The organism is Marinobacter sp. S6332 (assembly GCF_023016045.1).
GTDB lineage: Bacteria > Pseudomonadota > Gammaproteobacteria > Pseudomonadales > Oleiphilaceae > Marinobacter.
Window position 1 is genome coordinate 115,344 of record NZ_JALKAP010000005.1, and the last position, 57,671, is coordinate 173,014.

Genomic DNA, 57,671 nt, shown 5'->3' on the forward strand with positions numbered 1-57,671 from the left:
CAAAAGCGCTGGGGGTCGTCGTCGTGCTCATCCAGAGATAGCCATGCAATTGGCCCACTGGTGCGCGAGCACCATTGGCTTACCAGCGTTGTTTTACCGAATCCTGCTGGCGCTACTACGAGGTTCAAGCGCTTTGGGTGGCCTGGCGCCAACAGCGAGCTTAGCCGTTCACGCTGCACGGCTCTTGAATCAGAGGCGGGCCTGAGGAATTTGGTTGTTAACAGCATTGGTGTCCTGCGAACCGAGTAAAAGAATAATGTCGAATTGTGTGCTTTGTCTCCTGCAAGTCAATGGCTGCAGAAACAAACGGGGTGTTTTAGGCTGCGGATATGCAATTTTGGTCTAAACTGAATCAAAGAGTTCATCTATATTAAAAAAGAATGAAAAGTGGGCCTTTTATGCGTATTCTTGATCCTTGTTTGCCCGCTTACATCCACATGCAGCCCGCCCAAGGTCGGACATTCAGGGAGCCACAGAGTCAATGAAACTACAACAGTTGCGCTATATTTGGGAAGTTGCGCACCATGATCTCAATGTGTCGGCAACCGCTCAGAGCCTTTTCACATCTCAGCCGGGTATTTCCAAACAAATTCGGCTTCTGGAAGACGAGTTAGGGCTTGAGATTTTCGCCCGTAGCGGAAAACACCTTACTCGCATCACCCCGGGTGGCGAAATCATCGTTCGCGAGGCCGGAGAAATTCTACGCCGTGCTGAGGGGATTAAAAAGATTGCTCAGGAGTTTAGTAATCAACGTAAGGGCGACTTGAGCATTGCCACCACCCATACCCAAGCGCGCTACGCTCTCCCGCCTGTGATCAGTGGCTTTATTGAATCCTACCCCGATGTGTCTTTGCATATGCATCAGGGCACGCCCATGCAAATATCTGAAATGGCTGCAAACGGTGCCGTTGATTTCGCCATTGCAACAGAAGCTATGGAGTTGTTTAACGACCTTATTATGATGCCCTGTTACCGGTGGAATCGCACGGTGATAGTGCCCAAAGACCACCCGCTTACGCAGTTGCCAGAGCTGACTCTGGAGGCTTTGTCTGAGTACCCGCTGGTAACTTATGTGTTTGGCTTCACCGGGCGGTCGAAGCTGGATGAGGCGTTTAAAACGAAAGGGTTAACGCCAAAAGTGGTGTTTACAGCGGCGGATGCCGACGTTATCAAAACCTATGTGCGCTTGGGTCTAGGCGTTGGAATAATCGCCAGCATGGCGTTTGATCCCAAAGCCGATCCGGATTTGGTCGCTCTGGACGCGAAGAAGCTGTTCAGCCCAAGTGTTACGCGGATTGGTTTCCGCAAGGGCACTTTCTTACGCGGTTACATGTACGAGTTTATCCAGCGCTTTGCTCCCCACCTAACCAAAGAAACGGTTGATGAGGCCGTGGCGCTCCAGAGCAATCGCAGTGAAATCGAAGCTTTGTTTAAAGACGTTGAACTGCCGACCTTTTAAACGGTCGGCATTCCACGTAGCCTCAATTGCCAAACGTATTTACTGGCGGGCGATCAGGTTGCCCGCATGCAGGCCACATTCTTTCTGGGTAGCTTCTTCCCACCACCAGCGGCCTTCCCGTTCGTGCTGCCCGGGCAACACCGGGCGAGTGCAGGGTTGGCATCCAATACTGACAAAGCCCTTTTCATGTAGCTTGTTGTAGGGAGCTTCTGACATGCGGATGTAGTCCCAAACTTCTTTTGATGTCCAATTGGCCAGTGGGTTGAACTTTACTAATGCTCTATCCGGGCCGGAGAAGGTTGCATCCTCCTGGACAACCGGAACCTCGTTGCGGGTACCCGGGCTCTGGTCTTTACGCTGGCCGGTAATCCAGGCATCGACACCTGCAAGCTTGCGCTTGAGAGGGTTTACCTTGCGAATACCGCAACACTCGCTGTGGCCGTCCTCGTAAAAGCTGAACAGTCCCTTTTTGTTCACCAGATCTTGAACTTCGCCGGTATCCGGGAAAAGTACCTCGATGTCGATGCCATAATGCTTGCGAACGCTCTCAACAAACTCATAGGTTTCCGGATGCAGGCGGCCGGTATCGAGAGTGAACACCTTTAGGTTATCTGTCAGCTTGTGTGCCATTTCGATGAGCACCACGTCTTCGGCGCCACTGAAAGAAATAGCGATGTTGTTATAGCGTTTTAAGGCAGCCTTCAGAATGCCCCGTGGGCTTTCGCCAGCCAGTTCGCTCTGTAGATCGTGGATATTGCTCATAAAAATCACTACCTGATGCGTATTTGGTGGCAGGTTAGCATTAAATGCCTAATTCCATGAAGTAATGACAATCTATATGGTTATGCCGGATCGGGAGGTTTTGGGCTGTAAATCCCTTGTTTTGTTGCAATGTACGATGCATTCTTTGCGTGTTTTTCTTATGATACCGCGTCTATAAAAGGGGAGCGGGCCTTGCTCCTTTTGAGAATTCTTACTCGCAACATTGAATCAGGAGATTACTGTGGAACTGGCATGTCTTGACCTTGAAGGTGTATTGATCCCGGAAATCTGGATCGCATTTGCAGAAAAAACCGGTATTGAAGAGCTCAAGGCGACCACCCGCGACATTCCTGATTACGATGTTCTGATGAAGCAGCGGCTACGTATTCTGGATGAGCATGGCTACGGTCTGCCAGCCATTCAGGAGGTCATCAGTACACTAGACCCACTACCGTGTGCACGGGAGTTTCTGGATTGGTTGCGCGAGCGGTTTCAGGTGGTGATTCTGTCTGACACCTTCTACGAATTCGCCATGCCTTTGATGAAAAAGCTGGGGTACCCGGCGTTGCTGTGCCACAAGCTGGAAGTAGCAGACAACGGCCAGATTACCAACTACCTGCTGCGTCAGAGAGACCCTAAGCGACAGTCGGTGCGTGCCTTCCAGTTGCTAAACTATCGCGTAATCGCAACAGGGGATTCCTACAACGACACCACGATGCTGGGGCAGGCTGAAGCAGGCATTCTATTCCACGCACCCCAGAATGTGATTGACGAGTTCCCTCAGTACCCGGCTGTGCAGGAGTTTGAGGAGCTGAAGAAGGAATTCCTGAAGGCGAGTGCCGTTCATAGCGTTTGATAGCACACTACGCTAACTAAGGCCTTCATGTGTAGGAGCTATTGAACCGGAGTGGCAGTCAGTCGCTCTGGTTCAGATTCTCAAGGAAATCCATCAGCGGTTTCACTTTGGTGAGGGTTTCCTGGTATTCGCTTTCGGGGTCGGAATCCGCAACGATCCCGCCTCCGCCCCAGCATCGAATGGTGCCGTGCTCCACGCCGGCTTCATCCGTTCCTTCTTTCTCGCAAAGCATGGTGCGGATGGCAATGTTGCTGTCCAGGGTGCCATCCAGTCCGTAATAAAAAATGGATCCGCAATAGGGGCCGCGCCAGTGGGGCTCAAGCTCTCGGATGATCTCCATGGCACGGATTTTGGGCGCACCAGTAATGGATCCGCCCGGGAAGGCATCGAAAAAGGCTTTGAGTGGCGAAATGCCCTCGGCCAGTTCAGCGCGAATGTGGCTGACAAGGTGGTGGACGTTTTTATAGGATTCCAGGGCAAAAAGCTTGTCGACCTTCACGCTTCCGGGTTTTGCATTCACGCCCAAGTCATTGCGTAACAAATCCACAATCATCAGGTTTTCGGCTCGATCTTTCTCGGATTCCGTTAATTCCTGGGCTAAGGCAGAGTCCTGTTCTGGTGTACCTCCCCGCGGCCGAGTGCCTTTGATCGGACTGGTCTTGATTTCACCGTTTTGGATGTGCAAGAACCTTTCGGGTGACACCGAGACAACTGAGTGGTCCTGATGCCTGAGGTAAGCGGCGTAGGGCGTGGGGTTTGCTTGACTTAAGGCATGAAACCCCGCCCACGGGCTGCCTTTGAACCCGCCTTCGAACGACTGCGAAAGGTTGACCTGATAACAGTCCCCCGCGTCAATGTAATGTCGCACCTCTTCAATTTTGGTTCGAAATGAATCTGAGCTCTGGGTAGCCTTGAATGGTCGAGTGATGGTGAAGGTATGCTGATTGCGAGCGTCGGCAACCTTTAGCCAGCCTGACAGCCTGTCTTTCTGTTTATCGCAAATCCGCGGGTGCACCCAAAGAAAACAATTGCCTGAGTTTAGGTCTTCACTGGCGAACCATAGATACAGTCCGGCAAAGAGCACTGGAAAGGGTTGCTCGGTCAATAGGCGTCTGAGACTTGCCTCGCGCACATAGCCGAACTCATAAGATATATGGCCAATCCAACCGCCCGTAAACGGGCTAGTGTGTTGAGACTGATTTATGTGATGCAGAGCGTAAGGAACCTTGAGGCCATCCATTTCCTCAGCGAGCCCATGAGTATCGATTCCTTCGCCTTCTGCAGCGTTTAACACAATTTGTTCAGTTGCATGGCTAGAGAACCCTTGAGCAGCACCTCGCTCCCCGGCTTGGGATCGACTACCGAGAAACACGAAGTCATCCTGGCGCGAGGCGTGACTGCAAAGTGTTTCGTACTGCTGTCGGGATAGGGGCTGACAAAGTGGAAGGGCCAAACTGCCTCCGTTAAAAATTGGAAGAATGATACATGCTGCACAAAACGAGCGTTGTCCAATCAATACGCGCACTGATCTAATGTATCGCGGCGAGAGATCGGGCAGATCGTATTTTACCCGACTTTCAGTTCGTATTTTGGTAACCAGCAAAACAAAGTGGATAAGCTATGCATCATACTAAGCGCTGTATTCGAATGTTAACGGTTGGATTTATATTGGCCGTTGGCCTTTGCGGGGTAAACTCCGCAACAATGGCTGCAGACTCCACCAGTGACAATGAGGACATGAAAAAGCAAGTGGCTACTGTTATTGCCATTGCTCAAGCACAGCTTGTTCGTTTGATTTCGCAATCAACAGATGAGTATCAGGCCGAGTTACTTGAATCTGGGGATGCCCAGCCTGCGGCCTGGATGTTGATGAAAGATGGAAAAACCGTAAAGCGGATTAACATGGATGAGCAAGCGGTTGGAGCACCGCCTTCCGTAAAGCTGATGATGTATCGTGCTGCGATAAAATCTGTGGCTCAACGCAAGAAGATTGTTGCCGCAGCAATTCTCTATTCGGGACAACTAAGTGAGACTGACACAACGACCGTCTTGGTCATCGAACACGAACATATGGTTGGTGTTTCCGGCCATAAGGTAGTGGGGTATGAGCTTTCGGGCGGAGAAATCATGTGGGGTGAGCCAGTCGGCCATAAAAAACCTTTTGAGTGGTTTTACGAAAGTAAGAAGAGCGACTCTTAAGGTCAGTTCCTGGTGACACTGTCACTGCTTGGGCAGTGTCAGATTGAAGGCCCCCAGTAAATCGTTAATGTCTGACAATCTAATTATCGGTTACTGTGAAAGGGATCACGGAACATACCGTAACCTCTGACGTACACTTTAACCGTGCAGATACAAAAGTAAACCAAACCGTCTGTACGAGAAACAAAAATAATTTGTTCAGTAAAGGAGAACGTTATGAAAGGCCTGAAAAAAATTGCTCTGGCAACCGCGATTGCCGCTGCTCCATTCGTTGCTCATGCCGACATGCAAGCCCTGGACGATAGTGCCATGGGTAATGTCACTGGCCAGGCTGGTGTAACGATTGAGCTTGAGACCAAAGTTAATATTGGTGAGTTCAGCTACACTGATACCGATGGTTATGGTAACGAGACTGAAGGTGGCTCCTTTGTAGTGAGTGATATCACCATTGGTGGTGCCGCAGTTGGTGGTGGCACCGATCTGATCAACAGAGATGCCAGCCTGTTAGACGATCTGGCGATTGAAATCGATGTTGCTGCAAATGGCGATGCCATTATCCACGTGGCCGGTCTTACTGATAGCGGTAGCAAAGACCCACAGGGTAACCCTGTCATGCTTCCAATTGACTGGGGCGTCGATATCGGTGAAATGAAGCTGAGATCTTCAACCGGCACAGAAACCACTCTGATTTCAGGAATGACTGGTTACGGTTACTTGGCTAAGTTGGATATCGCGGTTCGCAACAATGATAAGTTTGCGGCTGGCCAAAAAGCAGGTACCGGTGCACTTGAATTAACAGCCGCTTTCAACGTCGCGAAGATGGATTTGGATGTTGACTTTTTAAGTGTCGGTATCCGTGATCTGGCGATCTCGGGCTCTTTGCCTGGTAACGGAACGACTGGTAATCCGATGGCCGATGCCTATCTCGCTGCCGGTTATGCATTCTTGGATGTAGATGTCTACAGCGGCGGAGCAAAAGCTGCCGGTGTCGAAGAAGCGCTTAATATTGATGTAAATAACGTATACCTTGATATCACTGTTGGTGACATCTTGGTTGGTAGTAGCACTGCTGGTACATCGCCGGATCTGTCGATTGGTTCTGTAGCATTGAAAAATGTTGCAATCACAGACACCAAGCTAGTGGTATACGGTCACTAATCTGACCTGAACACAAGTAGTGTTAAAACGCCCCGCTCTGCGGGGCGTTTTTCGTTTCTGGAAAACAAATAAAAGAACAGGGTAGTATGAAAAGCAATAAAAAACGGCAGCTTGCGAGTACAAGCTGCCGTTTTGTTTAAGTCTGCATAAGGTAAAGTACTATTTACTGATCAGGCACCCTGATAGAAAGATCAAACCCACCACCTGGCCTTGGCGTTAGTTGAATCGGCCCTTCATTAATCCCTTGTGGAAGATGAATCTGATCAATCCCCGGCGGGTTACCAATGGAGAAGTTCAGGTTCTGCCCGTCAAAGCCAATACCCAGCTGATCGTTAAGAAACGATTGGGTGAATGGTTCATCCGGAATCTGCATCTGCTGACCAAAGATCAGCGGTGGAAGGTTCGGCGTGAAGTCTGCAGGCGGCTGAGCTCTTGCCAGTTCTTCCTGAGGGAGCAGCAGTGCCCGGCGCAGGAATTCTTCTTCAGCGCTAACCAGTGCGTCCGATTGGCCTTCTTCGGTAAGCCGTTGCAGGCCTTCGCGGTAGGCTTCTTCTTCTGCTTCTGTAACAACCGGCTCACCAGGGGAAATGGTAAGAGCGCGGATGATACGCTGGCGGTCGGCTTCCGATTTACGGCCTTCTCTGGGTACGACAATAACCGCAGAATCTTTAACGTAGGTGTCGACCATTTCATCGGAAGTCATGGTCTGGACGCCCCCAAGCGCCGGCATCGCAGCTGCTGCAAGTGTCGCGGCAATGGCCGCTGCGATAGGGGTGGTGCTTTTATTAGTACTTCTAATAAGACTGGCCACGCGGGGATAGTGCCCGCCTGGCAGGTTCAGGTGTTTCATAATCTGGCCTCTTGCTGCGATAAACTCAGGTACGAGGCGTGTCTGAGGTTACAGCAATCAGTACGCATCTCTCTATCAAGCAGTATTCGGGTTGTTCCGCATCATTTCAAGGGTGTGAGTGTCAGTTTGTGATCAGAATCCTTGATTGGTCGTAGAGTTATAAAACCGCTGCGATGCGGGTTAACATGGCAGTGAATGTTCGATGTGTTGAACTTTTATTCAATCTTCCGGCCTCAGGGACATAATGAGCAGACTAATCCGCAGCCGCTGGCAGCGCTGGATCAACCGTCGAATTCCGCGCTCCGATGTGCAGCTACTTACCCAGAAAAATCTTTTCATCTTGCCTACGGCCGCGGGCGTGGTGTTCGGCGTGCTGTTGCTGATCATGCTGCTTACTGCCATTAACTATCAGAACAGTCTTATTTATCTGGTCACTTTTCTCCTTGGTGCCGTGTTTGTGGGTGCCATGCACCAAACCCATCGAAACCTTTCTGGCCTGGAGCTCACATTGGTCCAGGCGGGGGAGGGATTTGCGGGTGATGACATTCTTTTTCGCCTGCGAGCTGCCGCTGGCAAAGACGACGCCATAGCCATCATGCTTTCAGATGACGACACTCAGGTTCGCTTGGGTCATGTGCCATCGGGGCAATCAGCTGATGTGGCATTACCGGTGGTTTCTGCTTTTCGGGGCTATTTGCGACCGGACAGCATCCGAATTGAAACCCGTTTCCCCTTTGGTTTACTCAAGGCCTGGTCCTGGATGAGGCCGGTTTCAGCAGGCGTGGTGTTTCCTCGGCCAATAGCCGCGCCCGACGTGGTCAGTGCGGTGGACGATGGTGATCAATCGGCAAGTGCACGTTCTCCCGAGGGCAATGATCATGCTGAATTAAGGCCCTGGCGTGATGGGGATATGAGCCAGCGCGTGATGTGGAAGCGTTTTGCTCGCAGTGGGCAGATGGTGGTGGCGGATTGGGAGGCCGATAGAGGCAGCCCTCATTGGTTGGATTTTAATGCGTTTTCCGGCACTGACCACGAATTACGGCTCAGTTACTTGTCCTGGCTTGTGATTGAGCGTGGCAAGAGTGGGGCGCGTTTTGGTTTGAATCTGCCCGGCCAGGTAATAGAGCCAGACTCTGGCCAAGCCCATGCAACCCGTTGCCTTCGGGCGCTGGCGGTTTGGGGCCAGGAAAAGCCAAGGGATATGCAAGGCGCGCCCCACGGCACGCGCAGCAATACGGATTCAGGTAAGAAAGCGACGGCAGGGGCGAAGATATGAGTTTTTGGAGCCGGTCAACGCCGGAACCTGAAAAGCAAAGCGACAGCCTGCCATCCCGGGCGCTGCTCTGGTTGATGGCAAGCTTTGCGCTCTTGCTGTCGCCGCAAATTGACCGGCTGCCCGTGTGGCTGATCCTTGTGTGTGTCGCCTTGGCAAGCTGGCGTTGGCTGGCTCAGCAAGGCCGAGTGCGTTTGCCGGGGCGCTGGTTGCGAACCGGGATTATGTTGGCGCTGATTGCAGTTTACCTGGTACGTGTGCAGGGGAGCTTTACCGTGGATACCGCGGCTTCGTTCTTTGTACTCACAGTTGGTTTGAAGTGGCTGGAAACCCGCACTGCCCGTGATTTCTATGTGCTGTTTTATATTCTGGTGTATCTGGCCACTGTGAACTTTCTGTTTCATCAGGAAATCCATTGGGCGCTGGTTAACATCGGCGCCATCGCCTTATTACTGATTGGCTTGCAGGTGCTCAATGCACCGGAGCTTCCCGGTGGTATAAAGGCGGGGTGGCGCAGGTTAGGTGTCATGTTGTTTAAAGTACTGCCGATTGTTGTGCTTTTGTTTGTGTTTTTCCCTCGCATGGAACCTTTATGGAGCGTGCCTTTAGTGTCTGGCAAGGCACGCACGGGCATAAGCGACACCATGCGGCCCGGGGATATATCCAGCCTTGCACAAAGCAGTGCCCGGGCCTTTCGAGTAACCTTTGGTGGCTCCATGCCTGAATACCGGGATAGGTACTGGCGTGGGCTTATTCTGGACACCCTTGACGATGGAACCTGGCGTCAGAGCGGCTATGAGCCTTACCGTCGGCCGGGGCGGGTGGATGTGGATGGCGGCGTTGGCGAGCTGCAACCGCAAGAATACGATGTATTGATGGAGCCAACCGACCAGCGCTGGGCGTTTGCACTCGAACGCTCTGTGGCGGTTTCAGACAACGTTGTGAAAGAAGCAGATGACCTGTTCCGCTTCCGCCGCCCAGCGGATAGCCCGGTTCGGTATAGGCTAGCGCGTGACAACTCGCCAGAACAAACGGTGCTCACCTTGGAGCCCGGGCAAGCCCGCCGCTACCTGCAACTCCCGGCTTCCGGAAACCCGAGGGCGCGCGCATTGGCAGCAGACTTGCGGCAGTCTAATAGTGATGTGGGCGTCATTCGATCGCTTCTTAGCCGGTTCCGGGAGCAACCCTATTTTTACACCCTTCGTCCGCCCAGAATGCCCGATAACGGCATCGACAGCCTGTTATTCGATGACATGCGCGGGTTCTGCGCGCACTATGCTGGCGCGACAACGTTTGTGCTGCGCTCGGCAGGGATTCCTGCAAGAGTTGTTGTCGGTTATCAGGGCGGAGAAAGTGGTGCGGGTGACGAATACCTTGTGGTGCGCCAGTACGACGCCCACGCTTGGGTTGAAGCCTGGGTAGAGGGGCAAGGCTGGGTGCGCATTGACCCTACCGCTGCGATCGCGCCAAACAGAATTGAATCCGGTTTACGGGATGCCGTGGCGGAGGAAGGCTCGTTCCTCGAGAACGAGTGGGCCTCTGCACAGCGGTATGGAGATGTAGCGCTTATTCGTTGGGCCAGTCAGCAGCTTGATCGCATCAACTATCAATGGCAACGCTGGGTAGTTGGCTATCAGGGTCAGAGCCAGATGGATCTCATGTCGCGTTTGCCCGGCGGCTTCGGTATTAAGGAGTTGGGGTATCTTACCGCCGGTATTGTCGGTGTGGGGCTATTGATAGCTGGTTTGATATCGGCGCTGCAAATGCGCCGGGGTGCAAATCGGGATCGTTACGGGCGTGTGCTGGGCGTCTGGTATCAGCTATGTGAGCGTGCAGGGGTGCCAGTCAGAAGTGGCGAAACACCGTCTGCTCTGGCCTCCCGGCTGGCGGCTGCAGAACCGGCGGTGGCGGACTCCGCACGGCTTTTTGCCCGGATGGTAAACAGCCACTATTATAGACCGCAATCCAAATCAGCCCCGGCTCGGGATGGCAGCGATGAGGTACAGCGCATGCGCAGACTACTCGCCACCATGAAGCGACAGCTTCGCAAAGCGAGCAAAAACCAGCGCTCAAACTCCCGGCACCTTGCCCACTCAGGAAAGCATAGTGACTGATATAGCCCTTAAAATGCCTTGGCTTAAAAAGCCTTGGCAAGTGATTCAAAGCCGCCTTTCTGAAGGCAGGTTGCCCCATGCGCTCTTGGTGACCGGTGAGTGTGGTGTAGGAAAACGAGCTTGGGCGGATGCAGTATCAAGTTTGTTGCTGTGTGCTAAGCCCTTGCGAAAAGAAGCCGGAACGCCGGTTGCCTGTGGCCAGTGCCGCCAATGCCAGCTGATTTCAGCATCCAGTCACCCGGATGTTCGGGTGTATGCACCGGAAAAGTCCCGCATGATAAAGATTGAGCAGGTGCGGCAGCTTTCGGCCTTTGCCGTATCCTCTCCGCAAGTTGCCAGTCGCAAGATTGCTGTGATTGACCGCGCAGACCAACTCAATATCAACTCTGCCAATGCCTTACTTAAAACCCTCGAAGAGCCGGTACCCGATTTTGTGCTTATACTTTTACAAGAGAGTGGTCGGCCTGTTTTGCCAACCATCCGCTCCCGGTGTCAGGTATTGTCCATTCCTGTTCCCTCCGCTGAGCAGGCGGAACAATGGCTTGTTGGCGAGGTTGCGGAGCTAGAAGAAGGCAAGCAGCCATCTCCGGAGCTTATGGCTAAGTCGCTAATGCTGGCGGGTAATGCACCGCGTTTGGCGCTGGAGTACGCCACTGGCGAGTTTCCGGCGCTGCGGGATGAGGCGTTCGACAAGTTTCGTCAGTTTATGAAAGGTCAGGTCGCGGTCGCTGAGGCGGCTAAGGCTTTTAAAGCATTGGGATTGGAAGACATGCTTTGGCTGTTTGAAGGCTGGGCCTCGGACTTGGCCCGGTTATGTGCCGGAGGTACAGCAAACGATCATGAAGCCGGGGAAATGTTGGGTTTTTTGGCGAGTAGAAACCCGGCTTGGCGTGCCCATGAGTTGCTGGATCAGGTGCGCGAGACCCGGGCGGCTGGTGTATATAACGTCAACCCCGAGCTCGAGGCCAGTCGGTTGCTGATTGCTTGGCGTGAGCTGATGCCCACAAAGCGTCGGGCGTCGTGATTGCGCGTTTAGCAAGAACACCTGCTATCATCAGGGATTATCAGGGGTTTTTCTCCCGCACGTTTGGTTTAACGTTTTAACATTCATTTTAGAAGGTGTCAGATATGGGGCCCGGATTTGGTGCGCGCAGCGGCATTCTTACCCTAACGATTAAGGACAAAGCGGTTTTATACGCCGCTTACATGCCATACATTCGCCAGGGCGGTCTTTTTATACCTACCCAAAAGCAATACCAGCTCGGCGATGAAGTGTTTCTGCTACTAAACCTGATGGATGAGCCGGAGAAGCTGCCGGTTGCAGGCAAGGTTATCTGGATTACGCCTAAAGGCGCGCAGGGGAACCGTGCGGCCGGCATTGGTGTTCAGTTCAATGGCGATGATGAAAGCGCCAAGACCAAGATTGAATCCTATCTTGCAGGCTCGCTCAGCTCTGATCGCCCGACACACACAATGTGAGGCCCGCTTCCCAGATGAACGATCTTGCCCTTTCGGCCGCTGATGCGGGTAGTTCGGCAGGGGCCTACGAGATGGTGTGGCCCCTGAGGCACATCACGCTTGCAGGTCTCAGTTGGCCAGCATCGGATGCTCAGAAATCTGCCGAGCCGCCCGTGATCATGCTTCATGGTTGGTTGGATAACAGTCTGACTTTCTCCAAAATAGCGACGGAACTGGCGCAGTGGTCGTCGCTGTATGCTGTGGATATGGCAGGTCACGGGCATTCCGGCCATCGCCCGGCTGGGCAAAGTTACCAGTTAATGGATTACGTTGCGGACCTTGCCGAACTGATTGAAACGCACTTCTGCGAATCCGGGCAGTTCGAACAGGTGGATGTGGTTGGCCATTCATTAGGCGGCATTGTGGGCGCGCTCTACGCTGCGGCGTTTCCGGAGCGGGTGCGCAAGCTGGTTATGATCGACAGCCTAGGCGCACTTAGCCGACCAGTCAGTGAGACGGTTCCGCAACTTCGTAAGTCCATCAAAAAACGCATAGCAGGTTCCGGTCGGCCAGCGGTTTATCCAGACGTTGTGACGGCGGCCAAGGTTCGTGAGGGTGGGCTTAGCCCGCTCAGCCACGAAGCGGCACTGGCACTGATTCGCCGAAACCTGAAGCCAGAAAATGGCGGTTACGGCTGGCGCACAGATGCCAGACTAAGGCACCCGTCTCCATTGATGATGACGGAGGAGCAAGTTTTGGCTTCGCTAAAGGCTGTTAAGGCACCAACCCTGTTTGTGCGCGCTCAGGAAGGGTTGCTGGCTAACCGAAAAGGGTTGGATAGCCGTGCGGACGCCGTACCAGATTTGCACACGGTGGATGTACCCGGAGGGCATCATTGTCACCTTGATGGGGATACCCGCCCGGTAGTCGATGCCGTCAGACACTTTCTTGAGAATGAGTGATACCTTGCCAAAGACTTTTGTAGCGAGCTTTATAATTTCTGTGCTGCTTTCGACAGCTTCTGCTATTGCCAGTGCTGCGATGCCTGAAACTACGCCACAGCCATTCGCACAGTCGACGCTCGAGATAACGGCGCCCATTGAGTCGTCTGGCCACCTCGTATTGTTTAGCCCGGTACGGGAAGTTAACAACGAGATTCGCTCAGAAACCATGGCCCGGTTGCCGGTGTCTGGGGAAGGTCGTCTCTATCAGATTTCACGGGATGCCAACCGCCGGGAAGCACTGGAACACTACCTTGGGCTGCTGCGTGATCGTGGCGCGCAAATCCTGTTCGAGTGCTCGGGCATTCGGTGTGGCCGTAGCAACGTTTGGGCAAACCAGATATTTAATCAACCCGTTCTCTACGGTAGGGATGGCACTCAAGATTATTTAGTGGCAGGTGTAGTAGCCGACGATGGCAGCCGCTGGTTGACGTCTGTATACACGGTTACCCGGGGCAATCTTAGAGAATACGTGTGGGTAGAGCACTTGAAGGTTGCGCCTGGCGCTTCAATTCCCGGCCTTGGCTCGGTTAATAACCGTATTGTGGGGCCGGTGATTGTGCCTTGGCAGGGCGGCGTTACCTACCGGTTTAACTGGCAGGCCACGGATCGCCGAAAGGTTAGTGATCTTGCCCGGATTGAGGGTGCCAAGGTGATTCTTGTTGGTTACTCTGCGCTCGGGGGGAATGAATCTTTCAGCGGCGCCATGGAGCGAGCCCGCAAGGCGGCAGAGTCGCTTTCGGAGGTTTTGGCGAAAACCGGTGTTTCCAGACAACAGCAGGAATTGGTCATTGTGGGGCCGTCTGTGGTTGTTTCGGATGCTGCTCGCCAAGGCGATCGGGTTGAAGTAATGGTTGTGACGCAGTAGATCTAAAGAAGAAGCCTTTAACGGGGTAGTCAAGTGCCTGATAATGATGCATCCAAGGTTCTGAAGAGTTCAGACCTATCGGCCGTCGAGTCGAACGCCAGCACTAAGCCTAAGCCTCCTGAACGCAAACGCCAGACCGTTGCCTTAACCTTGGGTAGTGGCGGTGCAAGAGGCTATGCCCACATAGGTGCTATCGAAGTTCTTGCTGAGCGCGATTACAACATTGTGGCTATTTCCGGCTGCTCTATGGGCGCTCTGGTGGGCGGTATGTATGCAGCAGGCAAGATGCAAGACTACAAGGACTGGGTAACCGGATTGGGCCAGTTTGATGTGCTCAAATTGCTGGATCTAACCTTCAACTCGGTTGGTGCAATTCGAGGTGAAAAGATCTTTTCAATCGTGCGGGAGATGCTGGGGGATACTCGAATTGAGAATCTACCTCTGCATTACACCGCCGTTGCAACGGATTTGTTGGCGCACAAGGAAATCTGGTTTCAAGAAGGCCCATTAGACAGAGCGATTCGTGCTTCCGTAGCCATTCCAAGCGTTGTCACTCCCATGGTTTTGGATGGCCGGGTTCTGGTTGATGGTGCATTGCTAAATCCGCTGCCTATTATTCCGACCATTTCAGCCCATGCTGACCTCGTGTTTGCAGTGAATCTCAGCGGCGAAGAAGATCGACGGCAACGGTTGCCCGATGCTGCTTTTATGCATAATGAGCATGGAGCGGCCAACGAGAACGCGGATGAGTGGGTGGATAGGTTTCGCGACAAGGCCTCCCGCTGGTTTGACTGGGATACGTTAAAATCTTTGGGTGCGGGAAAAGCGGATGCTGACGAAAGCCCCGAGGATAAAATTTCGAAAGAAGTGCAGAAAAAGAGCCGTAATAAACAAGACGATAACAAGCGTCAGGAAGAACACGAAACAATCAACTGGGACAAGCTGGGCCTCGGCAAGTTCGACGTTATGAACTTGACCATCGAAACCATGCAGAGCGCTCTGGTGCAATACAAGCTTGCTGGCTACCCGCCAGATTTGCTGGTTAACATCCCTAAAAACTCCTGCCGTATTTATGACTTCCATAAGGCACCGGAACTGATTCAATTGGGGCGTGAGCGCATGGCTGCGGCTTTGGATCGGTTTGAAGAAAACAGGAACAGCTCTGGGCCTTTGGCCGTATGAGCCTATAAGGCTGAACCCTAATTTGGTGGCTGCAGCAAGGCCTTGAAACAGCGTATAATCCGCGCTGAATCCGACATGACAGGAAACCGTGTTTGTGACCAGCCCGATTGACGATCTTCACACCGTTCGCGATTACCTTCGTTACGCGTCTTCACAGTTTGCCGCTTCGCCGGTTTTTTTCGGCCATGGCACGGATAACGTGTGGGACGAGGCCGTGCAGTTGGTGATGCGCAGCCTGCACCTACCGCTAGAAAACAACACCCTGTTTCTGGATGCAAGGCTGACCCGGGAAGAGCGCTTGCTTATTATTGAGCGCCTTCGTCGTCGCATCGATGAGCGTGTTCCACTGGCGTATCTGTTGGGTGAAGCTTGGTTTATGGGTATGCCGTTCAATGTGGATGAACGGGTTTTAGTACCACGCTCGCCAATTGGGGAGTTGATTGAAAACGGATTTCAGCCCTGGCTTGGCGATAAGCCTGTTGAGCGAATTCTCGATCTTTGCACCGGAAGCGGCTGTATCGGCATAGGGGCGGCCTCGGTATTCGAGAATGCCACCGTTGATTTGTCGGACGTATCGCTGGAGGCTCTGGCAGTCGCAGAATCCAACATTGATTTGCATGAGCTTCACGGCCGTGTGCGCACGGTAGAGTCGGATGTGTTCGCGAATATCACCGGTCAGTACGATATCATTGTCAGCAATCCGCCCTATGTTGATGCAGAAGACATGGGTGACATGCCGGACGAGTTTCATCATGAGCCGGTGTTGGGCCTTGCAGCGGGCAGTGATGGGTTGGATATTGCCCATCGGATTATTGCCGGAGCAGCGGAGCATCTTGCGCCCGGCGGCCTGCTGGTAGTCGAGGTTGGGAATAGCTGGGTAGCTCTGGATGAGGCGTATCCGGAACTTCCGTTCACTTGGCTGGAGTTCAATAATGGCGGCGACGGTGTTTTTGCGATTACCGAGCAGGACCTCCACCAGTGGCAAAACAATCGTTAATCTAATTTGTTACATCACCTTTATAAGATATTGAATTATGTCAGGAAACACGTTCGGAAAACTGTTTAGCGTTACAACGTTTGGCGAGAGCCATGGGGCTGCTCTGGGCTGTATTATTGATGGCTGCCCGCCGGGGTTGGAGCTTTCAGAGGCCGATATGCAGGCCGATCTGGATCGCCGTAAGCCCGGTACTTCCCGGCATACCACCCAGCGCCGTGAAGCGGATGAGGTTCGCATTCTTTCCGGTGTGTTCGAGGGTAAAACCACGGGCACGCCCATTGGGCTGATTATTGAAAATACAGATCAGCGCTCGAAGGATTACTCAAAGATTTCAGAGCAGTTCCGCCCGGCCCACGCCGACTACACCTATATGCATAAGTATGGGGTGCGGGATTACCGTGGTGGTGGCCGCTCTTCGGCCCGTGAAACGGCTATGAGGGTTGCAGCCGGTGCGGTGGCTCGGAAGTTTTTGCAGGAGCGTTTGGGTATTCGTATCCGTGGGTATTTGTCGGAGCTTGGGCCGGTGCGAGCAGAGAAGCTCGATTGGGATCAGGTGCATCAAAATCCGTTTTTCTGTCCTGATGCCGATAAGGTGCCGGAGATGGAGGCCTATATGGATGCTCTCCGCAAGGAAGGCGATTCTATTGGAGCACGGATTAATGTGGTGGCTGAAGGTGTTCCGCCGGGGTTAGGTGAGCCGGTGTTTGATCGGTTGGATGCAGATTTGGCGCATGCTCTGATGAGTATTAATGCGGTGAAGGGCGTTGAGATTGGTGCGGGCTTTGGGTGTATTACGCAAAAGGGTACGGAGCATCGGGATGAGATGACTCCGGAGGGCTTTTTGTCGAATCATGCTGGCGGTGTGCTTGGTGGGATTTCGTCAGGGCAGCCGCTGCTTGCGAGTATTGCTCTGAAGCCGACGTCGAGTTTGCGTTTGCCGGGGCGTGGTATTGATGTGCACGGTAATCCGGTGGAGGTTATTACGACTGGGCGGCATGACCCTTGTGTAGGAATCCGTGCTACGCCTATTGCTGAGGCAATGATGGCGATTGTGCTGATGGATCATTATTTGCGCCATCGTGGTCAGAATGGTGATGTTTCTGTTGCTACGCCGGTTATTGGGCAGCTTTGAGCCTGATAGCTTAGGTGTAGCGATCCAGTCAGGTAAAACTGTTCAAAAAACGCCCGTAAATACATCCATGTAGGGCTTCGTCGCGCCATCCTTGGCGCTCCAGATTTTTGAACAGTCTCACCTGACCGGATCACCATAGGCCGTGGTTTACCTGACTATGCTGGCTTCACACTCGCTAACTCTTGCTCTGATTTCCCTCTTCTTCTTGAACAATCCTCAGCAACGCCTTCGCGGCGTTACCCGGTTGCCGGCCGGTTAGTCCGATGCCGCCAAGAACCCGTGTAACCGAATTTCCAGCTTCCGTTCCTTTTGCCAGAACGCCTTCAAGCACTTTCAGGCTTTCATCTGCCATGCGGAGTGGTAATACGCTCCAGCCGAGGCCGACGCTGGTCATCATTTTTAGGGTTTCTAGGTAGTTGGTGGGCATTTGTGGGTTTAAGGGTAGGTTTGCCTCCAGAAATAGGCGGCTTACTACACGGTAGGTTGAGGTTGAGGTATCCGGTAGTAGGGCCGGGTGCTGTGCCAGGTCAGCGAGCTTGGGTGCTTTTATTGCAGCTAGTGGGTGGTCGGTGCCCACTACAAAGGCCATGGGGTCGGGCCATTGGGCGAATACGTGGAAGCTTGCGGGCATGCTGTCGCTGAGGGTTACGAAGGCCAGTTCGGCGTTGCGTTTGCGCATTTGTTCGTAGGCGGCGTCGGATTCCATGAACTGTAGGTTTATGGTTATCTGGGGGTATTCACGTTTGAACCGTCTTAGCCATTTGGGTAGGTGATGAAGGCCTATGTGGTGGCTGGCGATGATGTGTAGCTCACCTTCCAGTAAGCCGGAGTCTGGCGAGAGGGCGATGCGGGCGTTATGTATTTCGTCGAGGATTTTGCGCGCGTGGGGCAGTAGTCGGCTTCCTGAGTCGGTGAGGCGGATTTGTCTTTGGCTTCGGTCGATGAGTGTTTCGCCAAGTTGGTTTTCTAGAGCTGCAAGCCGTTTGCTGATGGCGGGTTGGCTTAGGTGCAGTTGCTCCGCAGCCTCTGAAAAAGAGCCTTGGTCGACGATGGTGATGAAGGCTTTGAGTGCGTTTGAGTCCACGGTTTGTGTTCCTACGGTGTTTGTCAGCAAAGGCTATCGTATAACCGAACGGAATGCGATGAATGATAAACATGAATTGCGGTTATGTTTTCTGTGGCTGTATGATAGGTGCAAGATTTAGGCTGAATAGCCATAGATAGCACTAAAAAAATGTACCTCCAGAGAGTGAGAGAGAATCATGGCGGGTAAGACCTTATACGATAAGTTGTGGGACGATCATTTGGTCAAGCAGCGGGACGATGGTTCGGCGCTGATTTATATTGATCGTCAGTTGTTGCACGAAGTAACTTCACCGCAGGCCTTTGAGGGTCTGCGCTTGGCTAATCGCAAGCCGTGGCGCATTGATGCCAATTTGGCAACCCCAGACCACAACGTTCCGACTACAGATCGAGCGAAGGGTATTGAGGGCATTGTTGATCCGGTATCTCGTATTCAGGTAGAAACACTGGGCAAGAACTGCGACGAGTTCGGTATTCTTGAATTCAAGATCATGGATCAGCGTCAGGGGATTGTGCACGTTATTGGACCAGAGCAGGGCGCAACGCTGCCGGGAATGACCATTGTGTGCGGTGATTCCCATACGTCCACTCACGGTGCATTTGGTTGCCTTGCCCACGGCATAGGTACATCCGAAGTTGAGCATGTGCTGGCAACCCAGTGTTTGGTGCAGCAGAAGATGAAGAACATGCTGGTGAAGGTAAACGGCCAGCTCGGCAAGGGTGTTACCGGCAAAGATGTTGTACTGGCTATCATCGGTAAGATTGGTACCGCTGGCGGCACTGGCCACGCTATCGAGTTTGGTGGTGAGGCGATTCAGAGCTTGAGCATGGAAGGTCGTATGACCATTTGTAATATGGCCATTGAAGCCGGTGCTCGGGTGGGTATGGTTGCTGTAGATGGCACGACCATCGATTATGTGAAAGGTCGGCCTTTCTCTCCTACGGGCGAAACCTGGGATGCCGCCGTTAAATATTGGCGCACGTTGCACAGTGATTTGGATGCTGAGTTCGACAAGATTGTTGAGTTGGACGGCGCGGAAATCATGCCGCAGGTAAGTTGGGGAACTTCTCCGGAGATGGTTGCGGATGTTACAGGTAATGTGCCAGACCCAGCCAAAGAAGAGGACCCCATTAAGCGCGAAGGCATCGAACGTGCCCTCAAGTACATGGGCTTGCAAGCAAATCAGGCAATCACAGACATAATGCTCGATAGGGTCTTTATCGGTTCCTGCACCAACAGCCGCATTGAAGATCTGCGTGAGGCCGCGTCTGTAGTGAAAGGACGTAAGGTTGCGAATAGCTTGAAGCAGGCGATGGTTGTTCCGGGTTCCGGTTTGGTGAAGGCACAGGCGGAAGCCGAAGGTCTTGATCAGGTGTTCATTGATGCCGGCCTCGAGTGGCGCGACCCAGGCTGTTCCATGTGTCTGGCTATGAATGCCGACAAGTTGGGGCAGGGTGAGCACTGTGCTTCAACGTCTAACCGTAACTTTGAGGGCCGTCAGGGATTCGGGGGTCGGACACACTTGGTGAGCCCTGCCATGGCAGCCGCCGCCGCAATCGCCGGTCACTTTGTTGATGTTCGCGAATTGCTGAACTGAGCCACAGGAGAGAACAGAACCATGCGCGCATTTACGCAACACCAAGGCATTGTTGCCCCCATGGACCGTTCCAATGTGGATACGGACATGATTATTCCCAAGCAGTTTTTGAAATCCATCAAGCGTACGGGCTTTGGCCCCAATCTGTTTGATGAGCTGCGCTATCTCGACGAAGGTAAGCCGGATCAAGACAGCTCCCAGCGCCCGCTGAACCCGGACTTTGTGCTCAATCAGCCCCGTTATAAGGGCGCTAGCGTACTTTTGGCTAGAAGTAATTTTGGTTGTGGCTCAAGTCGCGAGCATGCTCCCTGGGCACTTGATGATTACGGTTTTCGGGTTGTTATCGCTCCGAGCTTTGCCGATATTTTCTATAATAACTGCTTTAAGAATGGCTTGTTACCTATTGTTCTTGATGAAAAAATTGTTGATCAGTTGTTCCAAGAAGCTGAGAGCTCGGAAGGCTATAAGCTGACAGTAGATCTGGAGGCGAAAACCGTGGTCACGCCGTCTGGCGAGTCGTTCGGCTTTGATGTGGATGATTTTCGTCGTCACTGCTTGTTGCATGGCCTCGACGATATTGGCGTAACTCTGGAAGACGCAGAACTGATCAAATCCTATGAAGATCAGCGCCGCCAAACAGCTCCTTGGCTATTTGGCGCTGGTCAGTAGGCTGCGCTCCGGTGAACTGCTGAGATATAGACCCCATTAAGCCGGGTGCGTGAATCGTCACCCGGCGATAGTTAATCCGCCGTGCCAAAATGGTCCGGTTTACCAAGATTTGGAAGCTCATTATGTCTAGAAATGTACTTCTTCTACCAGGCGACGGCATAGGCCCTGAAATCGTTGCGGAAGCCGAAAAAATCCTGCACGCCATTAATGAAAAATTTGATCTAAAGCTAACGTTTAATACCGGTCTCGTTGGTGGAGCTGCGTTGGACGAAGCGGATAATCCCTTGCCGGATGAGACGCTTGATATGGCCCGCAAGGCCGATGCGATTTTGCTGGGCGCCGTAGGGGGGCCAAAGTGGGATAGCCTTCCTATGGCAAAACGTCCCGAGAAGGGGCTGCTTGGCTTGCGCTCGAATCTGAAGCTGTTTGCCAACCTGCGCCCGGCTATTCTGTACCCGCAACTTGCGTCTGCATCCTCCCTCAAGCCCGAGGTGGTTTCGGGTCTGGATATTATGATTGTGCGTGAGCTCACAGGTGGTATCTACTTTGGCCAGCCGCGCGGTGTTCGTCAGCTCGAAAGCGGCGAGCGTCAGGGCTACAATACCTATGCCTATACAGAGTCTGAAATTCGCCGCATCGGCCGGGTTGGGTTTGAGGCGGCGCAGCAGCGTGGCAAAAAATTATGCTCCGTAGACAAAGCCAATGTTCTTGAAGTGACCGTTTTGTGGCGTGAAATCATGAACGAGTTGCAGAGTGAATATCCGGATGTAGAACTATCCCACATGTACGTGGATAACGCGGCAATGCAGCTGGTTCGTGCACCTAAGCAGTTCGACGTGATTGTGACTGGAAACATGTTTGGTGATATTCTTTCAGACGAAGCAGCCATGCTCACAGGTTCTATTGGCATGTTGCCGTCAGCATCGCTGAATTCTGAGAAGCAGGGTATGTATGAGCCTTGCCATGGGTCGGCGCCAGATATAGCTGGCAAAGGTATTGCCAATCCGCTTGCTACAATTATCAGTGCGGCCATGATGTTGCGGTACAGTCTTGATGAAGAGAAGGCTGCGGCGGCCATTGAGGCGGCTGTGAACAAGGTACTGGATCAGGGGTTGCGCACGGCAGATATTATGTCGGAAGGCGGCACCCGGGTTTCTACCCGCGAAATGGGTGATGCGGTACTGGCTGCTCTGTAATTTACAATACCACCCGACAGCAACACGATGCGGTTGCTGCGGGATCATTCACCCTGTCCCAGCCAGCGATAAAGGTTGAGGGCGGGCATAACGCGAGGTTCAAAGGTCGCACATGAAGCGAGTTGGACTTGTAGGTTGGCGCGGCATGGTGGGCTCAGTGCTCATGCAGCGTATGCGCGAAGAAAACGATTTTGCTGATATCGAACCGGTATTTTTCACCACATCTCAGGCTGGTCAGCCAGCTCCGGATGTGGGCAAAGACGGCGTGCCGCCTTTGCAGGATGCTTTCGATATCGAAACTCTTAAAACTCTGGATGTGGTTTTGACATGTCAGGGTGGCGATTACACAAGCGCGGTTTATCAGAAGCTGCGCGATTCAGGCTGGCAAGGTTACTGGATTGATGCGGCATCTTCGCTGCGCATGGCGGATCATTCCGTTATTGTTTTGGATCCGGTGAACCGCAACGTAATTGATGCAGCCCTTGATAAAGGCGTTAAAGACTACATCGGTGGTAACTGCACTGTAAGTTTGATGATGCTGGCTCTGGGTGGTTTGCTGGAGCAAGATCTGATTGAGTGGGTGTCGCCCATGACTTATCAGGCAGCTTCTGGTTCCGGTGCGCAAAACATGCGTGAATTGCTTAACCAAATGGGTGAGCTGAACCGCAGTGTTAGTGACGAGCTGGCTAGCCCGTCTTCTGCGATTTTGGACATCGACCGCAAGATTACTGAAACCATGCGCTCTGATGGTTTTCCGACCGAGCACTTCCAAGTTCCTCTGGCTGGCAGCCTGATACCGTTTATCGATAAGCAACTTGATAACGGTATGAGCAAAGAAGAGTGGAAGGCAGGTGTTGAGACCAATAAAATTCTTGGTCGCTCAGATAATCCGATTCCAATTGACGGAATCTGTGTGCGAATTGGCGCCATGCGTTCCCACAGTCAGGCGCTCACGATCAAGCTCAAGAAAGACCTAACGGTTGCAGAAATTGAGTCGATTCTGGCAAACGCCAACGACTGGGTGAAAGTCATACCGAATGATCGTGATGCAACCATCGAAGAGCTGACGCCTGCCAAGGTAACAGGCACCCTGAGTGTGCCCATAGGGCGCATCAGAAAGCTCGCTATGGGGCCAGAGTACATTTCTGCGTTCACCGTAGGTGATCAGCTGCTATGGGGTGCTGCTGAGCCTCTGCGCCGTATGTTACGGATATTGCAGGCGCGTTAAGAAATGTTACACAGAGGCAATTAATGCCAACTGTGTCCGGTTTCAGAAAGCCGGTTAGGGGGCGGAGGCTGATTTCAGGCTCCGCCCCTGTTATTTTCAGGAACACTAGTGGGTTCCGCGCAACTGATAAAAAAATGGTGCAAGGAATGCGGCTGATTGATTGATAAAAGAGGTTTTATCAACAATACTTGCCAAACTGAACGTTAAAGTTTCGACAGCTTCGACACATTAAATCTGAAGTATCCAGACGAAAGTCACCTCACCTCGTTCGGTGCTGTGTATAAAACGGTATCGAATAACGGAGACTGGAAAGGAAAAAGCATGAAGGTACGCAAGCTTGCGGTTGCACTGGCTCTGGCGGGAGGGCTCGGGTCCGGGGTTGCTCAAGCCCTCGGGCTGGGTGAAATTGAACTTCAGTCCTATCTGAACGAACCCATGGAAGCAGAGATTGTTCTGCCGCAAAGTCGGGGTGTAGCTCCCGGTGATGTGTTTGTGAACATAGCTCCGGAAATGGCTTATCAGAGACTGGGTCTGCAGCGAAGCCCATTTGTAGGGAAACTCCGTTTTAACGTGGTTACAGGCGCCGATGGCAGCCTGATGGTGAATGTAACCTCCCGGGAACCCCTACGAGAGCCATATCTTAACTTCTTGCTTGAATTAACCTGGCCCAACGGCCGGTTAATGCGTGAATACGCAGTTTTGGTAGACCCCCCCATTTACGCCGAAGAGTCCGGTGTGTCTGAACAGGTGCGTGCTCCTTCAGCACAAGCCCGAACAACTGCTCCAGCCCGCAGTGTCGAATCCGCTCGCCGACAGTCTAGTGCAGAGCAGGCGCAGAGCCGTGGCTACGGATCAGATACTTTTGGCCCTACGAGTGCAAACGACACGCTTTGGACCATCGCCTCTGCAGTTCGGCCAGACAACAGCCTCTCTATGCAGCAGGTTATGCTTGCCTTGCAGGATCTGAATCCCGATGCGTTCATTGGCAATAACATTAATCGGCTCAAACGAGGTCAGGTGCTGCGTGTTCCAACCGCAGATCAGATCCGCGACCGTAGCCGTGCAGAGGCAACCCGTGCGGTAGCCCAGCAGAATCAAGAATTCCAGCAACCCAAACGCACCGTGGATGCTACGCCTGCACAGCCTTCTAGAACTGGCGCAGCTGGCCAAGCTTCCGCGGGTGGCGACGAGCTCAAACTGCTGGTCGCGGATGATACCGGCAGTCGCAGTGAGACCGATGGTGGCTCTGCTGGTGGTGATGGCAAGCTTCCCGGTGGGGTTGATGCTGGTGCCGCAGTTGCAATGGAAGAACTCGAAAGCACTCGGCGTGAGAACGAAGAACTTAACACTCGAGTTGACGATCTTCAGGATCAGGTACAAACACTGCAACGTTTGCTGGAACTCAAAAATAGCCAGTTAGCAGAGATTCAGCAAGGAGCCGAGGTTGGCGGTTCAGCACCTAATCAAGTAGAGCCGGGTTCTGAGCTTGCTGATTCCGCTACAGATACAGGTGAAGCCACCACAGATTCTGAATTGGCAGAAGCCACTCCCGATGCTGCGGCCCCCATGGCAGAGACGGAACCAAAAGAGACTGGTGACCCCGTTGTCGAAGATGGTGCTGCGGAGACAGCAGAGGTGCCCGCCGAGCCCGGTACCGAAGAGGTTGCATCTGACGAATCAGATGTTACGGGTATGGAAGATGCTTCTGATGCAGAAGCTGCCGGTGAAGAGGCCGAAGTTACGGAAATGGCCCCCGAGACTCTGCCTGCTGACGATATGGCTGATGCCGAGCAGGATATGGATTCTGCAGGAAGCGACGCTGCCCCGGTGGCGGCCGCACAGCCAGAGCAGCCCGCAAAACCAGAGGTACCTCAAACCAAGCCTAAACCTCAGCCAATTGCTGATAAGGGCTTCCCGGGTAATGTGATTGACGCGATTGCTAATAACACCCTGTACCAGATCGCTCTTGGGGGGGGTTTGGTTATTTTGTTACTGGTTCTTTTGCTCCTGGCCCGACGCAACGCGAACCGCGAGAAAGAGTTTTATGAGCAGCTCAACAGTGAATCTGACGGGTCTGAGGATACCTTTGATCTGAGTCTGGATGACGATGAGCTAGCGCAGAGCGATGGTAATAGCGACGCTCTGGAGGAAGCTGATACATACATAGCCTACGGTCGTTATGATCAGGCGACGCAGGTTCTGGAAGCAGCTATCTCCCGTGAACCAAGCCGCACAGATCTACGCCTAAAGCTTCTAGCTGTCTACGCTGACAACCAAGAGCGCGACTCCTTCGAGAAGCAGTTTGGTGAAATCGAGACGCTAGGCGATGACGAGGCGCTTGCGCAGGCGAATGAACTTCGAACCCGTCTGGAGGAAGCTGAATCAATGCCTAGCATTGATGACCTAGAGTCTCAGCTTCGTTCCGGTTCGTCCTTATCTGATGAGCTCGTGGCAGATCAATATGATGCTGGCCGCGAAGATCAGGTTGAGAACGAGTTCGGTGATTTTGACTCGGATTTGTCCGACTTTGATTCCGAAACCGTTGAAGATGCAGAAAGCGCTGCTGACGCCCCGGCTGACGGGGAAGTGAGTGAGGAAGAAAAGAACGAGTCAGATGATCTGATCGAATACGATCTGTCAGGGCTGGAGTTGCCGAAAGCCAAAGACGAAGTAGCAGATCTGCCGGAATCGGACGTTACAGACTCGGAGCAAACATCTGAGCCTGATCTTTTGGACGAGGAGAGCGACTTTTCTTCTCTCGAGATAGATCTCGATGATTCGGAAGACTCTGTTGCGGAATCTCTTGATGAATCTCTCGAAGATTCTGATCTGGACGAATCGGCAGAGAAATCATTGGAAGAGTCCCTCGGTGAGCTTGATGAGCTATCAGGTTTCGAACTAAATGATGAGTTTGAATCAGGGACCTCACTCGATGAGCTGGAAAATGAGTTAGAAAGTGAAGCTGAAAGTAAGCTAGATAGCGATCTGGAAGACGAGGATATAGAAAGCTCAGACCTTGATGCTTTGGATGAGTCTTTCTTGGATGAACTCGATGCGGAGCTGGATAAGGTCGCTGGCGAAGAGGAAGAGCTTGGCGGTTCTGAGATGGAAGAATCCACTCTGGATGATCTTGAATTGGATGTCTCCGATGAAGATCTAGCATTGATGGAAGAGTTCTCGGATTCAGCAGACTCAGCCAATGCCGGTCTAGAAGATAAAGAGCCATCTCTGGATGATTTGGATGACGAGCTGGGACTTGATGACGCGCTCTCAGAAGACGTTGACGACTCTTTGTCGAACGTTGACGACTCTGTTCTGGACGTAAATGGTTCTCTTGCTGACGCTGATGGCTCTCTCCCGGATGAAGATTTGCCGGTAGCGTCTGACGAAGTGAAGGAAGAGGCGTCAAAATCGCTGCTTGCTGATATCGATGAAGATGATATCGGTGACGATGATGACTTCGATTTCCTCGCCGGCACTGACGAGGCCGCAACTAAGCTTGACCTGGCGCGAGCCTATATTGAGATGGGCGACAGTGACGGAGCCCGTGACATTCTGGAAGAAGTTGCCCTTGAGGGTGATGACGGACAGAAAGCGGAAGCTCAGGATCTGCTTAAAAAACTGTCCTAATCCGTTATAATCGTTTAATTAAGGCAGCAAGCGCTGACTGACGCCGGGGAGTTCCCCGGTAGCAGTCGGCGCTTTGTTTTTACAGCAACATACTTTCCGGATTTACATTTGTTTCTCTACCCTCAGGAACTCACAACGGATAATGCCATCGGCGCCGGGCGTGTTGCTTTGGCTTTCGAGTACGATGGCCGGAGTTTTCACGGCTGGCAATTGCAGAAATCCGGCGTTCGCTCGGTAGAAGCAGAGCTTACAAAAGCTGTTGAGAAAGTTGCGGATCATAAAGTTAACCTCGTGTGTGCGGGCCGAACGGATACCGGAGTGCACGCGAGTTATCAGGTCGCGCATTTTGAAACTTCAGCCATTCGACCGCTCCGTTCATGGGTTATGGGTATTAACACCGCTCTGCCATTTGATATCGCTGTGCATTGGGCAGGGAATGCCCGCGAGGACTTCCACGCGCGCTTTTCTGCTGTGTACCGACGCTACCGCTATGTTATCTATAACAGCCCCGTGCGCCCCGGTATCCAAAGAGGCCAGGTAAGCTGGACGTTTCGCAAACTGGATGCCGAGCTAATGCATGAAGCCGCCCAAGCATTGGTCGGGGAGCATGATTTTTCTTCGTTCCGTGCTGCTGGCTGTCAATCCCGAACGCCAATACGCTTCCTCGAGCAAATAAAGGTAACCCGGAAAGCGAACTTCGTCGTAATTGATGTGCAGGCCAATGCGTTTCTGCACCACATGGTTCGAAATATCGCTGGGGCTCTTATGGCTGTAGGCGCTGGAAATAAGCCGTCATGCTGGATTCACGACATTTTGCTTGCAAAGGATCGCAGGCTAGCTGGCGTAACCGCAGCGCCCCACGGTTTGTATCTGGTGGACGTTGGTTACCCTGAGGGCCTCGGCATACCTGCCGCTGAATGCGGACCAGGTTTTCTGAGACCTTGGTTCAGCCCGTCAGAAAACAGGCCGGTTCACCCAACTCACATTCACCCGAAACAGAAGCCGGTAGAAGTATCATGAGAACACGAGTCAAAATTTGTGGTTTGACCCGTGTTGAGGATATCAAAGCGGCGGTTGCGAGCGGAACGGACGCGATAGGCTTAGTGTTTTATGAGCCCAGCCCCCGTGCCGTGGCTATAGAGCAAGCAGAGGTACTTGCCCGGCATATTCCTGCGTTTGTGTCTCTTGTTGGCCTGTTTGTTAATCCCCCGGAAACGCAAGTTAGAGATGTTCTAAAGCGCGTACCATTGGATTTGCTGCAGTTCCACGGGGATGAGTCAGCAGATTTTTGCGGACAGTTCGAACGGCGCTGGATCAAAGCAGTGAGGGTTCAACGAGCCGGGCAAATTGCAAAAGCCTTCAACGATTACCATCTTGCCAGCGGGCTCTTGGTTGATGCTTGGGATCCTGAACGGTTTGGCGGCACCGGGCAGTCGTTCAACTGGGATTTGATTCCGCCTGAACGCACCTTGCCTCTCATATTGGCCGGTGGGTTGTCATCTGATAACGTATTCGGCGCCGTAAAGAAGGTAATGCCTTGGGCTGTTGATGTCAGTGGTGGTGTTGAAAAGAGCAAAGGTATCAAGGACATCGAGAAAATGTCTGAATTTATTAAAGAGGCTCACCGTGCCTAATGGAGAGGCTCACCGTGTCTAACAGAGAGGTTCACCGTGTCTGTAAAACTGACTGAAGAAATGCTGACGGCACTGCCGGATGCGCGAGGGCATTTCGGCGCTTTTGGCGGACGATTTGTTTCCGAAACGCTGATGGATTCCCTAATGACCCTTGAGCGGGAGTATTTGCGGCTCAAGAAGGATCCGGAATTTCAAGCAACGTTCGACAAAGACCTCGCAGATTATGTTGGCCGGCCAAGCCCCTTGTACTTTGCCGAGCGACTGACCCGCGAAACCGGCGGTGCACAGATTTGGCTGAAGCGGGAAGATCTAAACCACACGGGGGCACACAAGGTAAACAACACCATTGGTCAAGCTTTGCTCGCCAGCTTTTTAGGCAAGAAGCGGATCATTGCGGAAACAGGTGCGGGGCAGCATGGCGTTGCGACAGCTACAGTTTGCGCTCGTTTAGGTCTGGAATGTCACGTTTTTATGGGTGCTGAAGACGTTCAGAGGCAATCGTTGAACGTGTATCGCATGAAGCTACTTGGCGCCAAAGTTCACGCTGTCGAGAGCGGTAGCCGCACACTCAAAGACGCAATGAACGACGCCATGCGTGATTGGGTTACCAACGTTGATGATACCTTTTACATCATTGGTACCGTCGCAGGCCCACACCCTTATCCCTTGCTTGTGCGTGATTTTCAATCGGTTATTGGCCGTGAAACCCGCAGCCAGTCGCTGGAAAAAACCGGAAAGCTGCCGGATGCGTTGGTTGCCTGTGTGGGTGGTGGCTCTAATGCGATCGGTATGTTTTATCCGTTCCTTACCGACGAGTCTGTGCAGCTTTATGGCGTAGAAGCCGGTGGGCTCGGTATAGAAACCGGGCAACATGCGGCACCTTTGTGCGCTGGGCGACCGGGCGTTCTTCATGGCAATCGTACTTACCTGATGGAAGACGAAGATGGCCAGATCGCGGGCACGCACTCCGTAAGCGCCGGTTTGGATTACCCTGGGGTAGGCCCGGAACATAGCTGGTTAAAAGATATTGGCCGGGCCAACTATGTGTCGGTAACCGACGACGAAGCCCTGCAAGCATTCCGCATGCTGACACTGGTTGAAGGCATCATGCCCGCACTGGAAACGGCTCACGCGGTTGCTTACGCTGTTAAACTTGCGGCCACGATGGATAAAGACCAGATGGTCGTCATTAATATATCCGGTCGCGGCGATAAAGATATCCATACCATTGCGCAGTTGGATGGTATCGAACTATAAACAATGGTCTGATTAACCGACAGGAGCAGGCATGAGCCGAATCGAAGGGGTTCTCCAGACCCTCAAAGGACAGGGCCGCAAGGCACTTATTCCCTTTATTACCGCCGGTGATCCCCACCCCGACGAAACCGTGGGCCTAATGCATACCATGGTGGATGCCGGTGTTGATATCATCGAACTGGGTGTGCCTTTCTCAGATCCGATGGCCGATGGACCGGTGATTCAGCTGGCCTGTGAGCGTGCTCTCAAGCATGGCACATCGATACGCCGGGTTTTAGCCATCGTGAGTGAGTTTAGAAAAACCAATAATGCCACTCCGGTGGTATTGATGGGCTACCTTAACCCTATCGAAGCCATGGGTTATGAAGCTTTTGCAGATGCGGCAGTAGAAGCAGGTGTTGACGGCATTCTCACGGTGGATTTACCACCGGAAGAGGCTGATCAGATTGCCCCGTTATTTGCGCAGCGGGGTTTGGATCCGATTTTCTTGCTGGCGCCAACCACAACCGATGACAGAATTCGGGCAATTGCCGACCACTCTTCCGGATATGTGTACTATGTTTCATTTAATGGCGTAACCGGTGCTGCCAAAATAAATGTGGATGAAGTTGCGGCCAAGGTAGACCATATCCACAAATTGACAGCTCTGCCCGTTGGCGTTGGTTTTGGTATTCGCGATGCAGAAACAGCGGCGGCCGTAGGGCGGGTATCCGATGGTGTAATTGTTGGCAGTGTTCTGGTGGATACAATAGCCAGAAATCAGACCGATATCGACGCGCTTAAAAGGGCGCTGACGGATCTGCTCAACCCTATGCGTGAAGCGCTGGACAGTCTGGCTTCCTGAGCCGAAAGGTGAAGGGTGAGGGCAGACCGGAATCAAAGGACAGGATGAAACCATGAGTAACTGGCTGGACAAGATAATGCCGGGCAAAATTCGCTCGGAATCCAATCGCAGAACAGGTGTGCCTGAAGGGCTTTGGAAAAAATGTCCCAAATGTGGAGCCTTTCTCTACAAGCCGGAGCTGGAGAAAAATCTGGATGTTTGCCCCAAGTGCAATCATCACCTGAGAGTGGCTGCCCGTCGTCGTCTCGATATCTTCCTTGATGAAGATGGTCGGGAAGAAATTGGAGAAAATCTCGAACCCTGGGATAGGCTCAAATTCAAGGACTCCAAGCGTTATAAAGATCGCTTGGTGCAAGCTCAGAAGGCTACAGGTGAGAAAGACGCGCTGGTTGCCATGAAGGGTAAAACGCTCGGCGTTCCCTTGGTTGCGTGTTCTTTTGAGTTTGGCTTTATGGGCGGCTCCATGGGGCAGGTTGTAGGTGAGAAGTTTGTTCAGGCAGCCAATATTGCGCTTGCAGAACGTATTCCTCTCGTCTGCTTTTCTGCCAGTGGTGGTGCTCGGATGCAAGAAGCGATTCTTTCGCTGATGCAGATGTCTAAAACTGCTGCGGTGCTAGAGCGCATGAAGCAAGAAGGCATTCCGTATATCTCGGTAATGACTGATCCGGTGTTCGGTGGTGTATCCGCGAGTTTGGCAATGCTAGGCGATCTCAATATAGCGGAGCCCAACGCATTGATTGGCTTTGCGGGGCCGCGGGTTATTGAGCAGACAGTTCGCGAAAAATTACCCGAGGGCTTTCAGCGCAGCGAGTTCTTGCTGGAGCACGGGGCTATCGATATGATTCTGCATCGCCATCAAATGCGTGAACGCATTGCTCACGTATTGGCGAAGTTCACCGGGCAAGAACGGCCTGGAACAGACGAGCCCATTGAATTTGAGATAACGGAAAAGCCCGACGTTGATGTCCCAGCCGAGTAATCCAAAATCACAGCCCCCGAAAGCACCGGGGGCTGGTGCTACTCTTAACGAATGGTTGTTCTGGCTAGAATCGATTCACCCTACCGAAATTGACCTCGGGCTTGACCGAGTGCTTCTTGTGCTGCGCAAGCTGTTCAGGCGTAAGCCCAATGCGCGGGTGATTACCGTTGCCGGAACCAACGGGAAGGGCGGCACAGTAGCTACGCTTGAAGCACTTTTGCAAGCTTCAGGGCGAAGCACCGGCGCCTACACCTCACCGCACCTGCAGAATTACAACGAACGAATCCGTATTGGTGGCAAGGATGTTGACGATGCGACTCTGATTTCTGCGTTTGAAAAAGTTGAATCTGCCCGTGGTTCCGTAACATTGACCTACTTTGAGTTTGGCACCTTGGCAGCGTTTGTTGTTCTTGCTGAAGCAGGTGTTCAGGACTGGATTCTTGAGGTGGGCCTTGGCGGGCGACTTGATGCTGTAAATGTGATTGATGCGGATCTTGCGATTATAACCTCTGTGGATATCGATCATGTGGCTTTTCTCGGGGATAACCGTGAGGTTATCGGTTTCGAAAAAGCGGGCATCCTGCGTCCGGGTATACCGGCTATCGTTGCCGACATGGACCCGCCTCGTTCCGTTATTCAGCAGGCAACCGCCCAGAAGGTGGTGCTTCAAAGAGCCGGCAAGGACTACACCATTGAGGAAATCAACTCTGACTCAGGCGAGTTAACTGTCTCCCTGCATGCTCAGGATCAGGTAATCCAAATGCCCGTCGGGCCTTTGCCGGTTCCAAGCGTGGCTGCGGCAGTTATGGCTGTGCGAACACTTGCGCCGGACATGCCAATATCTTTGATCGAAACGTCTCTGTCCAAAGTCAGTGTGCCGGGGCGTTTCGAACGTCTTCGGCACGAACCTGACCTGTATGTTGATGTAGGGCATAACCCCCATGCCGCCCGTTGGCTTTCAGCGCAGTTGCAGGTTCTTAAGCGCGGGAGCCGAAAGGTTCACGCTGTGTACGCGGCGCTCGCCGATAAGGACGTGGCAGGCGTGGCTCGCGCGATGGCACCGGTTGTAGATTGCTGGCATCTTGCCGGGCTTGATGTGCCCCGTGGGCTAAGTTCGGAAGCCTTAGCCGAAAAGCTAGATTCCTGTTCATTGAATGAGATGTTCACTCACAGTTCTGTAACAGCTGCGATTACTGCAGCACAGCGCCAAGCGGCTTCGGACGACATCATTATTGTTTTTGGCTCTTTTTTTACCGTTGCCGAGACGCGCTCGTTGCTTGTATAAGCGAGGTTACCCCGCCTTAAACTTTGTCCATAGCAAGGTGCAGAGCTTTGAGTTATGGCAAGCAGACAGTTAGTATGATTCACGAAAAAATGAGCGAGGAGCCAAGACACGTGGATGGACTGAAGCAAAGAATCATTGGGGCGCTGGTTCTTATTTCGCTGGCTGTTATCTTTGTTCCTATGGTTTTCGACGAGCCCCACTCTGAGCGCACATCTACCTCCATCAATATTCCCGAAGAGCCTCCTTTCCCGGAAGTGGAAGCGCCAGAATCTGATCTGGCAACCCCGCCTACCTATCAGCAGAGCGCTTCGCAATCTGAAGATAAGGATGATCAGGGTTTCAGGATTCTAGAAGGTGATGCGCCAGTTAGCGAGCCCGTTGTAAGCAATAACATTAAGGCCGAAAAGGCGTTGGAAAAACCGGCGCCGGCTGAAAATGGATCGCAAAAAACCGCAGTATCTGCAGCTAACGACACTCAGTCACCCGCGCCGGAGCCGAAAAAGCCCGAAGTGGTAGCTGAGCAGGATCGAGCGGAATTTACGCGGTCGCTGGAGGGCGCGTGGGTGGTGCAGTTAGGTAGCTTTGGCAATGGTGACAATGCCCGGCGCCTTCGTGACAAGGTTCGCGATAAGGGGTACAGCTCTCATCTTCAGGAAGTTGTTCGGGGTGATGTGACGCTTACACGGGTTTTCAGTGGGCCTTTCGCTGAAAAATCGAAAGCAGAAGCCGCTAAGCTTGCTTTGGATGAGGCGTTCAGCCTGAATAGTTTGGTTACTTCCGGCGATAAATAACGCTTTTGTTCTGCTTTATATCATTCAGGCGGTTTGGTGAACCGGGGTTTCCTGATAGAATTCGCGCTTCCTTTTCTTCACCGGGACTTCCATGGAAGCGCTGATCTGGATTGACTGGGTCATCATTGCCCTCATTACAGTTTCCACTCTCATCAGTCTGAAGCGAGGCTTTGTTAAAGAGGCCTTGTCTCTGGTGACTTGGGTGGGCGCCTTCATACTTGCCCGTACTTTTCACCCTCAAATGCAAGCATTGCTTGAGAACACGGTAGAAACGCCGTTAGTGCGACTGATCGCAGCCTTCGCCATTCTCTTTTTCGGAACCCTCATTGTTGGCGCTATCATCAACAATATGATCGGGCACCTTGTCCGCGCTACGGGGCTTTCAGCAACTGACCGGGTTTTGGGTATGGGCTTTGGCCTGTTACGCGGGCTTGTTGTGGTCATTGTTGCGATTGCATTTGTCCGTTACACCCCTCTGGCTCAGGATACCTGGTGGAGGACGTCCGTCATGATTGATCGTCTGGCGGTCGTTGAAGATTGGTCCCGGCGAACATTCGGTGACGAATTTGCCCGTTTTCTCGAACCGGAACCCCAAACGGCCGTGGAACCCACGTCCGCATCCCGCTAACATTCAGAATTAACACCCGGAGATTACTCTATCCATGTGTGGCATTGTCGGCATCGTCAGTACTTCCAACGTCAATCAGTCGCTTTATGATGCGCTGACTGTACTTCAACACCGGGGCCAGGATGCGGCGGGCATAGTGACTTTTCAGGATGATCGCTTCTACCTGCGCAAAGATAACGGATTAGTACGGGACGTATTCCATACCCGCCACATGCATCGATTGGTAGGCAACGTTGGTATAGGCCACGTGCGCTATCCCACTGCAGGTAGCGCTAGTTCTGCTGAATCGCAACCTTTTTATGTGAATAGCCCTTACGGGATTACTCTGGCCCATAACGGCAACCTTACCAACGCCGATGAGTTGAGTCAGGACCTGTTTCGAACCGATCTGCGCCATATCAACACCAATTCAGACTCGGAAGTGCTGTTGAACGTTTTTGCCCACGAGCTGCAAAAACTGGGCAAGCTTGACCCGACAAAAGAGGAAATATTCTCCGCCGTGCGCGCCGTGCATCAGCGTTGTCGTGGAGCCTACGCGGTTATTGCCATGATTACGGGTTACGGCATTGTGGGTTTCCGCGATCCTAACGGCATCCGCCCCGCGTGTTATGGCGAGCGGACCTCTGAAAGCGGTCGCAAGGAATATATGATCGCATCTGAGAGCGTTGCTCTTAGTGCTGCCGGGTACACTCTGGTAAGGGATATAGCTCCGGGTGAGGCGGTCTACATCGAGACTGACGGCACACTCTATACCCAGCAATGTGCTCAGCAGCCTAAGCTCTACCCATGTATTTTCGAGCACGTTTATTTTGCGCGTCCTGACTCCATAATCGATGGTGTTTCGGTATATAAAGCACGGCTACGCATGGGTGAAACTCTGGCGGATAAAGTGCTGAGGGAGCGCCCAAATCACGATATCGACGTGGTTATGCCAATTCCTGACACCAGCCGTACATCAGCCATGCAGATGGCTTACCGGTTGGGTGTGAAGTTCCGCGAAGGCTTTATTAAAAATCGCTATATCGGCCGCACGTTTATCATGCCCGGCCAAACCATGCGCAAGAAGTCTGTGCGCCAGAAACTGAACCCCATTGATCTGGAGTTCAAAGGTAAAAACGTAATGTTGGTGGATGACTCCATTGTTAGGGGCACCACCTGCAAAGAAATCGTTCAGATGGCCAGAGATGCGGGCGCCAGAAACGTGTACTTTGCATCGGCAGCGCCTCCGGTTCGTTACCCCAACGTTTACGGTATCGATATGCCATCAGCCACTGAACTGATCGCGCATGACCGGACAGTTGACGAAATTGGCGAGCTTATAGGCACTGATTGGCTGCTGTATCAGGATCTTGAAGATTTGGTGACCTGTGTAAGCGACGTGAATGACAATATCGATGGCTGGGAATGTTCGGTGTTCACCGGCGAGTACGTAACCGGGGATATTGACTCGGCATACCTTAATCGCCTCGATGAAGCCCGAAATGATTTAAAACGGTCTGGAGGCGTTGAATCCGCCTCTGGCGATAACGGCATTATTGACCTCCACAACGACGAAGACTGATTACCGAGCCTTACCAGGAGACGCTCATGACTTTTCATCGCGAAGAAACTGTCCAGATTCCCGAATCGGATCTTGAGGGTATGTCTCTGGATACCTTGGCGGTGAGGGCAGGGCAGCTGCGTACCGCCCAACTTGAGCACAGCGATGCTATTTTTCCCACATCGAGCTTTGTATACGGCAGCGCGGCTCAAGCGGCGGCTCGCTTTGGCGGCGACGAGCCGGGCAACATCTACTCCCGGTTTACCAACCCTACGGTTCAGGCATTCGAAGGCCGCATAGCTGCGATGGAAGGTGGCGATCGGGCGGTTGCAACGTCTTCAGGTATGGCCGCCATTCTCAGCACTTGTATGGCACTGCTGAAAAGTGGTGATCATGTGATTTGCTCACGGGGTGTATTCGGAACCACCAACGTGCTGTTCCAGAAATACATGGCGAAGTTTGGTGTTGAAACCACATTTGTGAGCCTGACGGACACGCAAGATTGGGATTCGGCAGTGCGTTCAAACACCCGGATGCTGTTTGTTGAAACCCCGTCTAACCCACTTTGCGAAGTGGCCGATATGGCGGCGCTGGCGAAGCTTGCCCATGATAATAACGCTTTGTTTGTGGTCGATAACTGCTTTCTGACCCCGGTACTACAGCGGCCTTTAGAGCATGGTGCGGATATTGTGATCCACTCGGCGACCAAGTATTTGGATGGGCAGGGCCGTTGCGTGGGCGGTGTGGTGGTCGGCCCGGCCAAGCTCATGGATGACGTGTATGGCTTCTTAAGGTCTGCTGGTCCTACTATGAGCCCGTTCAATGCCTGGGTATTCCACAAAGGCTTGGAAACCTTACCAATCCGTATGCGAGCCCACTGTGACAATGCGTTAGAGTTGGCTAGGTGGCTAGACCAGCAGCCGGAAGTAGAGCATGTGTACTATGCCGGACTCGAAAGCCATCCACAGCACGCCCTTGCAAAAAAACAGCAGAAAGGGTTTGGTGGGGTGCTGTCATTTTGTTTGAAGGGCGGTCGGGAAGAAGCTTGGGCGTTTATCGATGCAACCCGAATGATTTCAATTACCGCTAACTTGGGTGACGTGAAGACCACTATTACACACCCGGCGACCACTACCCACGGGCGCTTGTCTCCGGAAGATAAAGCCAGAGCTGGCATAACCGAAAACCTTCTACGGGTTTCGGTGGGAATAGAAGCAGTTGAAGACCTGAAAACAGATTTGTACCGAGGTTTTCAGGCTCTTCAGAACGCAAGCAACACTTAACGTTTGAGCATTCATGGCCGAATCTGCAAAAGCGAAGCAATCACCACAGCAACTTACAGACAAGCAACTGCGTTTTCGCCGCCTTGCCGCGCAAGGTGCCCGTGAAGGCGCGGTAATTGGGCTCATAGCCCTTTGTATTTATCTGGCTATGGCTCTGGTTACCTTCAATCCTGCGGATCCGGGTTGGGCCAGTATTGGCCATGAGACAAGTGTGCTTAATGCGGCAGGACGGTCCGGCGCTTGGCTCGCAAGCCTGTTAATGGACTTTTTCGGTCATGTTGCCTATTTGTTTCCGATGATGGTGGCAGGCTATGCCGTGATGCTGATTCGCCTCCGGAATGAGTCGCTGGATCTGCATTGGCCGCTGTTTCTGATGCGTTTTGGCGGTTTTTTGCTGATTCTACTCTCCGCTACAAGCTTGCTTTCGCTTTATTCTGTTTTTGGTTTGGGTGCCTCCTCTGGGGGGGTTCTCGGTACTGCCGTTTCAGACGCTATGGTTCGGTTTTTTAACCTGCCTGCGACCACACTCTTACTTATTGCCATCTTTCTGTTTGCACTGACTGTGACGGTCGGACTTTCATGGTTCTGGCTTATGGACCAACTCGGCGGGCTGACTTTGCGGTTTGGGCAATATCTTAAAAGTCTGGTGCAATCCGATAAGACAAAATCTACGCCCGAGACAACCCCTGAATCTTCGCGGAGCCCCCCGGCTCAAAAAACAAAACCTGCTGCGCCATTGGCTGCATCGGGTGCAGATAACAACACGGACAAGCCTAAAAAACGTTGGTGGCATAGTCTTTCTGGCTTTGGGCCAAGGAACAAGGCGAAAGCTAAACCTGCAACACCGACGGGTGAGCGCTTAGAGCCGGCACTTGAAGGTTTCTCTGCGGGAGATGATCCAGAACCCGCACGGCTCGAAAGCTTCAGTTCCCGGGATGAAGCGCCCGTGAAAACCCGTGATCAGAAGCCGCCAGCCGATAAGGGTACAACCTCGGAAAACTCGGGCGGCCGTTCGCTGAAAATATCGCCTTTCAAGAAGGATGAACAGTCAGGGCAAGTAAAGACTGGAAAAAATGCTCAACCGTCTCTCCTTGAAGATATAGAAAGCCCCATTCCGCCGATCTCGCTGCTTGATCCGCCCGAGGAGCACAAAGAAAGTGGGTACTCCGAAGAGGCTTTAGAGCATATGTCGCGCTTGCTTGAGGAAAAGCTGGGTGATTTCGGCGTGTCTGCCGAGGTGGTGGAAGTAAACCCCGGTCCGGTTATAACACGCTTTGAGATCAAACCTGCCGCGGGCGTTAAGGTGAGTAAAATTTCCAACCTTGCCAAAGATTTGGCCCGTTCTCTTGCTGTGTTGAGTGTGCGAGTTGTAGAGGTTATTCCGGGCAAGTCGGTGGTCGGTATCGAGATTCCCAACGAAAAGCGGGAAATAGTTCGCCTCAGCGAAGTGCTAAGCGCAAGAGTGTTCAGTGAATCCAGCTCAGCGTTAACCATGGCGCTGGGCAACGACATTGGCGGCAACCCTATGGTTGCGAATCTGGCAAAAATGCCGCATCTGTTGGTTGCCGGTACAACTGGCTCTGGTAAATCAGTTGGCGTCAACGCCATGCTCCTGAGCATGCTGCTGAAGGCCGGGCCTGAAGATGTTCGGTTCATTATGGTTGACCCTAAGATGCTGGAACTCAGCATTTATGACGGCATTCCTCATCTGCTTGCTCCGGTGGTTACCGATATGAAAGAGGCCGCAAATGCACTGCGTTGGTGTGTGGCCGAAATGGAGCGCAGGTATCGACTTTTGGCCAGTCTGGGCGTGCGAAACCTCGCGGGCTATAACCGCAAGGTAAAAGACGCGGCAGAAGCTGGCGAACCACTACTTGATCCCCTCTGGAAGCCAGACGAATTTTTAGCTAATGACGAGCAAGAACGCCCCGAACTTGAGCATTTGCCGTTCATCGTTGTAGTGATTGACGAATTTGCCGACATGATGATGATTGTGGGCAAAAAAGTTGAAGAGTTGATTGCCCGAATCGCCCAGAAGGCGAGGGCGGCAGGCATCCATTTAATATTGGCAACCCAAAGACCGTCGGTGGATGTGATTACCGGCTTGATCAAGGCCAATATCCCTACCCGTATGTCGTTTCAAGTGTCCTCCAAGATTGACTCACGCACCGTGCTTGACCAGGGCGGGGCAGAACAGCTTCTAGGGCATGGAGACATGCTTTACTTGCCTCCCGGCTCAGGGCTTCCTGTGCGTGTTCACGGCGCCTTTGTGGACGATGATGAAGTCCACCGGGTGGTGAGTGCCTGGAAAGCCCGGGGTGAGCCTGTATATGTGGATGATGTGCTTAACGGCGCTGAAGGCGAACATCTGCCTGGAGTTCCTACCTTATCTGAGGGCGGGGACAGTGAAGGTGATGCACTTTTCGATGAAGCCGTTGCGTTCGTAACGGAAGGGCGCCGGGTGTCCATTTCCTCCGTACAGAGAAAATTCAAGATAGGTTATAACCGGGCGGCCAATCTGGTCGAAGCTATGGAAGCGTCCGGGGTAGTCAGTTCGGCGGGCCACAACGGCGCCCGTGAAGTACTGGCACCGCCCCCACCGAGAGATTAGGAGTCGTAGTTTTATGCAACAGTATTTCTTAAAGCACCTATCCACTCTAGTGACGGCATTGGCCCTTGCACTGGTGTTCAGCAGTTCAGCGGCAGCAGCCGGAAAAAATGGTGCAACGGCGGAATTGGCCTCTTTGCTGGGTAGTTACGAAACCTATCAAGCGGACTTTATTCAAATAGTGGTTAACGAGAACGGAAGTAAAGTTCAGGAAACCCGTGGTTCCTTAAAAGCCAAAAGGCCGGGTTTGTTTTACTGGGAAACCAGTGCTCCACTATCACAGTTTATCGTCAGTAACGGCGACAGTGTCGAGGTCTATGACCCTGATCTGGAACAGGTAACCGTTCACAATCTCGACGACCGGGTTCAAACTACGCCAGCGCTGCTACTGAGTGGCGAGGTCGACAACCTGGAGGATACCTATCGGGTATCCGGCCGCGAAGTCAGCGATGACATCCGGGAGTTTACCCTCGAACCGAAAAGCGAAGATTCGTTATTTGTATCTCTGCGCCTTACATTCTTTAAGAAGGAATTGCAGGAAATGCGCATGCAGGATTCTTTGTCCCAGCTTAGTGTGCTGAGCTTTGATCATATCCGGCTTAATGAAACGGTGGAAAAGAGCGCGTTTGCTCTTGAGTACCCGGAGGGCGTTGACGTAATTCGGGACGAAAGCTGACATGCAAAACAGCCTGTTCACAGAGCAGGTCGGTTTCCGGCCTCTGGCGGCGCGCATGCGCCCGGAAAGCCTTGAAGACTACGTTGGGCAGGTTCACCTTGTGGGCCCGGGAAAACCTCTTCGCAGGGCCGTGGAACAGGGCCAGCTCCACTCTATGATTCTGTGGGGGCCGCCGGGAGTTGGCAAAACCACTTTTGCAAGACTCCTTGCCAGCGTTGGTAGTCTCAGCTTTGAAACAGTTTCTGCGGTACTTAGCGGCGTAAAGGATATTCGCACCATCGTTGAGCGTGCCCGCAATCGTAAGCAATCACAGGGGCAGGACACGCTTCTATTCGTGGATGAAGTTCATCGCTTTAATAAAGGTCAGCAAGACGCCTTCTTGCCGCACATAGAAGATGGCACTTTTATTTTTGTCGGTGCCACTACGGAAAACCCCTCGTTTGAGCTCAACAGCGCTCTGCTTTCGCGCACTCGTGTCTACGTGCTCAAGAATCTGGAAGAACCGGATATTCTCCGCTTGCTCACCCGCGCGCTCAGCTCAGAGGAGGGTTTTGGCGGTCAGCTTGCCGTAGCAGATGATGTGCTGAAGGTTATGGCGGCTGCATCTGGCGGCGATGCGCGCAGGGCACTGAATATTTTAGAGATATCGGCTGATTTGGCCGAGCCAGACAGCCAGGGAGTAAACCGGGTAAATGCAGAGCACCTTGAGCAGGTGATGCAAACCAGTTTGCGACGTTTTGATAAAGGCGGGGATGTTTTCTACGACCAGATATCGGCGTTGCACAAGTCGGTTAGGGGCTCAGATCCGGACGGTTCGCTATATTGGTTGTGCCGGATGCTCGATGGCGGCTGTGATCCGCTCTACGTTGCCCGCCGTTTGGTGCGTATCGCAAGCGAAGATATAGGGAACGCAGACCCAAGAGCGCTGCAACTAAGTATGGAAGCTTGGGATGTTCAGGAGCGCTTGGGCAGCCCGGAAGGTGAGTTGGCGTTGGCGCAAGCGGTGACGTATCTGGCGTTATCTCCGAAAAGTGATGCGGTTTATAAGGCCTACAATCAATGCATGGCCGATATACGCAAGGATCCGGATTACGAGGTGCCTGTGCATTTGCGCAACGCGCCCACCAAGCTGCTGAAAAGCATGGGCCACGGGGATTCTTATCGCTACGCCCATCATGAACCGGATGCTTTTGCTGCAGGGGAGTCCTATTTGCCAGAGGCCATCCACCAGCGCCGCTACTATGAGCCCGTTAACCGTGGTTTGGAAATCAAACTCGCCGAGAAGCGCCAGCGGCTTGACGCGCTCAACGAACAAAGCTCTAGAAAACGCCATACCTGAACCCCTGCAGGCGTTGCGCCAACGCTAGCCACAGGCGCCCGCACAGGTATAATGGCGAGTTATTCCAAACACATCGCAAACCGAAAAAACTCAGGATAACCATGCTCGATCCCAAGCTCGTCCGTACCCAGACTGAAGAGATCGCCCGCCGGCTGGCCATCAAGAACTTTGTATTTGATGTTGCCGCTTTCGAAACCCTTGAAGAGCGCCGCCGTGCCCTTCAGGTGAGTACGGAAAACCTGCAGAGCGAGCAGAACAAAAAGTCGAAGCTGATTGGCAAAGCCAAGGCTGCGGGTGAAGACATACAGCCGTTACGGGAAGAAGTGGAAAACTTGAAATCCCGCAAATCGGAAGCTGAAGAACAGTTGCGCGCTCTTCAAGAAGAGCTTAGCGCGTTTCTAGCTGGCATTCCGAACCTGCCGGACGAGAGCGTAACTCCGGGAAAATCTGAAGAAGATAACGTTGAAGTGCGCACTTGGGGCACACCAAAGCATTTTGATTTCGAGCCAAAAGACCATGTTGCTTTGGGTGAGCACCTTGGGGGCTTGGATTTCGAAACAGCCACACGCCTTGCGCACTCCCGCTTTGCTGTTATGCGTGGAAAGCTGGCGCGTCTGCACAGAGCCCTTGCTCAGTTCATGTTGAACCTGCATACAGACGAGCATGGCTATTCCGAAACCTATGTACCTTATCTAGTAAATGCCGATGCGCTCTATGGCACTGGCCAGTTACCCAAGTTTGAAGAAGATTTGTTTAAGATGCAGGGCGAGCCTTCGCTTTATCTGATTCCGACAGCAGAAGTGCCCGTTACCAACATGGTGTCGGACTCGATTCTTGGTGCCGATGAGCTACCCCTTAAAATGGTTTGCCATACGCCCTGTTTCCGTAGCGAAGCGGGTTCCTACGGCCGCGATACTCGTGGAATGATTCGTCAGCACCAATTCGATAAGGTTGAGCTGGTTCAGGTCGTTCGTCCCGAAGAATCCGATGCAGCCTTGGAAGCGCTGACGGGCCATGCGGAAAAGGTGCTGCAATTGCTTGAGTTACCTTACCGACTGGTGGCTCTGTGTGGCGGTGATATGGGCTTTTCTGCCGCAAAAACCTACGATATTGAAGTTTGGTTACCGGGGCAAAACAAGTTCCGCGAGATTTCTTCTTGCTCCAATACGCGTGATTTCCAAGCTCGGCGCATGGGTGCTCGCTGGCGTAATCCTGAAACCGGAAAGCCTGAGCCTGTGCACACGTTGAACGGTTCTGGTCTGGCCGTCGGCCGCGCTTTGATTGCAGTGATGGAAAATTATCAGCAAGCGGATGGCAGCATTCTTGTTCCTGATGTTCTCAAGCCTTATATGGGTGGTGCCGAGCGTATTCAATGAGTGATGAATCCACGAAAGAGGTTGGATTAGGCGTTGGTGCGAGGCCAGCGCCGGTTCGCTACAGAACAAACCCGGTTACCTCCAACCCTAACAGCTCCGCCGGTGAAGTGGCGCTAGTAGGGGCTGGCCCCGGTGACCCTGAGCTTTTGACCCTAAAAGCATGGCGGCTTATTACAGCGGCAGAGGTGGTGCTTTACGACCGACTGGTATCACCCGAAATTCTTTCTTTGATTCCGGAGACGGCGGAAAGAATTCATGTTGGCAAACAGCGAGCAAACCATGCGTTGCCTCAAGATCAAATCAACCAGAGGCTGGTGGATTTGGCCAAACAAGGCTATAAGGTTGTTCGACTAAAGGGTGGCGACCCTTTTATTTTTGGTCGGGGTGGCGAGGAAATTGAAACTCTTGCCAGTGCCGGTATTCGGTTTCAGGTTGTTCCGGGTATAACAGCGGCTTCTGGCTGTGCAGCATATTCGGGCATTCCTTTGACTCACCGCGATTATGCTCAGTCGGTGCGGTTTGTGACTGGGCACCTCAAAAACAATACCTGCGACTTACCCTGGAAAGACTTTGTCCAGAATAATCAAACGCTGGTGTTTTATATGGGGCTAGTTGGCCTACCTATTATATGCCAGCAGCTCATAGAGCACGGTATGACACCCGACATGCCAGTTGCATTGGTTTCCAAGGGTACGACTAGGGAGCAGCAGATAGTCACTGGCGACTTGAAAACAATCGTGAAGCGGGTAAATGAAGAGGGGGTGCAGGCACCAACCTTGGTGATTGTGGGCCATGTGGTTGGCCTGAGGGACAGGCTGGATTGGGTAGGTGGTTTACCAATCCAGCCAGCCTGAGTTTTAGCGCTTGGGAAGAACGTCTTTTAGCTTGTCACGCATCTCGCGAATAGCTTTTTCTGTGGTCTCCCAGTCGATACAGGCGTCGGTTACAGACACGCCGTATTTCAGATCTGCCAGATTTTCAGGAATAGACTGATTACCCCAGTTGATGTTGCTCTCAATCATCAGGCTCTGAATTGACTTGTTGCCTTCGAGGATCTGATGGCTGACGTCCTGCATAACCATCGGCTGGATAGCCGGGTCCTTGCTGGAGTTGGCATGACTGCAATCCACCATGATGGATTTACGTAAGCCAGCTTTCTCTAGTGCTTGCTCGCAGAGGGTTACACTAACCGAGTCATAATTCGGTTTACCACCACCGCCACGCAGTACCACATGCCCGTACTGGTTGCCTTTGGTGCGGATTATTGCAACTTGGCCCTGCTGGTCGATCCCCAAAAAGCTATGGGGGTAGGCGACAGATTTCATAGCATTCACAGCGACGTCCAAGCTGCCATCTGTACCGTTTTTGAAACCGATCGCCATAGATAGGCCACTGCTCATCTCGCGGTGGGTCTGGGATTCGGTGGTGCGGGCACCAATTGCCGACCAGGCAATCGAGTCCTGAAGATACTGGGGCGATATGGGGTCCAGAGCTTCGGTCGCAACCGGCAACCCGAGCTCATTGATGTCGAGCAATAGGCGTCTACCCAGGTGCAGACCGCGCTCGATATCAAAGGTGTCATTCAAATGTGGGTCATTGATAAGACCTTTCCAGCCCACAGTGGTTCTTGGCTTTTCAAAATACACGCGCATAACAATTAGCAGAGTATCGCTCACTTCGTCTGCCAGTTTTTTGAGGCGGTTGGCGTAATCTCTTGCTGCGTCAATATCATGAATTGAGCAGGGGCCTACCACGAGGAACAACCGGTGGTCTTTGCCGTCAATAATGTCGTAAATAGCCTGACGGCCGTTTGCAACAGTTTGCGCAGCCTTGCCAGTTAGGGGCATATCCTGTTTGAGCTTTTCAGGGGTAATCAGTGCTTCTTGGCTCGCCACGTTCAGATTTTCAAGTTTATTGCCGGACATTTTTTGCTGTTTCCCCGATTCTTATCGTGCTGCCCGGCTGAACTGTGCAATATTCAAACAGGGCTACAAATTAACGCGAATAGCACCGGACCCGACTCTGGCCAACCCCGGCGAGTTCGTTATACTGCTTTATTTACTGGGCCTTTTCAACGCTTCTTGAGCATGGGGAATGGATGTCACAAAACAGGCCGAAATCTAACCAGGTGGCCTCGCGGAAGGCAGTTGCCAAGAAAATTGATGAAGTTCTTGCAGGCATTCGGGTTCCTGATCTTCCTTATCCCGCCGGTAAACTGTCGCCCGAAACAGCCAGCGACTGGCAACCTTTGCTGTCTTCATGTTGGACAGAGCAACGGGATGAGCGAGTTACCCATGTACTCCGCTCAGTAAATCTGGATTGGTCGGTTCGACAGATCAACGCAGCTTATGTAGCTGACCGCATCATGGATGTCTTCCTAAAAACCAGTGGGCTGCATACACAGATCGTGCGCCGTATTGCCCGATTGAGGTTTTATCTTGCCTGGCGTATGAACCTTGATGGCCACCGAGCGTTCAACGACACCTTATTGGTATGGCTAGACAGCTTTCAGGAATGGCGCGGCTGGAGTGATTCTGGTGGGCGCTCATCCAAAGCTCTTTTGGATCAGCTGGATGCTTTGGTAACTGCAGTTTCTGCCAGTTTCGAGTCTGGCACCTCGAGCACGGTGGATACCTTTTGCAGGCAGTGGCAGGAGGACTCATTCAAGCGCAGCGCTCAAACCGGCAAGCTGCGCCAGCGACTGTTGGAGACCGAACAAGGCGCTGCTCGGCAACGGCGGGCCGATCAAACTTCCAGAGCCCTTATCGGCCGTGCGCTGCAGGGTAGAAAGCTGCCGCAGCCGGTTCTTAGTTTTATTTTCGAGCACTGGCAAGGCCTGCTCAAACAGACGGTGTGGGATTCCGGGGTTACTGGCGAAGCATGTCGGCATGGCAACAAGTTACTGGAATGGCTCGTGTGGGTGGGGGATCCGTCGCTATCAGATAAAGACCGGGACCGGCTTTACCATGTTGGGGAACAGCTAGGTGACCGCTTGGTAGATGTTTGGGGACGAGTATTTGATCGCCCCTTAACTCCGAACTCGCTAGCGGGTATTGGGGCAGTTTTGATGTCCCGGTTGCGGGGTGAAACGCCCGAGCTGGTTGATGCGTTACCGGATGACGGTCGCTTCTTATGGAGCCCGGCCTGGCTCAATTTTGCACCGCCACAACACAAAGAGTTTGAGCCCTTTGAGAACAGTTGGTTTGTTGAAGGTGAGGGGACTGAGGAACAACGCCGTTATTTTTGTGCCTTGCTTGAAGATACTGCGGAAATCCTCTGGACAAACGGTACAGGTGTAAAGTTGGGACTTCAGCCTTGGCAAGCCTTCTGCCAGTCCAAGGAGGAAGGGAGCATTCGTCCACTGCCGGATCCGACACCATTTGGTGATGTGCTTGAAGAGACTGTCCAGTTGCTGGCAACAGCTTGTGAAAAGCAACGAAAACAAAGGGAGCAAGCGGCGGCGGCGGCTAAGGCTCAGGCCGATGCCCTAAGACAAGAAAGGGAGGCCGCCGAGCTAAAACGCCAGCAGCATGAAGCCGAAAGATTGGCGGTTTTGGAACGCGAACGCCAGAAGTTGGAGGAACAGCGCTTAGCAGACGCTCAAGCAGAGCAGGAGCGTGTGCACATTGAAAAAACACAACTGGCGCAGAAGCAAGTAGATGATTTAGGCCTTGGTGGCTGGATTGCTGTGGAATCCGAGCAACCCGCTGTTGCAGCGACAAGGCTTAAGCTGGCTGTTCGAACCAACGCATCCCGAAAGCTGATCTTCGTCGACAAGCTAGGGCTCAACCGGCGCGAGTTTATGGATGATGAGCTGGTTCAGGGTATCGTGGAGGAACGAATTCGAATTTTGGGTGGCGCCTCTGAATTTGATGACACGCTAAGCCGAGTGGTCGGCCGTATTCGTGTCGGGCGTAGCTGATCGCATGGCAAACAAGAAGCCAGGAATAATAATGCAAGACACTGACTATACGTTTGGAACGCCAGAGGATCCTGTTAGCGGTCAAGACAAACGCATGCAGTATCGCTTAACTGCTCGGGCACAGGTAATGCTGGAGTTGGAAGCTGGCTACCCTGCATCAGAAGGCGTTGTTGCTTCGCCCCTGCGGAAAATGGCTTGCGGCGTGCGTGACATTTCAGCCAGTGGGCTTTGTTTGCTTACCGAACAGGACCTGTCAGTGGGTGCCCTGTATCCGATATCCGTTAAATTGGTAAATCATGTGGAACCCTTTGTTCTCATGGTGGAAGTCAGCTGGTGTCGACCGGCTGAGGATGGTTTTCGAGTGGGTGTGAGAATCATCCAGTCAGATCAGACGGCCTATGTAGAGTGGGCGGAGGCAGTGGCGAGCGCTATTGAGCCGCCATAGCTAAGCGCTTACGAGGGGTATGGGTCAGCAAAAAGCCAGCGTTGCGCTGGCTTTTTGCCTGAATACTGACAGTTTTAAGCGTTACTCTTCTAGTTCGCCCATGCCGGTAATATTGAACCCGGCATCTACATACATAATCTCACCGGTAATCCCGCTGGCCATGTCAGAAGCCAGAAAGGCTGCTGCATTACCCACTTCGTCTGTAGTCACGTTGCGGCGAAGGGGCGCACGCCGGGCATTTTCAGCGAGCATTTTTCGGAAACTCTTGATTCCCGATGCCGCCAGAGTCCTGATCGGTCCTGCGGAAATGCCGTTTACGCGAATACCATCACGGCCCAAACTTGCGGCCATGTAGCGTACGTTTGCTTCCAGTGAAGCCTTGGCAAGGCCCATCACGTTATAGTTTTGCAGAACCTTCTCTGCGCCCAAATAGCTCAGCGTCAGCAAGGAGCTGCCTTCGTGCATCATGGAGCGTGCACCTTTGGCCAAAGCAACAAAACTGTAGGAACTGATGTCGTGGGCGATTTTGAAGCCCTCGCGAGTGGTTACGTCCACGTAGTTGCCATCAAGTTCATGGCCTGGCGCAAAGCCAACAGCGTGAACGATGATGTCGATATTGTCCCAGTGCTTGTTTAGCTCTTTGAACACATTTTCGATTTCTTCATCGCTGGCAACGTCGCAAGGGAAGATGAGTTTGCTGCCCCAGCCCTCAGCGAACTTCTCAACTCTGGGTTGCAGTTTTTCGTTCTGGTAGGTAAATGCCAGCTCTGCGCCTTCGCGGGCAAAGGCATCGGCAATGCCGTATGCAATGGATAGTTTGCTGGCTACGCCAACGATAAGTGCTTTCTTGCCACTGAGTATTCCCATGGGTTGTTCTCCCTGTGTTCCTGATTTTAGTGCATTATCCCCGAAGTCGGCTGGCAGGAGTAACGCTCAAATGGTCGTAGTGAGGTTTGCATCTGTCGGCTGATAGAAAAACGCCGCATGAAGCAATTCTTGTGTGTATTCTTGTGCGGGCGCACGGAAAATCTGGCCCGCATCGCCGTGTTCCACAATCGTACCCTGTCGCAGCACTAACAGTTGATGACTGAGTGCCCGCACGACAGCTAGATCGTGGCTTATAAAGATATAGCTTAGACCATAGCGTGCCTGAATATCCCGAAGCAGTTCGATCACTTGCTTTTGCACAGTGCGATCCAAAGCCGATGTGGGCTCATCAAGAATGATTAGGTCTGGTTGAAGCACCAATGCTCTAGCAATTGCTATGCGTTGGCGCTGGCCACCGGAAAATTCATGTGGGTAGCGGTGCCTCGCCTCTGGATCCAAGCCTACGTCTTTGAGTGCCGCAACCACTTTTGTGTCGTGGCTGTCCCGATTATCAGAGTCATGTATTTCCAAGCCTTCCCGAACGATTTCAGCAATGGACATACGCGGGCTCAAGCTACCAAAAGGATCCTGAAAAACGATTTGCACCCGCCGACGCCAAGGTCGGAAGGCGCCTTGGTCTAATCCGGAAAGCTCTTGGCCATCCAACTTTATGCTGCCGGTGCTCGCAGTAAGCTTTAGTAGGGCGTGGCCAATGGTGGTTTTGCCGCTACCGCTTTCGCCGACAATCCCGAGGGTTTGCCCCCGATCCAGAGTAAAGCTGACCTGTTTTACTGCATGAAAATGCTCTTTTACCTTGCCGAATAGCCCCTTTCGGGTCGGAAAGCGCACATCGAGTTTGTTCACGTCTAACAATGGCTTGTCACTTTTTGCGACCGCCAAGGGTGCGTCTGGAGGTTCTGCACTTAGAAGTTTGCGCGTGTATGGGTGGCTAGGCGATGCAAACAAGGCCGCGGTTTCGGCTTGCTCAACCAGCTTTCCATGTTCCATTACCGCTACCCGGCTGGCGTAGCGCCGCACTATGGTAAGGTCGTGGGTAATCAGCAAGATGGCCATTCCCAGCTTCTGCTGTAAGTCTTGCAGTAGCTCCAATACCTGTTTTTGAACGGTTACATCCAGAGCGGTGGTTGGCTCGTCAGCAATCAGCAAATCCGGCTCATTTGCTAACGCCATGGCGATCATCACGCGCTGTTTCTGGCCACCGGACAGCTGGTGTGGGTAGGCGCCAAGTCGGCTTTCCGGGTTCTCGATACCGACGAGTCGTAAAAGCTCCAAACACCGTTCCCGAGCCTGAGGGCCGCGCATACCTTTGTGAAGCTCCAGAGTTTCACAGATTTGCTTTTCAATGTTATGCAGAGGATTAAGTGAAGTCATGGGCTCTTGAAAGATCATGCTGATCTCCCGCCCACGAACCTGGCGCAAACGTTTCTCTGGTGCTTGCAGAAGGTCTTCACCGCAATAAAGGATCTTACCAGTGGGGTAGCTGGCTTGGCGCTCATTTAATAGGCGCAGCACAGACAGCGCAGTAACGGATTTTCCCGAGCCACTCTCTCCAACCAAGGCTAGAGTTTCACCTTTTTGCAGGCTAAGAGATATGGAATCTACGGCTCTCTGGGCCTGATTGAAGCAGACAGAGAGATTGTCTATCTCAAGCAGTTTGCTCATATAAGTATGCTCATATCAGCTCACTTTTAACCATTCTTGCGGGGATCGAAGGCATCCCGCACGGCTTCGCCCACAAAAACCAGCAGGGTTAGCATCAGTGACAGGGAAACGAAGGCTGAAATACCCAGCCAAGGCGCATGCAGGTTGGCCTTGCCCTGCGCAATCAACTCCCCGAGGGAGGGTGACCCGGATGGCAAACCAAAGCCCAAGAAGTCGAGGGAGGTTAGGCCGGTAATAGCGCCTGTCAGGATAAACGGCAGAAAGGTAAGCGTGGCCACCATGGCGTTGGGAAGAATATGCCGGAACATGATTTTCCGGTTATCCAGCCCCAGTGCTCTTGCCGCTTTTACGTATTCAAAATTGCGCGCCCTTAAGAACTCCGCACGAACCACGTCTACTAAGCCCATCCAGCTAAACATCAGCATTATGCCCAGCAGCCACCAGAAGTTTGGTTGCACAATCCCTGAGAGGATGATCAGAAGGTAGAGCACCGGCAGTCCCGACCAAATTTCGATAAAACGCTGCCCGACCAAATCAATTTTTCCGCCGTAAAAGCCCTGAATAGCGCCAACTATTACACCAACAATACAGCTGGCGATGGTGAGGGTCAGGCCGAACAGAACGGAAATGCGAAAGCCGTAGATGACCCGGGCAGCTACATCTCGGCCCTGATCGTCCGTGCCAAGCCAATTCACGGTACTTGGCGGTGCAGGTGAGGGCTCTTCCAACTCGTAGTTAATCGTGTCGTAACTGAATCGAATCGGAGGCCAGAGCATCCAGCCATTGGCGAGAATCTCTTCGGCGATGAACGGGTCGCGATAATCTGCGTCGGTTGGCAAAAATCCGCCAAAGGTTTCTTCTGAAACTCGCTCTACTATCGGAAAGTACAAGGTGTCCTGATAGGAAATCACAAGGGGTTTGTCGTTAGCGATCAGTTCAGCTACCAGCGTGAGCCCGAAAATGACCAGAAACGCCCATAAAGACCAGAATCCCCGACGGTTTTTGCGGAAGTTGCGTAAACGACGCTGTTGAATCGGGGTGAGCGCCTTCATGTTACGCACCCTCCCGGCTTTCAAAGTCGATGCGTGGGTCCACCAATACGTAGGTAATATCGGAAATCAGTTTTAGCACCAGCCCCATGAGGGTGAAAATAAAGAGGGTTCCGAAAATGACTGGGTAATCCCGGTTGAGCGCGGCTTCAAACCCTAGCAAGCCCAGACCATCAAGGGAAAAAATAACCTCAATGAGCAATGACCCGGTAAAGAACAGGGAGACGAGCACCCCCGGCAGGCTGGCAATAACAATCAACATGGCGTTGCGGAACACGTGCCCGTATAGAACCTGTTTCTCATCCAAACCTTTTGCTCTGGCGGTTACGACGTAGTGTTTGCCGATCTCGTCCAGAAACGAGTTTTTGGTCAATAGGGTCAGCGTGGCAAAGCCACCAATCACGTTGGCAGTCACCGGTAGCGCAAGGTGCCAGAAGTAGTCTCCAATTTTCTGGTACCAGTTAAGCTGGTCGAAGTCGGAAGAGGTTAGCCCTCGCAGCGGAAACCAGTCGAAATAACTGCCCCCGGCAAACAGGACAATCAGCAGTATCGCGAACAGGAACCCCGGGATGGCGTAACCAATTACGATGGCCGAACTACTCCAAACATCGAAGCGTGAGCCGTCTGAAACTGCTTTTCGAATACCTAAAGGTATGGATATAAAGTAGATAATCAGCGTAGACCAAAGCCCGAGGGATATGGAAACGGGCATTTTGTCTACGATAAGTTCAATAACGCTTTTTTCCCGGAAAAAAGAATCACCAAAATCGAAGGTGGCGTAATCTTTGAGCATTTTGAAAAAGCGCTCATGGGCCGGTTTATCGAAGCCATACATCACTTCGATTTCCTTGAGCATTTCATCGGGGATGCCCCGGGAGCCCCGGCTATCGCTGGAAGCCGCGGAAACTTCGCCCCCTGTATCGCCACCTGAGGCACGGGCCAACGTGCTGCCACCGTGGCCTTCCATTTCCGCAATCAACTGTTCAACCGGTCCGCCGGGGGCAGCCTGAACAATCACGAAGTTCAGCAGCAGAATGCCGATTAGCGTGGGAATAATCAGCGCAAGGCGCCGGAGTATATAGATGCCCATTTAGCGACTACTTCCTCAGGGCTCTGCCCACCAATCATCGAGGTCTGTGCCGTTTTTAGGGGTCTTCTCCGGGTGCTTCAAGTGGCTCCAATAGGCAACGCGATCTTTCGCGAGGTGCCAATGCGGTACCACGTAATGTCCTTGCAGCAGAACCCTGTCGAGGGCGCGGGTGCGCTGTACCAGCTCTTCGCGATCCGGAGCCTGAATGACCAAATTCACCAGCTCATCCACCACCGGATCGTTCACACCTGCGTAGTTGCGCGAGCCGTTCGCGTTTACTGTGGATGAGTGCCAGTACTCCCGCTGCTCGTTACCGGGGGAGTCGGACTGGCCAATTGCCTGTGTAATCATGTCGTAATCGAATTCCCGCACTCTCTGGACATATTGATTGCTGTCTACTAGACGAACAGAAACGTCGATCCCAAGTCGGGCGAGGTTGTTCTTGAAGGGCAACACCACCCGCTCAAAGGTTTTTTGGAACAGTAAAACCTCAAACTTCAACGGGTTGCCTGTTTCAGCATGTACCATTTTCCCGTCACGAACTTCGTAGCCGGCAGAGCGCAGCAACTCCATAGCTGTTCTCAGGTTAACCCTGAGGCCTTGCTTACCGTCGGTGGAAGGGGCTTCAAAAGGCTTGGTAAAAATGTCCTCTCCAAGCTGATCCCGGTACTTTTCAAGAATTTCCAGCTCCCGACCGGTTGGTAAACCGGTAGCTGCCAATTCGCTGTTTTCAAAGTAACTGTTGGTGCGAGCATATTGGCCGTAGAAAAGATTCTTGTTTGTCCACTCGAAATCAAAGGCATAGGTCAGTGCTTCCCGCACTTTTGGATCACTGAAGACTTGCTTGCGGGTATTGAATACGAACCCCTGCATCCCTGTCGGTCGGTGATGTTCAATAGCTTCTTTAATAATCGTGCCGTTATCAAACTTGTCGCCGCTGTATGCTGTGGCCCAGTTTTTCGCAGAGGTTTCTACTCTGAAATCAAAACTGCCCGCTTTGAAGGCTTCCAAGGCTACCGTATCGTCTGTGTAGTAGTCGTAACGAATGCGATCGAAATTAAGCCTGCCTTTGCGCACTGCAAGGTCTTTTGCCCAGTAATCCTCTAGTCGGCCGTAAGCAACTGAGCGTCCTGCTTCAAAGCTGTCAATACGGTAGGCACCGCTACCCACCGGTGGGGTTAGGCCATTTTTTCCAAACTCTCGATCTTCCCAATAATGGGCCGGCAGAATGGGCATCTGCCCGAGAATCAGAGGTAGTTCCCGGTTGCTGGTTTGCTGGAAATCAAAGCGAATGCGGTGGGGGCTTTCCACGGTTATCTTGCTTACATCCGCATAGTAATTCCGGTAAAACGGGTGCCCCTTGGTAGTCAGGGTTTCAAACGAGAATTTTACGTCTTCTGCCGTAATGGGCTCGCCATCCTGAAAGCGGGCCGATTGTCTCAAATTATACGTAACGTAACTGCGGTCTTCCGGCGTTTCCAGTGACTCCGCAATAAGCCCGTACATGGAAAACGGCTCATCGGCGGAGTATTCTAACAGGGTATCGTAGAGGTAGTTATTGACCCCCGCAGCCGCTACCCCGCGAATAACAAAGGGGTTGAAGGTATCAAATCCATTAGCCACAACCGCCATCTTCAGGGTGCCACCTTTAGGGGCTTCGGCGTTGATGTAATCGAAATGACTAAATCCTTCCGGGTATTTCGGCGCGCCATGCATGGCCATGCCATGCACAGCTTCGGGCGCCGGGTTGGATGCGTCGGTTGCTAGATCCTCGGCTGACACAGGTCCGGTGGCGGCCAACAGGCCCAGAAATGAAAAGAGCGAGGTGAGGCGTGAGATATTGTAGGTTTTTGTCATGTTTCTCAGGGGCTGTTCCGTATGTCGACGTAGAGTATCAGACTTTGTCCCGGTTGCAGATAACGCGAGGTGTTCAGATCGTTCCAGCTTGCGATGTCCCGCACATTTACTGAGAAACGGTTCGCAATGAGTGCTAGAGAATCACCTTTGCGAACTCGGTATCCGACTTTGCGAACCATCGCTTTGCCACGGGTGCTGTCGGACGATGCGAGAGCGGGTTGTGCGGTTTTTGACCAGATAACCAACTCTTTACCGGGGATAAGCGGGTCGCCGGGTGCCATGCCGTTCCAAGCTGCTACCTGTCGTACAGAAACTCTATGTTCACGGGCTATGTCCCAAAAGGTGTCTCCGCGACGTACTGTGTAACGCAACTTACTACCAGTACGTTTTTTTTCCTGTTTACGCTCAAGCCGTTTGGATGCACTTAAAGCGTAAGCATCGGAATTTTTCGATGCCGATGGAATCATCAGTCGCTGACCGACGCGGATAAGGTCGCTTTTGAGATTATTGACTTGCTGCAACACCGCGGGCGTGGTGGAAAACTTGCGGGAGATGGTGTTCAGGCTGTCGCCGGATTTCACCACATAGTTGCGCCATGATACGCGCTTGCCCGGTTCAATATTTGCAAGAGCAGTGCGGAAGGTTTCTGCGTTTTGATGGGGTACAAGCAGGCGATGCGGGCCATCGGGCGATGTCGCCCAGCGGTTATATGAAGGGTTTAGAAGGTATATCTCGTCAATATCCACGCCTGCGAGTTCCGCAGCCTGAGCCAAATCCAGCTGGCCGCCTGTGTCGACAATATTGAAGTAGGGCTCGTCTTTGAGAGGGGGTAGCGTAATGCCGTAGGCTTCAGGATCGTCAAATATTTTTGCTAAAGCAATCAGCTTAGGGACGTAGTGGCGAGTTTCTTTCGGTAGTTGCAGCGACCAAAAATCCTGCGGTTTGTTGCTTTTCCGGTTGCGGCGCAGAGCGCTGGAAACTGTGCCTCCGCCACTGTTGTACGCCGCCAGAGCCAGCGTGTAGTCACCACCAAAGCGGTTGGAAAGGCGATCGAGGTAGGTAAGGGCAGCGTCAGTAGCGGCGATTACATCGCGGCGGTCGTCGTGCCACCAGCTTTGCGTAAGGCCGAAATACTTACCGGTTGAAGGTATGAATTGCCACAGCCCCGCAGCCCGGCCATGGGAATAGGCAAAAGGGTCAAATGCACTTTCAACGATCGGCAGCAGAGCAAACTCCGCTGGCAGGCCTCGTTTCTCGATTTCATTGACAATGTGGTACAGATACCGGCTTCCGCGTTCGACTACCCGGTTGATGTACCCTGGATGCTTTGCGTACCAGTTCAGCTGATCTCTGACCCGTTTGTTGTCAACGTCGTGATCAAGTAAAAAACCGGCCCGCAGGCGGTTCCACATATCTGCTTGTTCGGGGCTGTCTTTGGTTAGTTTCTGTACAGGGTCGTCGAGCTTTTCACGGGCTTCCCGCGCGGCCGCCTTAAGCTCGGGTGCCATTGCGTCGTCCAAGGGCTCATTTCGTACAGCATCGCTGCTTTTACCAGTTTCAACGGATTTCTTGAGTCCTTCATCACCGGCTGCGACAGTTACCTCTTGTGTATCAAGAGGACTTTCAGATTCAGCTTCTTGAGATACATAAAGAGAACTGCAGCCAGCTGCCAGGGCACCAAGAACTAAGAGCAGCGGCAATCTATTAACCGACATAGGCGTCTTCCGACTCTGTATTGTCGCCGACTTTGTGTCTAAAAACCCGGCATATTTAATGAGTTACGAGCAAAAGCTTAAGCGATTCTATGGGAGCCCGTTTCAAATGGTCAAGAAACCTCTCGTTACGACGATGAGAGGAATTGTTAACCGGTCAGAAGTTATCTTTGCCGTGCCGTATGGCTGCAAAAATGTCACTGTCTGAATCCGCGGGCAGACCTTGCTCAGCGCAGTACTGCTTTGCCACGCTCACAACGTCGGGGTCGTCCCAGCGTAGAAACGGATTAAGCTGCTTTTCATCTTCTAATATAGATGGCACGGTTGGTTCGCCCGCTTGTCGCTTATCTTCACACTGGCGCTCAAATGCTTCGAGTTTGCGGTCGTCTGGCAACCAACTGCGAGCGAACCGAAGATTCGCGAGCGTGTACTCATGGGCACAGTAGACGGCGGTGTTGCCGGGGAGTTCCCGAAGGGATCTGAGCGATTCCATCATTTGGGATGGCGTGCCTTCAAATAGGCGGCCACAGCCAATAACAAAAAGTGTATCGCCACAAAACAGGGCGGGGCGCCCGGATATTTCTACGTCGGTAAAGAAGGCAATGTGGTCGAGCGTGTGGCCGGGTACACCCATCACATTAAACGTAATATTTTCCCAAATGACCTCGTCGCCAGGGTGAACCAAGTTGGTGCTGCCTTTGAAGGGGGATTCCGCAGGTCCTGTTACGCGACAGTCAGGATTGTCCTGTACGAGCGTTTTGACACCACCTACGTGGTCCGGGTGGTGGTGGGTGACAAGAATTGTATCGAGGGTTAGCCCCTGCGCAGCCAGATATTCCTGCACCGGTTTCGCCTGTCCCGGGTCCACGATCAGGGCTTTACCCGTATCCGTGTCCGCAAGACACCATATATAGTTATCACTGAATGCCGGAATGGCAGAGATGGTGAGCATCAGATGTCCCCGTATATGCTTGGCAAGTGTGGCTGATATGATAGAGCATTAAGCCCATAGCCCCAACAGCCTGTATATTTTCGGCGTCCTTGCCGGTTTTTTCGAGAGCGGGAGTAAAGGCAGTGTGAAGAAAAATCAAAACGTTGATTATTCATCCCGGAGCGAGAGCTTTGAAAACTGGTTTCAGACGCCGCTCGGTCGCAGTCTGCTGGCAGATCAGCGGGGTTTTCTTGATCGCCGCCTCGCAAAGCTGACAGGCGCAAGACAGCTTCAGGTGGGCGTAAGCCACCGACTTCCGCTTGCCAACGGCACAGACTTTTCCCAGAAGATATTGACCACGCCGAAGTGCTTTTCTGGCACACCTGATGGCGTGGTTGTCTGCGATGCGGATGAGCTACCTTTCCCCGGAGACTCCATGGATTTGGTTGTGCTTCACCATACGGCGGATTTCTCTCCGTACCCCCATCAGGTTTTACGTGAGGCGGCCCGGGTATTGCGGGGCGATGGTTCCATCGCCCTTATTGGCTTTAACCCGATTAGTTTTTGGGGGCTTCGCAGGTTGATTTCGCGACACCATGGGGGGCCTTGGGGCGGGCGCTTTCTTTTTCGCGGTCGCATGGAGGATTGGCTTCATCTGCTGGACTTTCAGGTTGAAACCTCGATGACCCGTTTTTTTCGCTTACCCCTTCAACGCAGTGGCCGCAAGAGCTCCGGGCGGCTTGATGAACGTATGTCTGGTTACGGATTCCTTCCGGTAGGGGCGTATTACTGTATCCTTGCGAAAAAGCGGGTGTGTGCTCGAATTCCACGGCGAAATGTTTGGCGCCAGAGCAAGGTGATGGGCCTCTCCGGAACAGGTACAGTGAGTGCCGCAAGAGGGTGCCAACCACAGAACTTGAATCACCCCGAAGACTGATGGCCCTGTGGCCCACGAAGTGAATCTACAGAAACGAGAACTTAAATGTCTGGAAAGGTTATTCTTTATACCGATGGCGCCTGCAAGGGTAATCCGGGGCGAGGCGGTTGGGGTGTAGTGCTGCGCTACGGGGATGCGGTAAAAACCATGCACGGTGGTGAGCATCACACCACCAATAACCGAATGGAGCTTATGGCTGCCATACAGGGGCTAAGGGCGCTCAAG

The 57,671-nt window shown here is 52.7% G+C and carries 49 protein-coding genes and 1 pseudogene (2 of these 50 cut by a window edge); 37 read left to right on the top strand and 13 right to left on the bottom strand.

The window, feature by feature from the left end:
• Positions 1 to 227, bottom strand: partial view of a LuxR C-terminal-related transcriptional regulator gene (locus tag MWU62_RS09060; RefSeq protein ID WP_247114550.1) — the start only. 2,539 nt of this gene lie to the left of the window's left edge; the window shows 227 of its 2,766 coding nt (coding positions 1–227); it begins with the start codon at positions 225 to 227; its stop codon lies off the left edge, out of view.
• Positions 228 to 481: 254 nt separating this feature from the next.
• Here MWU62_RS09060 and cysB point away from each other — a divergent pair, with 254 nt between their 5' ends.
• Positions 482 to 1,459 carry an HTH-type transcriptional regulator CysB gene (gene cysB / locus MWU62_RS09065; protein ID WP_216009012.1) on the top strand — a complete coding sequence of 326 codons (978 nt, stop codon included), beginning with the start codon at positions 482 to 484 and terminating at the stop codon, positions 1,457 to 1,459.
• Between the two features lie 39 nt (positions 1,460 to 1,498).
• Here cysB and MWU62_RS09070 read toward each other — a convergent pair whose 3' ends face one another.
• Positions 1,499 to 2,221: a phosphoadenylyl-sulfate reductase gene (locus tag MWU62_RS09070; protein WP_247114551.1), complete on the bottom strand. Its 723-nt coding sequence runs from the start codon at positions 2,219 to 2,221 to the stop codon at positions 1,499 to 1,501.
• A 241-nt stretch (positions 2,222 to 2,462) separates the two neighbouring features.
• Here MWU62_RS09070 and thrH point away from each other — a divergent pair, with 241 nt between their 5' ends.
• A complete protein-coding gene (gene thrH, locus MWU62_RS09075) occupies positions 2,463 to 3,077 on the top strand; it encodes a bifunctional phosphoserine phosphatase/homoserine phosphotransferase ThrH (protein WP_247114552.1) in 615 nt (204 codons plus the stop codon).
• A gap of 58 nt (positions 3,078 to 3,135) precedes the next feature.
• Here thrH and pabB read toward each other — a convergent pair whose 3' ends face one another.
• On the bottom strand, positions 3,136 to 4,530 hold the full coding sequence (gene pabB, locus MWU62_RS09080) for an aminodeoxychorismate synthase component I (protein ID WP_247114553.1): 1,395 nt from the start codon (positions 4,528 to 4,530) through the stop codon (positions 3,136 to 3,138).
• 251 nt (positions 4,531 to 4,781) lie between these two features.
• On the opposite strand from pabB, the gene MWU62_RS09085 reads away from it, so the two are divergent.
• Together MWU62_RS09085 and MWU62_RS09090 are read left to right on the top strand one after the other, a co-directional pair.
• On the top strand, positions 4,782 to 5,276 hold the full coding sequence (locus MWU62_RS09085; RefSeq protein ID WP_247114554.1) for a hypothetical protein: 495 nt from the start codon (positions 4,782 to 4,784) through the stop codon (positions 5,274 to 5,276).
• A 216-nt stretch (positions 5,277 to 5,492) separates the two neighbouring features.
• Entirely contained in the window at positions 5,493 to 6,434 is a 942-nt protein-coding gene (locus tag MWU62_RS09090) for a DUF6160 family protein (protein ID WP_247114555.1), read from the top strand.
• A gap of 163 nt (positions 6,435 to 6,597) precedes the next feature.
• Here the strand turns inward: MWU62_RS09090 and MWU62_RS09095 are convergent, their stop codons facing one another.
• On the bottom strand, positions 6,598 to 7,164 hold the full coding sequence (locus tag MWU62_RS09095) for a hypothetical protein (protein ID WP_348645640.1): 567 nt from the start codon (positions 7,162 to 7,164) through the stop codon (positions 6,598 to 6,600).
• Positions 7,165 to 7,528: 364 nt separating this feature from the next.
• Here MWU62_RS09095 and MWU62_RS09100 point away from each other — a divergent pair, with 364 nt between their 5' ends.
• The 9 genes from MWU62_RS09100 (at position 7,529) to aroC (ending at position 17,309) form a co-directional block, all read left to right on the top strand.
• Complete coding sequence (locus tag MWU62_RS09100) at positions 7,529 to 8,560, top strand: DUF58 domain-containing protein (RefSeq protein ID WP_247114557.1); 1,032 nt, start codon at positions 7,529 to 7,531, stop codon at positions 8,558 to 8,560.
• A complete protein-coding gene (locus MWU62_RS09105; protein WP_247114558.1) occupies positions 8,557 to 10,671 on the top strand; it encodes a DUF3488 and transglutaminase-like domain-containing protein in 2,115 nt (704 codons plus the stop codon). Before MWU62_RS09100 ends, MWU62_RS09105 begins: the two co-directional genes overlap by 4 nt.
• On the top strand, positions 10,664 to 11,695 hold the full coding sequence (gene holB, locus MWU62_RS09110; RefSeq protein WP_247114559.1) for a DNA polymerase III subunit delta': 1,032 nt from the start codon (positions 10,664 to 10,666) through the stop codon (positions 11,693 to 11,695). The genes MWU62_RS09105 and holB overlap by 8 nt, the downstream gene beginning before the upstream one ends.
• 104 nt (positions 11,696 to 11,799) lie before the next feature.
• A complete protein-coding gene (locus MWU62_RS09115) occupies positions 11,800 to 12,150 on the top strand; it encodes a PilZ domain-containing protein (protein ID WP_200200787.1) in 351 nt (116 codons plus the stop codon).
• Between the two features lie 14 nt (positions 12,151 to 12,164).
• Complete coding sequence (locus tag MWU62_RS09120; protein WP_247114560.1) at positions 12,165 to 13,091, top strand: alpha/beta hydrolase; 927 nt, start codon at positions 12,165 to 12,167, stop codon at positions 13,089 to 13,091.
• 4 nt (positions 13,092 to 13,095) lie between these two features.
• The gene (locus tag MWU62_RS09125) at positions 13,096 to 13,998 is read left to right on the top strand and encodes a DUF4892 domain-containing protein (RefSeq protein ID WP_348645638.1); all 903 of its coding nucleotides are present in this window, start codon (positions 13,096 to 13,098) and stop codon (positions 13,996 to 13,998) included.
• A gap of 60 nt (positions 13,999 to 14,058) precedes the next feature.
• The gene (locus MWU62_RS09130; protein ID WP_281494856.1) at positions 14,059 to 15,180 is read left to right on the top strand and encodes a patatin-like phospholipase family protein; all 1,122 of its coding nucleotides are present in this window, start codon (positions 14,059 to 14,061) and stop codon (positions 15,178 to 15,180) included.
• A 94-nt stretch (positions 15,181 to 15,274) separates the two neighbouring features.
• Entirely contained in the window at positions 15,275 to 16,177 is a 903-nt protein-coding gene (gene prmB, locus MWU62_RS09135) for a 50S ribosomal protein L3 N(5)-glutamine methyltransferase (RefSeq protein ID WP_247114563.1), read from the top strand.
• 37 nt (positions 16,178 to 16,214) lie between these two features.
• On the top strand, positions 16,215 to 17,309 hold the full coding sequence (gene aroC, locus MWU62_RS09140; RefSeq protein ID WP_247114564.1) for a chorismate synthase: 1,095 nt from the start codon (positions 16,215 to 16,217) through the stop codon (positions 17,307 to 17,309).
• A gap of 175 nt (positions 17,310 to 17,484) precedes the next feature.
• On the opposite strand, the gene MWU62_RS09145 is transcribed toward aroC, so the two are convergent.
• Positions 17,485 to 18,393, bottom strand: coding sequence for a LysR family transcriptional regulator (locus tag MWU62_RS09145; protein WP_247114565.1), 909 nt, complete (start codon positions 18,391 to 18,393; stop codon positions 17,485 to 17,487).
• Between the two features lie 178 nt (positions 18,394 to 18,571).
• Here MWU62_RS09145 and leuC point away from each other — a divergent pair, with 178 nt between their 5' ends.
• The 20 genes and pseudogenes from leuC to cobA form a co-directional block, all read left to right on the top strand.
• On the top strand, positions 18,572 to 19,990 hold the full coding sequence (gene leuC / locus MWU62_RS09150) for a 3-isopropylmalate dehydratase large subunit (protein WP_247114566.1): 1,419 nt from the start codon (positions 18,572 to 18,574) through the stop codon (positions 19,988 to 19,990).
• 21 nt (positions 19,991 to 20,011) lie between these two features.
• Positions 20,012 to 20,659, top strand: coding sequence for a 3-isopropylmalate dehydratase small subunit (gene leuD, locus MWU62_RS09155; protein ID WP_247114567.1), 648 nt, complete (start codon positions 20,012 to 20,014; stop codon positions 20,657 to 20,659).
• Positions 20,660 to 20,781: 122 nt separating this feature from the next.
• On the top strand, positions 20,782 to 21,855 hold the full coding sequence (gene leuB, locus MWU62_RS09160; protein ID WP_247114568.1) for a 3-isopropylmalate dehydrogenase: 1,074 nt from the start codon (positions 20,782 to 20,784) through the stop codon (positions 21,853 to 21,855).
• 112 nt (positions 21,856 to 21,967) lie between these two features.
• On the top strand, positions 21,968 to 23,083 hold the full coding sequence (gene asd / locus MWU62_RS09165; protein WP_247114569.1) for an aspartate-semialdehyde dehydrogenase: 1,116 nt from the start codon (positions 21,968 to 21,970) through the stop codon (positions 23,081 to 23,083).
• 321 nt (positions 23,084 to 23,404) lie between these two features.
• Positions 23,405 to 26,713, top strand: a complete 3,309-nt coding sequence (locus MWU62_RS09170) for a FimV/HubP family polar landmark protein (protein ID WP_247114570.1) — start codon at positions 23,405 to 23,407, stop codon at positions 26,711 to 26,713.
• Between the two features lie 108 nt (positions 26,714 to 26,821).
• The gene (gene truA / locus MWU62_RS09175; protein ID WP_247114571.1) at positions 26,822 to 27,733 is read left to right on the top strand and encodes a tRNA pseudouridine(38-40) synthase TruA; all 912 of its coding nucleotides are present in this window, start codon (positions 26,822 to 26,824) and stop codon (positions 27,731 to 27,733) included.
• Entirely contained in the window at positions 27,730 to 28,347 is a 618-nt protein-coding gene (locus MWU62_RS09180) for a phosphoribosylanthranilate isomerase (RefSeq protein ID WP_247114572.1), read from the top strand. The genes truA and MWU62_RS09180 overlap by 4 nt, the downstream gene beginning before the upstream one ends.
• Positions 28,348 to 28,407: 60 nt before the next feature.
• Positions 28,408 to 29,604, top strand: a complete 1,197-nt coding sequence (trpB, locus tag MWU62_RS09185) for a tryptophan synthase subunit beta (RefSeq protein ID WP_247114706.1) — start codon at positions 28,408 to 28,410, stop codon at positions 29,602 to 29,604.
• Positions 29,605 to 29,635: 31 nt separating this feature from the next.
• Entirely contained in the window at positions 29,636 to 30,448 is an 813-nt protein-coding gene (trpA, locus tag MWU62_RS09190) for a tryptophan synthase subunit alpha (RefSeq protein WP_247114573.1), read from the top strand.
• A gap of 52 nt (positions 30,449 to 30,500) precedes the next feature.
• Positions 30,501 to 31,427: an acetyl-CoA carboxylase, carboxyltransferase subunit beta gene (gene accD / locus MWU62_RS09195; RefSeq protein WP_247114574.1), complete on the top strand. Its 927-nt coding sequence runs from the start codon at positions 30,501 to 30,503 to the stop codon at positions 31,425 to 31,427.
• Positions 31,411 to 32,712 carry a bifunctional tetrahydrofolate synthase/dihydrofolate synthase gene (gene folC / locus MWU62_RS09200; protein ID WP_247114575.1) on the top strand — a complete coding sequence of 434 codons (1,302 nt, stop codon included), beginning with the start codon at positions 31,411 to 31,413 and terminating at the stop codon, positions 32,710 to 32,712. The genes accD and folC overlap by 17 nt, the downstream gene beginning before the upstream one ends.
• A gap of 110 nt (positions 32,713 to 32,822) precedes the next feature.
• Positions 32,823 to 33,503 (top strand): SPOR domain-containing protein, encoded by a 681-nt coding sequence (locus MWU62_RS09205; RefSeq protein WP_247114707.1) that lies wholly within the window; start codon positions 32,823 to 32,825, stop codon positions 33,501 to 33,503.
• Positions 33,504 to 33,594: 91 nt separating this feature from the next.
• Positions 33,595 to 34,131, top strand: coding sequence for a CvpA family protein (locus MWU62_RS09210; RefSeq protein ID WP_200360629.1), 537 nt, complete (start codon positions 33,595 to 33,597; stop codon positions 34,129 to 34,131).
• Positions 34,132 to 34,165: 34 nt separating this feature from the next.
• On the top strand, positions 34,166 to 35,692 hold the full coding sequence (gene purF, locus MWU62_RS09215) for an amidophosphoribosyltransferase (RefSeq protein WP_247114576.1): 1,527 nt from the start codon (positions 34,166 to 34,168) through the stop codon (positions 35,690 to 35,692).
• Between the two features lie 26 nt (positions 35,693 to 35,718).
• On the top strand, positions 35,719 to 36,954 hold the full coding sequence (locus MWU62_RS09220; RefSeq protein WP_247114577.1) for an O-succinylhomoserine sulfhydrylase: 1,236 nt from the start codon (positions 35,719 to 35,721) through the stop codon (positions 36,952 to 36,954).
• A 13-nt stretch (positions 36,955 to 36,967) separates the two neighbouring features.
• Positions 36,968 to 39,565: a DNA translocase FtsK gene (locus MWU62_RS09225; protein WP_247114578.1), complete on the top strand. Its 2,598-nt coding sequence runs from the start codon at positions 36,968 to 36,970 to the stop codon at positions 39,563 to 39,565.
• A 13-nt stretch (positions 39,566 to 39,578) separates the two neighbouring features.
• On the top strand, positions 39,579 to 40,238 hold the full coding sequence (gene lolA / locus MWU62_RS09230) for an outer membrane lipoprotein chaperone LolA (protein ID WP_247114579.1): 660 nt from the start codon (positions 39,579 to 39,581) through the stop codon (positions 40,236 to 40,238).
• A gap of 1 nt (position 40,239) precedes the next feature.
• Positions 40,240 to 41,577 carry a replication-associated recombination protein A gene (locus tag MWU62_RS09235; RefSeq protein WP_247114580.1) on the top strand — a complete coding sequence of 446 codons (1,338 nt, stop codon included), beginning with the start codon at positions 40,240 to 40,242 and terminating at the stop codon, positions 41,575 to 41,577.
• A 101-nt stretch (positions 41,578 to 41,678) separates the two neighbouring features.
• Complete coding sequence (gene serS / locus MWU62_RS09240; RefSeq protein WP_247114581.1) at positions 41,679 to 42,953, top strand: serine--tRNA ligase; 1,275 nt, start codon at positions 41,679 to 41,681, stop codon at positions 42,951 to 42,953.
• Between the two features lie 95 nt (positions 42,954 to 43,048).
• A pseudogene (gene cobA / locus MWU62_RS09245) lies at positions 43,049 to 43,807 on the top strand (uroporphyrinogen-III C-methyltransferase); the annotation flags it as partial.
• A gap of 3 nt (positions 43,808 to 43,810) precedes the next feature.
• Here the strand turns inward: cobA and MWU62_RS09250 are convergent.
• Positions 43,811 to 44,878: a 3-deoxy-7-phosphoheptulonate synthase gene (locus MWU62_RS09250; RefSeq protein WP_247114582.1), complete on the bottom strand. Its 1,068-nt coding sequence runs from the start codon at positions 44,876 to 44,878 to the stop codon at positions 43,811 to 43,813.
• 173 nt (positions 44,879 to 45,051) lie between these two features.
• On the opposite strand from MWU62_RS09250, the gene MWU62_RS09255 reads away from it, so the two are divergent.
• Positions 45,052 to 46,875 carry a DUF1631 family protein gene (locus tag MWU62_RS09255; protein WP_247114583.1) on the top strand — a complete coding sequence of 608 codons (1,824 nt, stop codon included), beginning with the start codon at positions 45,052 to 45,054 and terminating at the stop codon, positions 46,873 to 46,875.
• 31 nt (positions 46,876 to 46,906) lie between these two features.
• Positions 46,907 to 47,320 carry a PilZ domain-containing protein gene (locus MWU62_RS09260; protein WP_247114584.1) on the top strand — a complete coding sequence of 138 codons (414 nt, stop codon included), beginning with the start codon at positions 46,907 to 46,909 and terminating at the stop codon, positions 47,318 to 47,320.
• A gap of 81 nt (positions 47,321 to 47,401) precedes the next feature.
• Here MWU62_RS09260 and MWU62_RS09265 read toward each other — a convergent pair whose 3' ends face one another.
• The 7 genes from MWU62_RS09265 to gloB form a co-directional block, all read right to left on the bottom strand.
• Entirely contained in the window at positions 47,402 to 48,187 is a 786-nt protein-coding gene (locus MWU62_RS09265) for an enoyl-ACP reductase (protein WP_200360600.1), read from the bottom strand.
• Positions 48,188 to 48,253: 66 nt separating this feature from the next.
• Positions 48,254 to 49,870: an ABC transporter ATP-binding protein gene (locus tag MWU62_RS09270; RefSeq protein ID WP_247114585.1), complete on the bottom strand. Its 1,617-nt coding sequence runs from the start codon at positions 49,868 to 49,870 to the stop codon at positions 48,254 to 48,256.
• Between the two features lie 26 nt (positions 49,871 to 49,896).
• On the bottom strand, positions 49,897 to 50,922 hold the full coding sequence (locus tag MWU62_RS09275; protein WP_247114586.1) for an ABC transporter permease: 1,026 nt from the start codon (positions 50,920 to 50,922) through the stop codon (positions 49,897 to 49,899).
• A 1-nt stretch (position 50,923) separates the two neighbouring features.
• The gene (locus tag MWU62_RS09280; RefSeq protein ID WP_247114587.1) at positions 50,924 to 52,009 is read right to left on the bottom strand and encodes a microcin C ABC transporter permease YejB; all 1,086 of its coding nucleotides are present in this window, start codon (positions 52,007 to 52,009) and stop codon (positions 50,924 to 50,926) included.
• A gap of 15 nt (positions 52,010 to 52,024) precedes the next feature.
• On the bottom strand, positions 52,025 to 53,866 hold the full coding sequence (locus MWU62_RS09285; protein ID WP_247114588.1) for an extracellular solute-binding protein: 1,842 nt from the start codon (positions 53,864 to 53,866) through the stop codon (positions 52,025 to 52,027).
• 5 nt (positions 53,867 to 53,871) lie between these two features.
• The gene (locus MWU62_RS09290) at positions 53,872 to 55,581 is read right to left on the bottom strand and encodes a LysM peptidoglycan-binding domain-containing protein (RefSeq protein ID WP_247114589.1); all 1,710 of its coding nucleotides are present in this window, start codon (positions 55,579 to 55,581) and stop codon (positions 53,872 to 53,874) included.
• Between the two features lie 154 nt (positions 55,582 to 55,735).
• On the bottom strand, positions 55,736 to 56,530 hold the full coding sequence (gene gloB, locus MWU62_RS09295; RefSeq protein WP_247114590.1) for a hydroxyacylglutathione hydrolase: 795 nt from the start codon (positions 56,528 to 56,530) through the stop codon (positions 55,736 to 55,738).
• A gap of 124 nt (positions 56,531 to 56,654) precedes the next feature.
• Here gloB and MWU62_RS09300 point away from each other — a divergent pair, with 124 nt between their 5' ends.
• Positions 56,655 to 57,446, top strand: coding sequence for a class I SAM-dependent methyltransferase (locus MWU62_RS09300; RefSeq protein WP_247114591.1), 792 nt, complete (start codon positions 56,655 to 56,657; stop codon positions 57,444 to 57,446).
• A gap of 45 nt (positions 57,447 to 57,491) precedes the next feature.
• A protein-coding gene (gene rnhA, locus MWU62_RS09305) for a ribonuclease HI (RefSeq protein WP_247114592.1) crosses the window boundary here: on the top strand, positions 57,492 to 57,671 show its start. 258 nt of this gene lie beyond the right edge of the window; 180 of the gene's 438 nt are visible here — the first part of the coding sequence; the start codon lies at positions 57,492 to 57,494; the stop codon falls past the right edge of the window.

Coding starts and splice junctions, on each gene's coding strand:
- cysB (WP_216009012.1), top strand. CDS start 482: ATGAAACTACAACAGTTGCGCTATATTTGGGAAGTTGCGCACCATGAT.
- MWU62_RS09070 (WP_247114551.1), bottom strand. CDS start 2,221: ATGAGCAATATCCACGATCTACAGAGCGAACTGGCTGGCGAAAGCCCA.
- MWU62_RS09085 (WP_247114554.1), top strand. CDS start 4,782: ATGGCTGCAGACTCCACCAGTGACAATGAGGACATGAAAAAGCAAGTG.
- MWU62_RS09090 (WP_247114555.1), top strand. CDS start 5,493: ATGAAAGGCCTGAAAAAAATTGCTCTGGCAACCGCGATTGCCGCTGCT.
- MWU62_RS09095 (WP_348645640.1), bottom strand. CDS start 7,164: ATGCCGGCGCTTGGGGGCGTCCAGACCATGACTTCCGATGAAATGGTC.
- MWU62_RS09100 (WP_247114557.1), top strand. CDS start 7,529: ATGAGCAGACTAATCCGCAGCCGCTGGCAGCGCTGGATCAACCGTCGA.
- MWU62_RS09105 (WP_247114558.1), top strand. CDS start 8,557: ATGAGTTTTTGGAGCCGGTCAACGCCGGAACCTGAAAAGCAAAGCGAC.
- MWU62_RS09115 (WP_200200787.1), top strand. CDS start 11,800: ATGGGGCCCGGATTTGGTGCGCGCAGCGGCATTCTTACCCTAACGATT.
- MWU62_RS09120 (WP_247114560.1), top strand. CDS start 12,165: ATGAACGATCTTGCCCTTTCGGCCGCTGATGCGGGTAGTTCGGCAGGG.
- aroC (WP_247114564.1), top strand. CDS start 16,215: ATGTCAGGAAACACGTTCGGAAAACTGTTTAGCGTTACAACGTTTGGC.
- leuC (WP_247114566.1), top strand. CDS start 18,572: ATGGCGGGTAAGACCTTATACGATAAGTTGTGGGACGATCATTTGGTC.
- leuD (WP_247114567.1), top strand. CDS start 20,012: ATGCGCGCATTTACGCAACACCAAGGCATTGTTGCCCCCATGGACCGT.
- leuB (WP_247114568.1), top strand. CDS start 20,782: ATGTCTAGAAATGTACTTCTTCTACCAGGCGACGGCATAGGCCCTGAA.
- asd (WP_247114569.1), top strand. CDS start 21,968: ATGAAGCGAGTTGGACTTGTAGGTTGGCGCGGCATGGTGGGCTCAGTG.
- MWU62_RS09170 (WP_247114570.1), top strand. CDS start 23,405: ATGAAGGTACGCAAGCTTGCGGTTGCACTGGCTCTGGCGGGAGGGCTC.
- MWU62_RS09180 (WP_247114572.1), top strand. CDS start 27,730: ATGAGAACACGAGTCAAAATTTGTGGTTTGACCCGTGTTGAGGATATC.
- trpB (WP_247114706.1), top strand. CDS start 28,408: ATGCTGACGGCACTGCCGGATGCGCGAGGGCATTTCGGCGCTTTTGGC.
- trpA (WP_247114573.1), top strand. CDS start 29,636: ATGAGCCGAATCGAAGGGGTTCTCCAGACCCTCAAAGGACAGGGCCGC.
- accD (WP_247114574.1), top strand. CDS start 30,501: ATGAGTAACTGGCTGGACAAGATAATGCCGGGCAAAATTCGCTCGGAA.
- folC (WP_247114575.1), top strand. CDS start 31,411: ATGTCCCAGCCGAGTAATCCAAAATCACAGCCCCCGAAAGCACCGGGG.
- MWU62_RS09210 (WP_200360629.1), top strand. CDS start 33,595: ATGGAAGCGCTGATCTGGATTGACTGGGTCATCATTGCCCTCATTACA.
- purF (WP_247114576.1), top strand. CDS start 34,166: ATGTGTGGCATTGTCGGCATCGTCAGTACTTCCAACGTCAATCAGTCG.
- MWU62_RS09220 (WP_247114577.1), top strand. CDS start 35,719: ATGACTTTTCATCGCGAAGAAACTGTCCAGATTCCCGAATCGGATCTT.
- MWU62_RS09225 (WP_247114578.1), top strand. CDS start 36,968: ATGGCCGAATCTGCAAAAGCGAAGCAATCACCACAGCAACTTACAGAC.
- lolA (WP_247114579.1), top strand. CDS start 39,579: ATGCAACAGTATTTCTTAAAGCACCTATCCACTCTAGTGACGGCATTG.
- MWU62_RS09235 (WP_247114580.1), top strand. CDS start 40,240: ATGCAAAACAGCCTGTTCACAGAGCAGGTCGGTTTCCGGCCTCTGGCG.
- serS (WP_247114581.1), top strand. CDS start 41,679: ATGCTCGATCCCAAGCTCGTCCGTACCCAGACTGAAGAGATCGCCCGC.
- MWU62_RS09250 (WP_247114582.1), bottom strand. CDS start 44,878: ATGTCCGGCAATAAACTTGAAAATCTGAACGTGGCGAGCCAAGAAGCA.
- MWU62_RS09255 (WP_247114583.1), top strand. CDS start 45,052: ATGTCACAAAACAGGCCGAAATCTAACCAGGTGGCCTCGCGGAAGGCA.
- MWU62_RS09260 (WP_247114584.1), top strand. CDS start 46,907: ATGCAAGACACTGACTATACGTTTGGAACGCCAGAGGATCCTGTTAGC.
- MWU62_RS09265 (WP_200360600.1), bottom strand. CDS start 48,187: ATGGGAATACTCAGTGGCAAGAAAGCACTTATCGTTGGCGTAGCCAGC.
- MWU62_RS09270 (WP_247114585.1), bottom strand. CDS start 49,870: ATGAGCAAACTGCTTGAGATAGACAATCTCTCTGTCTGCTTCAATCAG.
- MWU62_RS09275 (WP_247114586.1), bottom strand. CDS start 50,922: ATGAAGGCGCTCACCCCGATTCAACAGCGTCGTTTACGCAACTTCCGC.
- MWU62_RS09280 (WP_247114587.1), bottom strand. CDS start 52,009: ATGGGCATCTATATACTCCGGCGCCTTGCGCTGATTATTCCCACGCTA.
- MWU62_RS09285 (WP_247114588.1), bottom strand. CDS start 53,866: ATGACAAAAACCTACAATATCTCACGCCTCACCTCGCTCTTTTCATTT.
- MWU62_RS09290 (WP_247114589.1), bottom strand. CDS start 55,581: ATGTCGGTTAATAGATTGCCGCTGCTCTTAGTTCTTGGTGCCCTGGCA.
- gloB (WP_247114590.1), bottom strand. CDS start 56,530: ATGCTCACCATCTCTGCCATTCCGGCATTCAGTGATAACTATATATGG.